Genomic DNA, 49,856 nt, shown 5'->3' on the forward strand with positions numbered 1-49,856 from the left:
CATCGGGTACGCGGCCGACCCCTACGACTGCGCCGAAGGGGCGGACGCGCTGGTCCTGGTGACCGAGTGGGACGCGTTCCGGGCGCTCGACTTCGATCGGCTGAAGGCGGTCATGGCCGAACCTGTGGTTGTCGACCTGCGCAACGTCTACCGCCCCGAGGACATGGGCCGCCGAGGTCTCAGATACACCAGCGTCGGACGCCAAATGTAAAACAGCTCAAATCACCGAATACAAGCTCAGTCATTCTGACGCAATAACATACCGGCGCGCGTGAGAGATGACGCGCCCCTAAGCAACATCGACTTATCCACAACAAGACGAACACAATACGGGCGGACCAGCTTCTCAGAAGTTTGACTCCGAACCATTGGAGATAATTCCCGTGGCGAAATTAGCTTTCCGTTTTCCGCAACCTTCGACAATCTCAGCCCGGAAGAAATTGATCGCGCAAGCACGAGAAATCTCGAGAAGCATTTACTTCGACAAGCATTACTACGCAAAAATATCCGGCATTTCGACTGACGTAGACCCAGCTGTACATTATATCACCGTCGGAGCGGATCTCCGCCTCAATCCATCGGAACACTTTGACACCAGTTTCTATCTCGACAGGTACACTGACGTACGTCAAAGCGCAGAAAATCCGCTAGTCCATTATCTTCAACATGGCTCGAGCGAAGGGCGGCTTCCAAGTCTATCCTTCGACCGGGAACTATTCCTACTTCATCATCCCGATCTTCCCAAAAGTGGCAATGATGCTGCCGCTAGCTGCCTCCGTCTTCATGGGTCCTACCGATGGCAGTCGCCCGATAAGCCATTGTGGCATTCCCAACCACTATTTAACGCTGCCTGGTATCTCGCCTCGTCACCAGATCTCTCTATCAACCTGGAGGACGCGCTCCACCACTATCTGAAGATTGGCTGGTTGGAAGGCAGAGATCCAAACCCTCTATTCGATACCGATTGGTATCTTGCAGCACACAAAGATGTGGCCGCGGCAGGAATGAACCCACTCGTTCACTATCAATCCGCCGGCTACCTCGAGAGCCGACGACCCAATCCTCTTTTCGATATCGATTGGTATTTGAACGCCTATCCCGACATCAGACGGGAGAGAGTCGATCCTCTTCAGCACTTCATAAGACACGGAGAAGCTGAGGGCCGTGACCCACATCCGAGATTTAGCACTCGGTGGTATAAGGGTGCGTATCCAGAAAGTGCATCCTACGCGTGGGGTGTCTTCGCGTACTACTTCCGCATCGGACGAGCGAACGGCACCAAGCCTCATCCTGAACTCGCCGACCTGCTTATCGTTCCCCCGAAGAGTCAACAAAATGTATCACTTGTTGAAAGACCGCCTGCAACCACCATTAGCACTTACGACTCGTGGCTCGAAGTAAATCCGTTCTCAAGCCGAGACCGTATGTCGTTGGTGAAGCGACTGGATGTAAGCCAATCACAGCTTCCGCTGATTTCAGTTGTAATGCCGGTATTCAAGTCAAACAAATCTCACTTGATATCTGCAATTGAAAGCGTAATCGATCAAATATACTCTAACTGGGAACTTTGCATCTGCGACGACGCCAGCAACGACGAAGGAATTACGCATCTCCTTAAGAGATATTCGGGGATGGACAGTCGAATAAAATTCACGACGTCCCCCACAAACGAGAACATCAGTGCAGCAACAAATAGAGCAATGTCGCTTGCAACCGGCGAAATAGTCGCCTTGCTTGACCACGACGATCTTCTTCACCCGGCGGCGCTCGGGGAAATCGCACTTTGCTACAGCAATAATCCCAATGTCGATATCGTATATAGCGATGACGACAAGATTAATTTGGAAAACAAGAGGTACGCGCCCCAGTTTAAGCCAGGCTGGAGCCCGATACTACTGCTTAGCTTCATGTACATGAGCCATCTTTTTACGTTCCGAAGAAACCTATTCGATAAAGTTGGCGGATTCCGACTCGGTTTTGAGGGTTGTCAGGATTTCGACTTGGCATTACGCATGAGCGAGATTGCACGAACTGTCGAGCGTATTCCTCAAGTACTTTATCATTGGCGAGCGGCTGAGGGGTCTACCGCACTGAGCGCGGACACCAAGCCGGAAGCATTCGCACGAGGTCAGCGTGCTGTACAAGAGGCGTTCGATCGCCGTGGGATAAAAGCTAAAGTAGCACAACCGTCGTTCGCCAAAGCGGCGCGCCTCGGCATATTTGAACCAATCTTCCCGGACGACGGGCCGAAGGTTACAATAATCATACCAACCAGAGACAAAGTGGAGCTTCTTCGCAGATGCGTCGACTCAATCAGACTCACGAAATACAAAAATTACGACATTCTGATAGTTGACAATGAAAGTTCCGAACCGGAAACATTGACCTACTTGGCGAACTGTGACGCCGAAATTCTGCGAATTGCGTCTCCAGAAACCGGTTTTAGCTTCTCTCACCTTATAAATGCTGGCGTGGCAGCAGCCGCGGGAGAGTATGTACTCTTACTCAATAATGACACTGAGGTTATTAGCCCAGGGTGGCTTTCACAGATGGTCGGGTACGCTCAAATGGAGCAGGTTGGCGCCGTCGGCGCACGGCTTATGTATGAAGACAGCCGGCTACAGCACGGCGGGATTACACACGGCCTGCACGAAGGAATGGCAGGTCACTCCTTCAAACTACTTGCGAATTACGACCATGGGTACATGTCTCTTGCGAAAGTGAGCCGAGAAACTGCAGGTGTGACTGCTGCCTGTATGCTGACGCCGCGCCACTTGTTCATACGCATGGGTGGACTGGACGCAAACAACTTCAATGTTGCATACAACGACGTTGATTATTGCTACAGGTTGGTCGACGCGGGCTATTTCTGCGTCCAGTGCGCATCCGCTGAATTGTATCACTACGAAGGCAAAACGCGCGGTTTTAGCGACAATCCCCTCGAGGAACTCGCCATGAGGAAAAAGTATTCCGCGCGGGTTGATAAATGGTACAATCCAAATCTTTCCTTAAAAAATGAGCAGTTCGAGGTAGCGAGGCACCATCTGCACGTTCCCTCCGATGAAACACCACGAGTTCTGTTCGTTAGTCACAATCTCAATCATGAAGGAGCCCCAAACAGCCTCTTCGAACTCTCGAACGGGCTGAAAACTATCCAGGCCGTCGATCCAGTCGTCATATCACCGTATGATGGACCGCTGAAGGACCGTTACGGAGCGGCGGGAATACCAGTTCACATCACACGCACTCCACTGACCGATTGGCCAGCCGAGGAAGCTTGGAACGCAGAAATCAAGCGCATGGCGCAGTCCTTTCTGTACGCAGGAATCCAAGTCGTTGTCGCTAATACCGCCGACAGCTTTTGGGCCGTAGAGGTTGCACGAGTTGCAAACTTACCCTGTATTTGGATTATTCGCGAAAGTGAACCATGGCAGACCTACTTCTCGCACTTCCCTACCCACATTTCCAATGCGGCGTACAATGCATTCGATTATCCCTACAAGACTGTCTTCGTTGCTCGCTCAACAATGGATGCTTGGCGTCCCCTCGACAGCCGGCATTCCTTTAGCCTAATCAGGAATGGCCTCGACACTGAGAAGCTTGTTCAATCCTTCGAGGGTCTTGATCGCAATAAATGCAGAGAAATGATGGGAGTTGCAGATGACGTTTGTGTATTCACATGCGTTGGCACAATCTCAAGCCGGAAGGGCCAGATTGATCTCATTGAAGCGTATACAGCACTGAACCCAGAACTGGCGAGGAGGGCGGCTATTTTCCTCGTCGGCGACAGGCCAGGCGATTACAGCAGTCAGTTGCACAACATAATCCGAGACCTCCCCGAGGAGTTGAGCAGTCGCATACATGTTATTCCAGAGACACCTGCTGCTCGAAGCTATCTGGTAGGATCGGATGTCTTCGTTTGCAGTTCCCGTGTGGAGAGCTATCCGAGAGTAACGCTCGAGGCTATGGCCGCCGGTCTCCCATTAATCTCAACTGGAGTGTGGGGTATCCGCGAGCAAGTTCGCAAAGACTATAATGCTTTTCTCTACGAGCCCGGGGACACAGGCGCATTGGCGACGCACATGAAAAATATGATCAACGAGCCTGAAATGCGGACGTTGTTCGCTTCTCGTTCTAAACCGGTGTTCCAAAGTCTGCCGGATTTCGCTTTCATGCGTGACAGCTACAGAGTAATTATAAGCGAAGCAGTCGGAACTAGATAACGCAGAATTTTTTTCTCGTGTCCCGCCTTGGCTCAGAGAAGCATTAGAGAAGACTGTCGCTAAAGGGTCCCACCCGCAATCATCGGGGGGACCTTAAAGTCGACGCCTAAGCTACGTGCTCGTTCGAGGTGGCCTAGTGTTACCGAAACTCTCAGTCGGTGGGATCTGTGATGTAATAGTAATGAATTTTGATAATCTGCTTTGATTTTGAAAATGCGCGTTACATTGGCGAGCTCGGGCTCTACTGCTGAATCAGGAGTTAAATGTAATCATGTGTGGAATCGCGGGCTACATCGATCCGAACGCTCCGCTTGGTCTGCTCGACCGCCAACTTGGCTGCATCATGCATCGGGGGCCTGACGGAGAAGGCCGTTACGAAGCAGGTGCACTTCATCTAGGAATGCGCCGCCTCTCCATCATTGACCTAGCAGGCGGTTGGCAACCGCTTTACAGCCGTGAAGGTCAAGTTGTCGCCTTCCAAAACGGCGAGATCTACAACTTCAAAGCGCTACGGAACGCTCTGGAAGCCCGCGGTTACTCATTTGTTTCACATAGTGATACCGAGGTTCTGGCCCACGGATATGATGCCTGGGGAATCGAGGGCCTTTTAGATCGCGTGGATGGCATGTTCGCCCTCGCAATAGCTGACTTAGACCGGCGAGTTCTACATCTTGCTCGTGACCGGTTCGGTGAGAAGCCGCTGTACTTCGCATTCAAACCAGGACATTTCGTTTATGGTTCCTCGCTGAAATCCGTTGCAATAACGCCTTGGATCAGAGGCGAGGTGAACGCTTGGGCAGTTCACCGCTATCTTGCCAGCCACTTCGTTAGCGGACGGCAAACGTTGTTGTCTGACGTTTCCAAGGTGCTACCCGGCGAACGTCTGGAAATTAATTTTGATGCTGCTCATGAACCCCGCTTGTACCGCTACTATCGGCCGCAGCTTGAACCTTCGCGCGAGGCTTCAGTAGATGAAATCCGATCTCTGCTTGAGGAAGCGGTTGAGAGTCGATTAGTCTCCGATGTGCCCGTCGGGTTGTTTCTATCAGGGGGAATTGATAGCTCCCTTATTGCAGCACTCGCAGCCCGTCGGCACTCGGACGTGGAGGCGTTTTGTATCGGGTTCGATGATCCTACTGCGGACGAAAGTTCTCATGCCGAGTCTGTAGCACGTCATCTTGGCATTAAATTAAACACCTTTCACTTCGACTCTCGGCGGTTCAGTGAACTTCTCCCAGTTGTCTGTGCGGCACTTGACGAGCCTATCGGAGATCAAGCGCTGCTTCCTGTTCACTGGTTAGCACACGCAGCAGCGTCAAAAGTGAAGGTTGTGCTCTCAGGTGAGGGAGCTGATGAGATATTCGGTGGATACAGCTATTACGCCAGCCGCGCTCGCCAGTTAATTGGTGACTTCTCAGCGGCATACTCCGCGGCTCATGATGTCCGCAGCATGGCTCCTGGGCTTCTGGTGGAATCAGCTGGAGAGACACAGTCTGGATTTCCGCTCCTTACCTATTTGCATGAACGTGAATCGGCAGTGCCCCACGCGGGTTCAGAGCCTGATAAATTTGAACGAGATCTCGTAGAATGGCTTACTTCTGCGCATGATCCCGTCCAGCGAATGGGAGCTGCTGATCTTGCGAGCTGGTTGCCTGATGATCTTTTGATTAAAGCGGATCGGATGACTATGGCCGCCAGTATTGAGGGTCGTGCGCCGTTTTTATCGCGGAAAATTGTTGAGCGCGCGCTCAGTCTTCCTCCGCACCAAAAATACCTTGGTCAGGAAAGCAAAGTTTTACTGCGTGAGTTAGCGCGGAGCCTTTTGCCCCGAGATATCATTGATCGTAAGAAACACGGATTCGTGCTCCCTATGGCGGATTGGGTACAAGATTGGTTCAGATTAAATGGTGGCTTCTCTGCATATGTACGTCAGGGTATAGGCCTTGGTCTTGACCCGGTTGCTCTTACGGAAATTCATAGGGCGCCCGGCAATCACAGCCGGGAACGGCTATGGTTCGCCCTCATCGCGTTGATTGAATGGTGGACCTCATTCAACCGCGACGTAACTGCGGCCCGAAGCCCACTTAGCTCAAAGCTTGCCTAGCCAATGTGTTTGACTTTCGTGACATCCTCGGAGGTCACCCAGCGCAGCAGGCTGTCCATAAAGTTCCATAATGAGGCAATTTCGCCAGCCTGGCTGTCGGAAATTTGTAGAAACTGGGGAACTTTATTCAGTACGCGTACTACGGCGTTGCGGCGTGTGAGGATCTTGCTCGCCTGACGTCATTAGGTAGGTTGGTCTGCACAGCCGAGGTAGCACATGCCGAGGCTCATTGGGGGTGCGCACCGCAGTTCCGGTGCGCATTGCTGGCCCAGATTGGGCGGAGATTTTCGCGGAAACTCTGCGAATGCACCCGCTTATTTCTTTTTTCCAAATTCGCCGTAAGCCACCTGGGAAGAACTCATGAGCACTATCCTTGTCACTGGTGCGGCTGGCTTCATTGGTTTCCATGTTGCTATGAGGCTGTCTGCACGTGGAGAAAGGGTCTTGGGCGTCGACGACTTCAACGATTACTACGAACAGGAATTGAAAATTGCACGCGCTGGACGGCTGAGCCGAGATGCTCATGTGGACATCAGACGAGTGGACGTTGCTAATCCATCTGCAATTCGAGATCTGATGGCCGTGGAGGATGTAGACAGGGTTATTCATCTCGCTGCGCAGGCGGGTGTGAGGTATTCGTTGGATCATCCTTTCGCCTATGAACGATCGAACATGGCTGGTCACCTTTCAGTGCTTGAAGCCTGCCGCCATACCCCGAAATTGAATCATTTAGTGTACGCTTCGTCGAGTTCTGTTTATGGAGACCGCCCGTCTTCCGGGCAAGCATTTAAAGAGACTGATCCTGTGGATCACCCTATCTCTCTCTATGCTGCGAGCAAGCGGGCTGGAGAACTCATGAGCGACACCTACTCGCATCTTTTCAATATTCCTCAAACGGGACTGAGATTTTTTACTGTATATGGGCCGTGGGGGCGGCCTGACATGGCCTATTTCTCCTTCACTCGGAAGGCTCTTCGTGGCGAACCGGTTGCGATATTTGGTGAAGGCCGTTTACAGCGTGATTTCACTTATATTGACGACATTGTCGACGGTATCGTGGGGGTGCTAGACCGCCCCCCTCTAAATGGCGGGCATCGCATATTGAACATTGGCAACAACCAGCCGCGATCTCTAAGTGACTTCGTGAGTATCATCGAGGCTGCATGCGGACGACCTTTAAAGAAATCGATCTTACAGATGCAACCTGGAGATGTTTCTTGCACTTGGGCGGACGTTTCTGCGATTAATGGGTTAACAGGTTACACTCCCAAAACTTCGCTTGAGGTGGGTATCTCAGAATTTGTGAGCTGGTTCCGCTCTCGTTACACCGACGATGGAGAGGTGCGTGCAAATTAAAGATTTTTTGGCCTTCTACGGTGATGGCGAGGGTATTTTTGGGCAGCTTATCTCAGACTATCATACTGCGGTAAGCGGGGGATCTGCCTCGCGTCTCGGTGAAATCATGACGCGGCATGGCAGCGATAAGGCGACCTGGCACAACTACTGCCTGTTTTATGAGATTCTTTTCGGTCTCCTGCCGAGATCGCCTCAAACGATCTTCGAAGTAGGAATTGGGACTAACGATTTAGAGATCGTTGGAAATATGGGGGCGCTGGGTACGCCTGGTGCATCGCTCCGTGCATGGCGCGAAATGTTTCCCGATGCGATGATCTATGGCGCAGATTATGATGCAAACTGTCTTTTTGATGAAAGAAATATTAGAACGTTCTATCTCGATCAGCTTGATCAATCTTCTATTAATTTAGCATGGTCGATTATGCCCCACCTTAGGTTTGACTTAGTGATTGATGACGGTTGTCACACCTACGAGGCGAATTCCACATTACTTGATGCAACTTATCTGAGGTTGCTTCCTGGCGGCCTTTACATTATCGAAGACATCTCAATGAACATTCATAACCTCTGCAAATTCGACCGATACTTGAACGCACGTGGCTGGCCTGCTTTTTTAATGCGGCTTCCGCATCAGACGAATTGCGTTGACAACGCGATCGCCGTGGTCCGGCCTTCCCCACCATTGCCTCCCTCCTCTGTCATTTAGGAATAAGTTAGTTTGGGCCTGTTTCTTAGATTCGCTATGGCCTGTATCGACGGCAAGTCTACTAATGCGAGTTGGCTTCGCCACCGCGTGTTCAACATGCGCTGCCGGTCACCTAACGGGCTTGGTGCAACATGCAGGCATCCTATCGTCCGTCTTGACTTCGTGAGGCCTGTGCAGCGCACCACGCTTCGCTTGGTATCTTCGGCAAGGGTGCCCGAATTTGCACGCTGCAAATAGGTTTTTATAGCGGGGTGCAAATGTGAGATGACCTTCGGTGGATGCGCGCGTCGTTTGGTACATCTGCAACTGGCGGAAGATGAGGGCGGTGCCGAGTGATCCTCCGGATCTGGGGCGCGGTTGAACCGTCCGCCCGCTCCGGTTCTTCCAGCATGTCCATCCACATCATCCCGCCCGGCCAGCCGCGGCAGGCTTTATCTTCGATCCACTTCCTGGCGTTGCCCGAAGCGTTTTCGAATGATCGGTGGCGCCAGGGCATATCGAAGGCATGGCGGCGCCATTGCGCTCAGGTTGCAATTTGTGGGAGACCCGCTCCCGCACGAACAAAGGGATTGCTATGTCGGAGCTGCTCGGCGCGATCGATGCGCCCCAACGCCATGCGGATTGCCAGTCGATCCTACGAGTTTCTGGTTGGTGCATACGCGAAGACGGCGTCCTGCCCACGTCAATTGTGGTTTTAGTCGATGCTGTGCCCGCGGCCGAGCTAACCAACTGCTATCGAACCGATGTAGCTCGCCTTTACCCAGCGATCGACTTCGCAGCCTCTTGCGGGTTCTACGGAGACGTGGTTCTCGACGAGGGTCGGGCCGGAGTGCTAACGACGCTGGAGGTTGTCGCGCATTTCGGAGCAGAGCAGTACTCGGTTGGGACCGTGGACGTGCTGTACCAGCAGCCATACCCCCTCCGGACTTACCCGCCCAAGCCGTTCGACCTCCGGGACGTTCTCCTGCCGAACCTCAATCCGAAAGCCGTCGCCGATGCATTGCATGTGCATGACAACGGCGTGGTTCCTCTGTTCAGGTTGATCGAGCCACTAGACCGCACGCATCCGTATTCCAGTCGGATGCGCGGTCTAATTGATCGACTTGAGTCCGGGCAACTCGCCCTCGACCTCGGCTCTGGCATGCGGCCCGCCCATCTCTGCTTTGACAACGTCGTCCGCCTAGATGCGGTACACTTCCAGAGCGTCGAGATCGTCAACACGCGGTCGCAACTTCCGTTCAAAGACCGGACCTTTGATCTGGTGGTCAGCTCTGCCGTTTTTGAACATCTGCCCGACCCACATGGAATGGCATCGGAGATCTTCCGAATCCTAAAGCCGGGCGGCGAAGTCCTGGTCGACACCGCATTTATGCAGCCCCTGCACGGAGATCCGAGCCACTACTTCAATATGACGAAGTACGGGCTGCGCAAAATATTTGCCGGATTCGAAATCTTAAGTGAGCCCCTGCAGCGGCACCATTGGCCATCCCAAGGCTTGCTGATGCAGTTGCAAGCGGTCCGGCCATTCGTTGATGACGCGAACGGGTGGGCAGCGACGTTAGACGGTTTCGTGCGCGAATTGGGCGACCGAAGCGACGAACTTGACGAGGCGCTTGGTCCGGTTGGTCGAGAGATTTTAGCCGCAGGCGTATCCATCCACGCGCGTCGGCCGTCATCTTAGAGTCCGCTCTGATTGCGGTATGTGAAGCAAGTGTCTCCTGATCGACGTTTCCTGCTCCCGTTGTGTCGCTCCTGCGGGTCACGCGCTTCCCTTCGCGATCGGCGCGAGGCCGCCGCAGGATGGGGTCAGGAGAGCGAGGCGTCTCAACTTTGTTTCACGACCTGATCTGCTGACCCGGATCGGCTCTGGACTCTCAACGAGATCGCGGCACCCATCGTCCCCACGGGAACGATCCGGGTCACCCTTGTGGGTGAAGTCTAACCTCCTGTCGCTCCGTTCAACTCGGCAGGCGTGTCTTGTGTCAGGCGGCGACGGTTGCTGCCGGCTCCTGGCCAAAGCGGAACTCGCTCTTGTCGCTCCACATCCGGTGCAGGACGACGGAAAGCTTGCGCGGGACGGCCACGCGGGCCCGCGCCATGCCACGATGCCTGGCGATCTGCATGCCCCAAGCGCGCAAGCTCGACCATTTGCGGCTACTCGTAAGCGGGCAATGGGCCGCCTCGTAGAGCACTGTGCGGGCCAGTTCGTCGCCGCAGCGGCTGACCTTGCCCTGGATGTCGGTCTCACCCGAGTGGCCTTATCCGACCTGTTCGTGCAGGTGCTGCGCCTGTGTCGGGCGGCCGGTCTGGTCGAGTTCGCTCACGTGGCGGTAGATGGCACCAAGCTGAAGGCCAATGCCTCGCGTCACAAAGCGATGAGCTACAGCCGGATGAAGACGGCCGAGCCGGCCCTGGCCGCTGAGGTGGACGCTTGGCTGGAGCGAGCGCGCGAGGCTGACGCGGCGGAGGATCAGGCTCATGGTGCCGGCCGTCGGGGCGACGAGACGCCGGACTGGATGGCCGACAAGCAGCGACGGCTGGAAGCAATCCGCGCCGCCAAGGCCGCGCTGGAAGCGGAGGCGACAGATCCGCCCGATCCGGAGGACGAGAACGGGCCGGGTGCCTCGTCGGGCATGCGTTGGCAGGGTCGGCCACTGCGCGGTGACGACGGCAGTCCGCCCGACCGGGCGCAGCGCAACTTCACCGACCCGGACAGCCGGATCCTGCCCACGCGTGATGGCTTCGTACAGGGCTACAACGGTCAGATCGCGGTCGATGCAGCCCATCAGGTGATCGTCGCGCATCGGCTCGTGACCAACTCGGCCGACTACCGCGCCCTCGTGCCGCTTGTGGACGGGGTCCGGGCTCATCTCGGGCGCAAGCCGCGGGAGGTCTCGGGTGATGCCGGCTTTGCCAACGAGGCGAACCTCCTCGCGCTCAAGGAACGGGGCATCATGGGCTACCTTGCTCCGGGCCGGGCGCGTCACGGCGAGGCGGACGCGGCCGGCCGCCGGAGGCTGACCAAGATGCCCCTGATGAGCGCGATGGCTGCCCGCCTGAAACGGGCTGGCCGCCGCAGCCGCTATCGCCTCAGGAAGCAGGTGGTTGAGCCGGTGTTCGGGCAGATCAAGCAGGCCCGAGGTTTCCGACAGTTCCTGATGAGAGGACTCGATCAGGTCCGGGGCGAGTGGGCGATGATCTGCACCGCCCACAACCTCCTCAAGCTGGCACAGGCCGGCCGCTGAGCCCCCCAAGCCGCAGCCTCTGCGCAGGTCTCGCCCCTCTACCCGGCCTCAACCCTCAACCTCCGTTACTCGGACGGGCTCCTAGCCGAGACCGTGTTGAATCGCGGGAGGCCGAGCTCGATGTGTGCATCTCAGCCGGCGCCCAAATGCTCCTCGAGACGTAGACCAGTGCGGCACATCGATACCGGCCCTTCGGTCGTCCAGCGGCTCGATCCGCGCAGAGCTTGTCCTGAAAACTGTCTCGCATAGGAGCTCAAGGCTCTAAGCATGGGAAGATTCGGCTCCCTCATCCCAGCCGGAAGCCTTCGATGTATCTTCCCTTTCTCCTCCTTCTCGCCCTGTTGTCGCCGGCACTCGCCGAGGACGGACCGGGCGTGCGCTGGCCGTTACCCGAGGGCCGTGCCGCGCCCACCAAGCCCTTCGCGGGCTCCGAGATCGTCATCTCTGCCTCCGTCCGCACGGCCGGCGCCATCGACAGCCTGACCTGGAACGGGCGCGAGTTCCTCAACAGCTTCGACCATGGCCGCGAGTTGCAATCGGCCGCCTCCTTCGACGGCTTCGGCGAGTGCCTCAACCCGACCGAAGCCGGCTCCGGCCACGACGGGCGGGGGCCCGAGAGCACCAGCCTGCTCCTGAGCCTGCGCGCCGGGGGCGGACGGCTGCGCACCCGCACCCGGATGGCCTGGTGGATGGCTCCCGGACAGACCTCGCGGGAATGCCCGAGAGGACCCGGCCCCTACGCCTCGCCCGTCTCGGACACCGTCCTGACCAAGGAGGTGGAGATCGGCGCGCACGGGGTTCCGAACGCCATCGCCTACAAGGCCACCTTCGCGGTGGGGCGGGCCTTCGAGCGGGCGAACTTCGAGGTGCTGACCGGCTACATGCCGCCGGACTTCGCCCGGTTCTGGAGCTTCGATCCGGGCAGCGGCCGGCGCGCGCCGCTCTCGGACGGGCCCGGCGAGCAGCCGCTGCCGGTGATCCTCGCCACCGAGGACGGGGCCTACGCCATGGGCGTCTACAGTCCCGGCCTGCCCCAGACCGAGCATCCGGACGCGGGCTACGGCCGCTTCCGCTTCCCGGCGCCGCGGGGCCCTGAGGGCAACGCCACGGTGAAGTGGAACTGCGTCTACCGCCACGGCCCCGGCCGTCCCGGCCCCTACCCCTTCACCTGCTACACCCTCGTCGGGACGCTCGAGGCGGTCGAGGCGGGCCTCGCCCGGCTCCACGCCGCCTTGCACCGGACACAGGGCCCGCGATGAGCTATGCTGCGCGCCGTCCGGCGACGGGATGGGCCGTGCGGGAACCCGCGCCGGGGAGGAGTGCATGCGCCTGATTCTGCTGGGAGCGCTCGTCGCGCTCGCGCCCCTGTCGGGAGCGCTGATCGCGCTCCGGCCTCAGCCGGCCTCGGCCACCTGCTCCTGCGTCTGCGTCGGCGGCGAGGCGCGCTCCCTCTGCACGAGCCCGGTCGAGCTCGCGCCGGTCTGCGCGCGCATCTGCCCGCAATCCCTCGGGTCGATGAACGTGAGCCCGGGCTCCATCGTCCTGCCGGGCAGCGTCGGCGCCGGGGGCGGCGGAGGCGGTCCCGACGGGCTGGAAGGCGGGGGAGCGGCCGGGCGCGGCGGCGCGGGCCTCGGCGGCGCGACGGGCCTCGGGGCAGCCACGGGGCTCGGCGGCGCCCTGCGCTGAGGCAGTGGTCTGAGCGGAGGCGGCGCTCCGCGTTGGGCGGCCCTCGGCCGAAGGTCGTATTTGCGCGGATTCCCGTCCTCGTGCATGCGGAGCGGCGGGCGGCCCGCGCTGCCCGGCCGAGAAGCCCGTTCCGCCCGGAGACCCGCCACCGTGACGAATCCGACGCCGCGTCAGCCCGACCACGCGATCGACCCGCTCTTCGTCGAGCGCCGCTCGCCGCGCGCCTTCACGGGCGAGGCCCTGCCGGAAGCGGAGCTGATGCGGATGTTCGAGGCGGCGCGCTGGGCGCCCTCCTCCTACAACTCGCAGCCCTGGCGCTTCGTCTACGCCCTGCGCGGCGACACCAACTGGGACCGGCTGTTCGACCTGATCTCCCCCGGCAACCAGAAATGGGTGACGAACACGGGCGCCCTCGTCATCCTGGTCTCCAGCACCCGCATGAAGGTGGGCGAGAACCTGCAGCCCTCGTGGAGCCACTCGCTCGACGCGGGCGCGGCCTCCCTCGCCTTTCAGCTCCAGGCGATCCGCCAGGGCTGGCACGCGCATGGCATGACCGGGTTCGACAAGGAGCGCGCGGTCGGCGTGCTCAACGTGCCGGAGCACCACCGGGTCGAGGCGGCCTACGCGGTGGGGCGCGCCGTCGCGCCGGCCGAGCTCTCCGACGAGCAGCGCACCCGCGAGACGCCGAACGGGCGCCGGCCGATCACCGACTTCGTCTTCGCCGGCGGCTTCCCCGACCGGGACGCGTGAGGCGCCGGTGCTGAGCCCCGCCCCCGATTACGACGCGCTCCGGGCCGGCTTCCGCTGGGAGATCCCCGAGCGCTTCAACATGGGCGTCGCCGTCTGCGACGGGTTCGGGACGCGCGAGCCGGAGCGGCCGGCGATCGTGGAGGTCGGCCCGGACGGCGCGGCCGGGACGGTGGGCTTCGGGCGGCTGCGGGCCGAGTCGAACCGCCTCGCGGGCGCTCTGCGGGCGCACGGGATCGGGCCGGGCGACCGGGTGGCGGTCCTGCTGCCGCAATCGGCCGCCGTGGTGGTGGCCCACGCCGCCGCCTACAAGCTCGGGGCCGTCGCCCTGCCGCTCGCCGGCCTGTTCGGGCCGGACGCGCTGGCCTACCGGCTCGCGGATTCGGGCGCGCGGGCGATCCTCACCGACGCCGCCGGCCTCGCCAAGCTCGGGCCCCTGCGCGCCGGCCTGCCGGGCCTCGACCTCGTCGTCTGCCGCGAGGGGGCGCTCGCGGGGGCGCTCGGCCTTCCCGACCTCCTCGCCGAGGGGCCGGAGGATTTCGCCGCCGTCGAGACCGGCCCCGACGACCCGGCCCTGATGATCTACACTTCCGGCACGACGGGCGCGCCCAAGGGGGCGCTGCACGGCCACCGGGTCCTGCTCGGCCACCTGCCGGGCTGGCGGATGATGCACGATTTCGCGCCCCACGGCGGCGACCTGATGTGGACGCCCTCCGACTGGGCCTGGGCCGGCGGTCTCCTCAACGTGCTGATGCCGAGCCTTTATCTCGGCATGCCGGTGGTCGCCCGCCCCGGCCGCTTCGAGGCCGAGGACGCGCTCGGCCTGATCGCGCGGCTCGGCATCACCAACGTGTTCCTGCCGCCGACCGCGCTGCGCATGCTGCGCGGCGTCGCGGATCCGCGGACCCGCTTCGACCTCTCGCGCCTGCGCAACATCGCCTCGGCGGGCGAGGCCCTCGGGCCCGAGACCTTCGCCTGGGCGCGGGACGCCCTCGGCCTCACCATCGGCGAGGCCTACGGGCAGACCGAGTGCAACCTCGTGCTCGCCGCCTGCCGCGCGGCCGGGGTGGCGCGGCCGGGCTCGACGGGCAAGCCGGTTCCCGGCCACCGCGTCGCGATCCTGCGGCCGGACGGCAGCGAGGCGGCGGTGGACGAGCCCGGCGAGATCTGCGTCGCCCGGCCGGACCCCGTGATGTTCCTCGGCTACTGGAACCAGCCGGAGGCCACCGCGAGGAAGTTCCGCGGCGACTGGATGCTGACGGGCGATCAGGCGCGCCGCGACGCGGACGGCTACATCCACTTCGTCGGGCGCGACGACGACCTGATCACCTCGGCCGCCTACCGGATCGGCCCGACCGAGATCGAGGACTGCCTCCTGCGCCACCCGGCGGTCGCGCTCGCCGCGGCGGTGGGCAAGCCGGACCCGCTGCGCACCGAGATCGTGAAGGCCTTCGTGGTGCTGCGGGCGGGCCTGTCCGCCTCCGACGCCCTGCGCGACGAGATCCTGGCCTTCGCCCGCGCCCGGCTCTCGGCGCACGAGGTGCCGCGGGAGCTGGCGTTCCGGGCCGAGCTGCCGATGACGACGACCGGCAAGATCATCCGCCGGCAGCTCCGGGAGGAGGGGTAGGGTCCGGCTCGGACGGCATCGGACCTGCTTCAGCGCCCTCCGCCGCGGCTATCTGACCGAGATCTCGTAGCGGGCCCGGCCGACATTGCCGTGAGGACCAACGATCTCGATCGCGAACTCGTCCGAGCCCGTATATCCCGGCGCCGGGGTGTAGAGGATGACCGTCGACGGCACCTTGCGGGTGTTGCAGCGCGACCGCGTGTTCAGCGCGGAAAAGTTCGGATAGTCGCGGCCGTGCTCGACCGTGACCCTGCCCGCATGGGGTACGTCGATCAGGCTGATCGCCAGCGGTCCGAGGGATTGGCAGGCCTGATCGAGCGCGCTCAGCGAAGCGACCCGGAGGGTGCGACCCGCGAAAGCCACCTTCTCGAAGGTGGGGATCCGGCCCGGCAGGGCGGAGGCGGAGCCCGCGATCGCGAGGGTCAGGGTTCCGGCAAGCACCGCGCGACGCATTCTCAAGCCTCAGTCGCTTCGTCAAAGCACGTACGCTTTTAATCCTGTCTCCTCGAAAGCTGGACATCACGTTCGTAGGAGTGGCGCCGGAGCGCATCCCCACAGCGCGCATAAAGACATCTTTATGTCTTGATTGCCTCATAGCTCGTGCCCTGGTATAGGCACGCCGAACAGCCAACGGAGCATCGGGCACATGGCCAAGGACTACATCGTCAGGGACATCGGGCTGGCCGATTACGGCCGCAAGGAGATCTCCATCGCCGAGAGCGAGATGCCGGGCCTGATGGCCGTGCGCGAGGAGTACGCCGCGCGCCAGCCCCTCAAGGGCGCCAAGATCGCCGGCTCGCTGCACATGACGATCCAGACGGCCGTGCTGATCGAGACCCTGAAGGCGCTCGGCGCCGACATCCGCTGGGTCTCCTGCAACATCTACTCGACGCAGGACCACGCCGCGGCCGCCATCGCGGCTGCCGGCATCCCGGTCTTCGCCGTGAAGGGCGAGACGCTCGAGGAGTACTGGGACTACACCTCGCGCCTGTTCGACTGGCATGACGGCGGCATGCCGAACATGATCCTCGACGACGGCGGCGACGCCACGATGTTCGTGCATCTCGGCCTGCGCGCCGAGCAGGGCGACACCGCCTTCCTCGACAAGCCGGGCTCCGAGGAGGAGGAGATCTTCTTCGCGCTCCTCAAGAAGAAGCTCGCCGAGAAGCCGAAGGGCTGGTTCGCCGGCCTCGCCGACTCGATCAAGGGCGTCTCCGAGGAGACCACCACGGGCGTGCACCGCCTCTACATCCTCGCCAAGGAGGGCAAGCTGCTCTTCCCGGCGATCAACGTGAACGATTCGGTCACCAAGTCGAAGTTCGACAACCTCTACGGCTGCCGCGAGTCGCTCGTCGACGGCATCCGCCGCGGCACCGACGTGATGATGGCCGGCAAGGTCGCCATGGTCGCGGGCTTCGGCGACGTGGGCAAGGGCTCGGCCTCCTCGCTCCGCCACGCCGGCTGCCGGGTGCTCGTCTCCGAGATCGATCCGATCTGCGCGCTGCAGGCGGCGATGGAGGGCTACGAGGTCGTCACCATGGAGGAGGCCGCGCCGCGCGCCGACATCTTCGTGACGGCCACCGGCAACAAGGACATCATCACCATCGACCACATGCGGGTGATGAAGGACCGGGCCATCGTCTGCAACATCGGCCACTTCGACAACGAGATCCAGGTCGCCGGCCTGAAGAACCTCAAGTGGACGAACATCAAGCCGCAGGTCGACGAGATCGAGTTCGCGGACGGTCACCGCATCATCCTCCTGTCGGAGGGCCGCCTCGTGAACCTCGGCAACGCGACCGGCCACCCGTCCTTCGTGATGTCGGCCTCGTTCACGAACCAGACCCTCGCCCAGATCGAGCTCTGGACGAACCCGGGCAAGTACGAGCGGCAGGTCTACACCCTGCCGAAGACGCTCGACGAGAAGGTCGCCCTGCTGCATCTCGAGAAGATCGGCGCCAAGCTCTCCAAGCTGCGCCCCGATCAGGCGTCCTATATCGGCGTGCCGGAGGCCGGCCCGTTCAAGCCGGACCATTACCGCTACTGATCGGCGACCCGGCCGGCGCCCGCGCCGGCCCCGAATCCCGACGAGAGCCCGGCCGCCAAGCCGGGCTCTCGCGCGTTTCCGACCCCTTCGAATACGTGTGGACGCAGCGTGCACCCGCACCGATTGCGGCGCGTCCCGTGCGAAAGTGTGTCTTTCGTGTGTCGGGGTCGGCCCGACATGCAGCCCAGGGTTCATTGTTCCGCCCGACCCCCTTCCGGCGCGATTCCGCACCGGGGTAGTGTGGACCGATTCCTCAGATGAGGTGCCCCGCGGGACGGCCCGAGCGGCCGCCACGCGGGAACGGCGCGGTTCGCGCCGCGGGGCCGCGCAGGCGGGCCTCATCGAAGATTCGTGGAGGCGGTGCGGATCATGAGGGTCGAACGAGCGGCGCGCCTCGCGGCCTGCGCCGGCGCTCTCATCGTCGCTGCGGCCGGGTTCGCCGGGAGCGCCCTGGCGGCCCCGCAGTCGGACGGGCTCGCCCTCGCGGGCCTTCACACCCACAACCTCGCCGGGCTCTCGATCCTGATCGGGCTCACGGTCTTCGCCACCATCCTGTCCCTGCTCCACCTGCACGAGCGCTCCCGCTGGACGCGCCGCGAGCGCGAGCAGGCGGCCGCGCTCGGGGCGCTGCGCGGCGCGCACGACCGGGCCGAGATGCTGCTCAACGCCGAGCGCCAGGTCATCATCACCTGGGAGGGCCTGGGCGAGCCGGTCATCGAGGGGGATGTCGGCCTGGCCTTCGACGGCGCCCGGCCTGCGGCGACCGCGGCGCGGCGCATCCTCGCCTTCGGCACGTGGCTCGTCCCCGCCGACGCGGCGGCGCTCGAGGCCGGGGTCGAGGCCCTGCGGCTCCGGGGCACGGGCTTCCGCCTCAGCCTGCACAGCCAGTCCGGCCGCAGCGTCGAGGCGCAGGGCCAGGCGGTGGCGGGCCGCGCGCTGCTGCGCCTGCGCGAGACCACCGACGAGCGGCGCGAGCTGATGGAGTTGCGCGGCACCCTCGACGAGGCCCGCCGCGGCCTCGCCGCGCTCTCCGGCCTCCTCGACGCGATCCCGCAGCCCGTCTGGCAGCGCAACCGCGACGGCGGCCTCGCCTGGGTGAACACCGCCTACGTCGCCGCCGTCGAGGCGCCGAGCCGCGAGGCGGCGCTGGAGGCGGGCGTCGAGCTGCTCGACCGGCCGGCCCGCGAGCTGATCGCCCGCGACGAGGCGGGCCGCCGCCCCGGGATCGGACCCCGGCAGGCGCTCCGGCTCTCGGCCGTGGTGGTGGGCGGGCGCCGCATCCTCGACGTCACCGAGACGGCGCTGGAGAACGGGCGCGTCGGCATCGCCGTGGACGTCTCGGAGCTGGAGAGCGTGCGCGCCGACCTCCAGCGCCAGATGGACGCGAACGTCCGCACCCTCGACCAGCTCCCGACCGCGGTGGCGATCTTCGACGCCCGCCAGCGCCTGATCTTCCACAACGCCGCCTACCGGCAGCTCTGGGACCTCGACCCCGCCTTCCTCGAGGGCCGCCCCCTCGACGGCGAGATCCTCGATCATCTCCGCTCCCAGCGGAAGCTGCCCGAGCAGGCCGATTTCAAGTCCTGGAAGCAGGGCGTGCTCGCCGCCTACCGGGCGGTGGAGGCCAACGAGACCTGGTGGTACCTGCCGGACGGGCGCACCTTCCGGGTGGTGGCCGACCCGAACCCGCAGGGGGGGCTCACCTACCTGTTCGACGACGTCTCGGACCGGATGAAGCTCGAATCCCGCTACAACGCCCTGATGCGGGTGCAGGCGGAGACCCTCGACACCCTGAAGGAGCCGGTCGCCGTGTTCGGCGCGGACGGGCGCCTGACCTTCGCCAACCGCGCCTTCGCCACGGTCTGGCGCCTCGACCCCGCGACCCTCGAATCCCGCCCGCGCATCGACGCGGTGATCGCCGCCTGCCGGACGCTGGCCCCGGCCGAGGAGCCGTGGATGGACATCCGCGACGCGGTGACCGGCCTCGAATCCCGCTCCGGCCTCGCCTGCCGCCTCGAGGTGGTGGACGGCACCGTGCTCGACTGCGCCGCCCAGCCGCTGCCCGAGGGCGCGACGCTGATCACCCTCATCGACGTCACGGCGAGCGTGAACGTCGAGCGGGCGCTCACCGAGAAGAACGAGGCGCTGGAGAAGGCGGCGCAGCTGCGCGACACCTTCGTGCACCACGTCTCCTACGAGCTGCGCTCGCCCCTCACCAACATCATCGGCTTCACGCAGCTCCTCGGCGACGAGACGGTGGGGGCGCTCAACGAGCGCCAGCGGGAGTATTCCGACCACATCCTGCGCTCGTCGGGCTCGCTCCTCGTCATCATCAACGACATCCTCGATCTCGCCTCGATCGACGCCGGCTCGCTGGAGCTGCAGCGCGAGAGCGTCGACGTGCGCTCCACCATCGAGGCGGCGGTGCGCGGCATCGAGGACCGGCTCGCGGAATCCGAGGTGAGCCTCGACCTCGACGTGCCGGCCGACATCGGCAGCGTGGTGGCCGACGGCAAGCGCGTCCGCCAGATCCTGTTCAACCTGCTCTCGAACGCGGTCGGCTTCTCCAGCCCCGGCCAGCGGGTCGCGGTCACGGCGCGGCGCACCCCGAGCGAGCTCGTCCTCGCGGTGCGCGACGAGGGCCGCGGCATGCCGCCGGACGTCGCCGCGCGGGTGTTCGACCGGTTCGAGAGCCACACCTTCGGCACCCGCCACCGCGGCGTCGGCCTCGGCCTCTCGATCGTGCGCTCCTTCGTGGAGCTGCACGGCGGCCGCGTCTCGCTGGAGACCGCGCCCGGCGCGGGCACCCAGGTGACCTGCACCTTCCCGCTCGTCGAGCCCGAGCCCCATATGGAGGCGGCCGAGTAGGCGCAGACGAAAGGGGCCGCGATGAGACTGATCCTGTTCGGCGCGACCGGCATGATCGGCCAGGGGGTCCTTCGGGAGGCGCTTCGCGATCGCGATGTCGAATCCGTCCTCTCGATCTCCCGCAGGCCCGGCGGCCAGAGCCACCCGAAGCTGCGCGAGATCGTCCGCGCGGATCCCGGCGACCTGTCGGGCCTCGAGGCGGAGCTGAAGGGGCACGACGCCTGCCTGTTCTGCCTCGGCATCTCGTCGGTGGGCCTGAGCGAGGCGCAGTACGCCGCGGTGACGGAGCACCTCACCCTGCGGGTGGCGGGCACCCTCGCGCGGCTCGATCCCGGCCTGACCTTCGTCTACGTCTCGGCCGCGGGCAGCGACGCGAGCGAGCGCGGCCGGGTGATGTGGGCCCGGGTGCGCGGGCGGACCGAGAACGCCCTGTTCCGGCTGCCCTTCAAGCGCGTCTACGCGGTGCGCCCGGCCGGCATCCGCCCCCTCGACGGCATCCGCTCGCGCACGCCCTACGTCGACGCGCTCTACCGCGCGCTCGCACCCGCCCTGCCCCTGATCCAGCGGGTCTTGCCGGCCTACGTCACCGACACCGGCGAGCTCGCCCGCGCCATGCTCCGGCTGGGCAGGCAGGGCGGCCTGGTCCGGGTGATCGAGGCGCGGGACATACCGGGGCTCGGGCGCAACGGGGCCTGAGGCCGGCCCCTACGGTCCCAAGAGGTCGATCAGGAACGGGATCAGCGGCGCGTCGGCCGGCGGCATCGGCAGGTCGCGCAGGGCCCGCGGCCGCACCCAGCGCAGGGCCTGGCCCTCGAGCGAGCGCGGGGTGCCCTCCCAGCGGCGGCAGACGTAGAGCGGCATCAGCAGGTGGAAGTCCGGATAGGCGTGGCTCGCGAAGGTGAGCGGCGCGAGGCACGGCTCCACGACCGTGATGCCGAGCTCCTCCGCGAGCTCGCGGATCAGCGTCGCCTCGGGCCGCTCGCCGGCCTCGACCTTGCCGCCCGGGAACTCCCAGAGGCCCGCGAGCTGCTTGCCCGGCGGACGCTGCGCGAGGAGCACCCGCCCGTCCGCGTCGACGAGCGCGACCGCGACGACGAGGAGGAGGCGCAGCGGCCCCGGTCCGGTCATGGCAGGATCGCGAAGGCGGCGGCGACCTCGGCGCTCGCCTCGATGGTGCCCGCGACGAGCGGCACGGCCACGCCGCCGCGGCCCTTCGCCCGCATCGGCGCGGGCGCGGCCATCAGGATCGGCGGCGGGGCGCCGGTGCGGGGCGGCGCCTGGATCGAGACCACGCGGCCGAGCTTCACCCCGGCCGCCTCGGCGAGCCGGGCGGCCTGGGCGGCCGCGTCCTTCATGGCCGCGACCCGGACCGCGGCCTCGGCCGCCTCGGGATCCTTGAGCCCGAAGGCGACGCCGTCGATGCGGTTCGCCCCCGCCTCCAGCGAGCGCCGCATCAGGTCGCCGAGGCGGCCCATGTCGGCGAGCCGCAGGCGCACTTGGTTCGCGGCCCGGTAGCCGTCCGCCTTGTCCACGAAGGTGCCGTCCGGCTGGCGGATCTGGCGGGTGACGGGCTGGAGCGTGACGGCGGTGGTGCCGACGTCGCTCTCCGGCACGCCGAACTCGGCGGCCAGCGCCACGATGCGGCGAGCGGCCTCGCTGGTGCCGTCGAGGGCGGCGGCCGGCGTGGCGCCGCGCACCTCGACGCCGATCTCCACGCTCGCGAAATCCGGGGGCGTCTCGGTGCGCGCCCGGCCGATCACGCTGATCAGGCCGTCGCCGAGGCGCCCGTCCTCCCGCCCCTCTTCGGCACGGGCGGGCGCGGCGAGGGCGAGCGCGAGGAGGCCGAGGGCGGCGAGAGGGGCCGCCCTCACGAGCGGTAATCCCCGTTGATCTCGATGTAGCCCTTGGTCAGGTCGCAGGTCCAGACGCGGGCCTGGCCCGCGCCGAGGCCGAGATCGACCCGGATGGTGACGGCGGCCTCCCGCATCACGGCGCTCGCGGCCGCCTCGCTGTACTCGGGATCGCGGGCACCGGAGACCGCCACGCGCACGTCGCCGAACCAGATCGCGAGGCGGTCCCGGTCGGCGGGCTCGCCCGCCTTGCCGACCGCCATCACCACGCGGCCCCAGTTCGCGTCCTCGCCCGCCACCGCCGTCTTCACCAGCGGCGAGTTGGCGATGGAGAGGGCGATGCGGTGGGCCGAGGCGTCGCTCTCGGCGCCGCCGACCTCGACGGTGACGAACTTGCGCGCGCCCTCCCCGTCCTTGGCGACGAGCTGCGCGAGCTCGACCAGGAGGTCGTCCAGGGCCGCCCGGAAGCCCTCGAGGCGCGGGTCGGCCGCGTCGGTGACCTCGGGATTGCTGGCCCGGCCCGTCGCGAACAGCAGCAGGGTGTCGGAGGTCGAGGTGTCGCCGTCGACCGTGACGCAGTTGAAGCTCCTGTCCGTGCCCGCGGCGAGGAGCGCCTGCAGCACGGGCTGCGGCAGCCCCGCATCCGTGAACACGAAGGACAGCATCGTCGCCATGTCGGGGGCGATCATGCCGGCGCCCTTGGCGATCCCGTTGAGGGTGACGCGCGTGCCCGCGATCTCGGCCGTGCGGGTCGCGAGCTTCGGGAACGTGTCGGTCGTCATGATGGCGCGGGCGGCAGCGTTCCAGGCGGACGGGCCGTCCTCGGCGCGGGCGGCGCAGTCGGCGAGCACGCCCTCGAACTTCGTGGCGTCGAGCGGCTCGCCGATCACCCCCGTCGAGGCGATGAAGATCGCGTCCTCCGGGCAGCCGGCGGCGGCGGCCGCGATCTTCGCGGTCAGCGCCACGGCCTCGCGTCCTTTCAGGCCGGTGAAGGCGTTCGCGTTGCCCGAGTTGACCACGAGGGCGCGGGCCGCCGCGCCGCGAAGGGCCTCGCGGCACCAGTCGACCGGCGCGGAGGGGCATTTCGAGCGCGTGAAGACGCCGGCCGCCCGGGTACCGGGCTCCAGCCCGACGTAGAGCACGTCGGTGCGGCCCGAGTAGCGAATGCCGGCCTGCGCGGTGGCGAGCCGGACGCCGGGCACCGGCGGCAGGTCCGGTACTGATTCGGGGGCGAGCGGCGATACGGGGGGCTGCTTGGCGGAGGACATCGGTCCGGCGGGCTCCGTCACGAGGGCGCGGCCCTGTTGCCCGCCCTGCCCTCCTGCGTCAACCGCATGCCGGCTATGCTTGCCTGCGCAGCCGGCGGGCACTCCGTTCAGGCTTGCGGCGCAAATGCGGCAGGGGTCTTGTGCGCGCGCGGCCGGTCGGCATAGCATGGTGCGATGCAACGCGAACACGAGATCGAGGGCGCGATGGCACGTCCTGACGTCGGATCCGCTGCCATGAGCGCCGCCCTGCGGGCGGGCGTCTACGGGGTTCAGGTTCTCATTGCAGGTCGCCAGAAGCAGTGGCGCGACGAGATCGCGGGGCAGATCCGGCGGGCGGGCTACGGCGCCACGGCCTGCGATTGCGGCGTCGACGCCCTCACGGTGCTCGCCCTCGGGCTCCCCGTCGACGTGCTCGTGGCCGACGTCTCGCTGGACGGCGAGCTCTGCTGCTCCCAGCTCGCCCTGGAGGCCCGGGCGCTCCGCCCCGGCCTGCGCATCGTGCTGGCGAGCGACGTCGCCGCCCTCGACGCGGCGGCGTCCGACCTGATGCCGGACGCGCTCCTCGTCGCGCGCCACCTGCGCGACGGCTCGGTGGCGAGCACCGTGCGCGAGGCCCTCGCGAACCGGGGCTGAGCCTCCTTCGGCTGAACCCTACTTCTTGGGCTCGTCCTTCTTCTGCTGCCCCAGATAGACGTATTCGGGCGCGGCGCGCAGCTGATCCTTGTCCGTGTTGATCGTCGCCTTGAGCTTGTTGCCCTCGGCGCGGACGAGGCGCATCGCGCTCGGATCGACGGCGACGTACTTGGTCCCGATGCCGAGGAAGCCGCCGACGCCGACGATCCAGGATTTCACCCGGGCGCCCTCGTCGAGCACCACGTCGGCGATCTCGCCGATCGTCTCGTTGCTGGCGTTCTGGATCGTCAGCCCGACGAGCTTCGAGGCCACCATGTCGCTGGGCGCCTGCGCGACGAAGGTCGGGCGCAGATCGCCGGTGAGCGTGGCGGGCTGGCCCGGCACCGGCTCGACGGGCTTGGCTGCCTCGGGCTTAGCTGCGTCGACCTTGGCCGCGTCGGGCTTCGGGGCCTCGGGGCGCGGGGTGTCCGGCTGAGCGGCGGGGGCGGCCGGCTGGCCCGCATCCGGCGCCTGGGCGAGGACGGCGGTCGCGCCCGTCAGGAGAAGGGCCGTGGCGGCGAGCAGGCTGCGCATGGAGAGGGTCTCTTCCAATGATCGATTGTGCACCCGCACAAGCGACGCCCCGCCGGAAGGTTCCCGCTGCCGCGAGACTTGCTGGACGGAGCCCGCGCGGTCACTAGATTGTGCGATACCGTCTGCCGGAGAGCGCCATGAGCCTGTTGCGCCGCGAAGCCATCCTCCTCATCGGCGGCGCGCTCGCCGGCGCCACCTCCGTATCCGCGACGGAGCGGACCGGCGCGCGGGCGGGCGCCTTCGCCTTCGACCGGACCGAGGGAGGCCCCTTTCCCCTGAGCGACCTCGCGGGCAAGCCGATCCTCGTCGTCAACACGGCCACCGCCTGCGGCTTCGCCGGGCAACTGGCGGGGTTGCAGACGGTGTGGACGCGCTTCCAGGACCGGGGCCTGACGGTGATCGGCGTGCCCTCGCCCGATTTCGGAAACCAGGAGCCCCTCGACGGCGCGGCGATCGTCGAGGCGGCGCGCAGGAACCACGGCGTCACCTTCCCGATGACGGCCAAGACCCGGGTGCGGATGCCGAACGCGCACCCGTTCTACCAATGGGCCGCCGCCGAGAAGCCGGGCGAGACGCCGCGCTGGAACTTCCACAAATACCTCGTCGCCCGGGACGGCTCGCTGGCGGGGGCCTTCGCCACGCAGGTCGAGCCGACCGACCCGCGCCTGATCAGCGCGATCGCGGCCGCCCTCGACGCGGCCTGAGCCGGCGGGGCGTCACCGCCTCGCCCGGCCCGGCGGCAGGCGCTCCCGCACCGCGCTCCGCGAGCCAAGGGCGCGGCGCGGATGGTAGACGCGCGGCCCCGCCCGCTCCACGATGACGGCCGGGGGCGGGCCCGAGGGATAGTTCGAGGCGAACGGGTTCGCGGGCACGCCCGAGGCCGGCAGGCCGACCGTGCTGCCGGGGAAGCCGGGGCCCACCTGGGCGGCGGCCGGGCCGGCGGCGAGGGCGAGCAGCAGGGGCAGGGCGGCGCGGATTCGCATGGCGTGTCTCGGCGGGTCTCGTGCGCAGGTCCTTCAGGGTATTCGGCGTCGCTCGCCGGCTGAGATAGCGCGGGGCGCGGGCGGGGCGAGAAGAGACGGGGAGCGGGCATGGAGCCGCATCGGTTCGAGCAGGACGGCGAGACCTACGAGGCGCGGTTCGAGCGGGCCGATACAGGCTGGCTCGCCCATATCCGCCGCACCGGCGACGGGCGGGTCCAGACCGTCGCCTTCCCGGACGGCGCGGGCTACGCCGAGGACGACCTGCGCGGCTCGCTGATCGCGGGCTGCGAGGCGGCGGTGGCGCGCCTGGCAGCCCCTGCCCCGACGCGCCACTGAGCGCGAAGGCGGGGGCGCGGAGGAACCGGCCGCGCCCTCCGCGGGTTCGCGCACAGCCAACCCAACCGATGAGGAGCGGCCATGAGCGAGATCACCTACCGGATCGTCGAGCACGACGGCGGCTTCGCCTACAAGGTCGGCGACGTGTTCTCCGAGACCTTCCGGAGCCGGGAGGAGGCGCTCCAGGCCGCCCAGCGCGCCGCGGCCGAGCAGCAGATCCCGGGCTCAACCGAGGGCATCCGCTACCAGGACGGCCAGGGCGCCTGGCACGACGAGACGTCCGACGGCCACGACCGGCCGATCGCCCGGGTCGTCGAGTAGGCGCCGGGGCGAGCGGCCGGAGGCCGGCCGGCGGACGCGATGGCGCGCAGGCCGAAGGCTGCGGCGGCCGAGCCCGAGGCCACCGCGGGGCGCGCGGACGCGCCGAGACGCAAGGGCGGGCGCCGCACCACGCCCTCCGTCGAGACCCTGTCCGGATTGCCGCCCGAGCGGCTGATCGGCCTGATCCTCGGCGAGACCGCGCGCAACCCCGCCTTCAAGAAGATCGTCAGTGCGGCGCTCGCAGCCCTGCAGGGACCGGAGGCGGTCGCGGCCATCGTCGACCGGCGTCTCTCGGCGCTGGAGGGCGCGCGGGGCTTCATCGACTGGCAGCGGCGGCGCGCCTTCACGGCGGACCTGAACGCCACCGTTTCGGTGATCGTCGACGAGCTCCGGCCCCTCGACGCGGTGGCCGCCCTCGACCGGCTGGTGCGCTTCCTCGACGGCGCCTCGGGCGTGCTCGCGCGGGTCGACGACAGCCTCGGCATCACCGAGGGCGTCTACGAGCGCGCGGCGGAGGCGGCGGTCGAGATCGTCGGCGCCCTGTCGGAAGGCGAGGCGGCCGGCTTCGCGGCCCGGATCCTGCCCCTCGTCGCGGGCGATCCCGACGGGCCGCTCGGGATGCTCTTCCTCGACCTGATCCCCCGCCTGCCGGACGGCGCGCTTCCCGCCCTCGACGCGGAGCTCGCGCAGGCCCTCGCCTCGATCCCCGAGGAGCCCGGCGACTGGCGCGCGGGCCGCGCGCGCGGCCGCCTCCTGCGGGCGCGCCAGGACATCGCCGACCGGCGCGGCGACGTCGACGCCTTCGTCGCGCTGGAGGAGGCGGTGGCCGGCGAGGCCGCGGACAACGTCGCGATCGCGGAGCGCCTCCTCGCCGCCGGCCGACCCGAGGAGGCTCTGGAGCGGGTCCGCCGGCCTCGGCAGCGGGGTGCGGCGCCCGTGACGCGCGAGGCGCTGATCACCGGGCGCGTCGACGCCGAGGCCCCGGTGCGGGCCCGCGCGGCCGCCGAGATCCGCATCCTCGACGCGCTCGGCCGGGGCGAGGAGGCGCAGGCCCTGCGCTGGCAGCGCTTCCACGACAGCCTCGACGCCGGGATGCTGCGCGACTACCTCGCCAAACTGCCGGATTTCGAGGACGACGAGGCGCTGCGCGCCGCCTTCGACCGGGCGACGGCCTTCCCGCAGCCCTACCGGGCGCTGACCTTCCTCATCAACTGGCCGGATCTCGACCGGGCCGGTCGCCTCGTGCTCGACCGGGCCGGGACCTGGGAGGGCGAGCGCTACGAGGTGCTGGCACCGGCCGCCGAGGCCCTGGAGCAGGCCCGCCCGGAGGCCGCCGCCCTGCTCTACCGCCGCCTGATCGACGACATCCTCGACCGCGGCCGCAGCCAGGCCTACGCCCACGCGGCGCGCTACCTCGCCCAGCTCGAGCCGATCGATCCGGAATACGGCGCCTTTCGCGAGCGCCTGCGGCGTGACCACGGCCGCAAGCACGCCTTCTGGAGTCTCGTCGGCGGCCGCTGAGGGCAGCGGCAGGCGGACGCGGACGGAACTCCGAGGGGCCGCTGAATCTTCCCCCTGCATTCAATTCTGGAGGGAAACTGACATGAAAAAACATCTTCTAGTTGCTGCCTGCGTGGCCGCCCTCGCGGTTCCCGCGGCGACGCCCAGCCTCGCCCAGTCGCTCAGCGAGAAGAGCGGCCTGAACTCGCTCGTCGGCGCGGCGCCCTCGACCGCCGACTTCGTGAAGGAGGCCGCGATCAGCGACATGTTCGAGATCCAGTCGAGCCAGCTCGCCACCGAGCGGGGCGACGACGCCACGAAGACCTACGCCAAGCAGATGATCGAGGAGCACCAGAAGACCACCAGCGAGCTGAAGGGCCTCGTCCAGGGCGGCAAGGTGCAGGCGACGCTGCCGACGGAGCTCGACAGCGCGCACCAGAGCAAGCTCGACAAGCTGAAGGGCCTGCAGGGCAACGACTTCAACAAGCAGTACCACAGCGACCAGGTGAAGGCGCACAAGGACGCCGTGGACCTGTTCGGCCGCTACGCGAAGAGCGGCGACAATGCCGAGCTGAAGACCTGGGCCACCAAGACCCAGCCGCATCTCGACCATCACCTGAAGATGGCGCAGGACCTCGACAAGTAGGGGCAGCCCTCGCCCGTTCGGCGGGACCGTCGTCCCGGGTCGCCCGCGGGCCGATCCGGGACGACGGGCGGTCCCTAACCTTCCTCGATGGCGTCGACCTTGTCCGGGTAGAAGGCGAGGTGGCCGCGGATCGCCTCGACCGCCGGGAACGGATCCTCGTAGCTCCAGACCGCGTTCGGGCGCACCGCGCCGTTGACCACGATGTCGTAGTAGCTCGCCGCCCCCTTGTAGGGGCAGTGGCTGGTGCGGGCGCTCCTGCGGAACAGCACGAACGTCGCGTCCGTGCGGGGGATGTAGAGGACGGGCAGGTAGCTCGCCTCGCTGAGCCGCAGGGCGGCCCGCGTGTCGGCGACGGCGACGCTCCCCACGCTCACCCGCACCCGGTTGGCGTGCGGCGCGATCGTGATCGGGTGGTCGGGGCCGGGTTCTCTCATCGCGGGCTCCTCTCGGCGGGGATGCTGTCGGGATCGATCTCGCGCGTGTTGAGCGCGTCCGCGAGGCGCGCCCGGGCGCTGCCGGGCTTGAGCGGCTTCTGCTGGCTCTCGTGCGGCGCCCAGCCCGAGACCCAGAGGATCTCGAAGCTCGCCCGCAGGCGCCCGTCCGGGTCGGCGAAGCGGTCGGCGTAGATCTCGGCCGCGCGCACCAGCGTCGCCCGGCGCAAGGGGGTGCGGCGGCGCTCGGTCAGGACGTTGGTGAGGCCCATCGCGCGCAGGTCCCGCATCAGGGCGAAGGGGTCGGCGTAGCGCACGGTCAGGGTCTCGGTGTCGGTGACCGGCAGGGCGAAGCCCGCCCGCTGCATCAGGCCGCCGAGGTCGCGCACCTCGGCGAAGGGCGCGACGCGCGGGCTGATCCCGTCCTCGACCTCGCTCTCGGCCGCCGCGAAGGCCTGGCGCAGCTCCGTCAGGCTGCGGCCGCCGAGGAGGCAGCCGACGAAGAGGCCGTCCGGCCGCAGGGCGCGGCGGAGCTGGACGAGGGTGCCGGGCAGGTCGTTGACGTGCTGGAGCGCGAGCAGGGAGACCGCGAGGTCGAAGCTTCCAGGGGCGAAAGGCAGCGCCTCCGGATCGCCGACCGCGCGCGCGAGCCCGTCCGGCGCCTCGGGCACGGGCGAGAGGCGCAGCACGCTTCCCGAGCGCCCGCCGGCGGCGAGGCTCAGCGCGGCGGCCGGTGTCGGCGTGGCGAGGTCGAGGGCGTCGGCGAAGCGCCGCAGCACCGCGCCGAGCCTGTCCTCCAGATCCTCGACCGCGCGCGCGAGCAGGAAGTCGGCGTAGCCGACCGTCCGGGCCCGGGCGAGGCGGCGGCGGGCGAGCCCGGTGTCGAACAGGGGAATCGGGGCATCCATCGGGCAGAGAATGGGGCGGTGCCCGGACGGATGCCAGCGCCCCGGGCCGGCGGCGGCATGCACGCAGCGGGACGCTCCGGACCCATTCGCGCTGCCGGAGGTTTAATCCAGCCGCCGCAATCACGCTTGCGCGAGGTCGGAACGGCGCGGGGGTGGAGCCGTTCTCGCTCCACCGCAATCGGAGTATCCAGCCATGAAGCGCATCGTCCTCGGAGCCGCGATGGTCCTCTCGGCCCTGTCACTCAGCAGCACGGCCGAGGCCAAGGGCTGCATCAAGGGCGCCGTCGTCGGCGGCGTCGCCGGCCACATGGCCGGGCACGGCGTCGCCGGTGCGGCTGCGGGCTGCGCCATCGGCCGGCACCGCGCCAACAAGGCGGACCGCCGGAACAACGCGGGCCAGCAGCCCGGCCAGACGGCGCAGTAGGGGCCGCTTGCGGGCGCCGCTCCCCCGCGCGGCGCCCGCCCTCCGGGCGCTGCTGCGCGGCGCGCTCGGCCTCGTCTACCCGCCGAGTTGTGCCGCCTGCGGTGCCGCCACCGCCGATCCCGGCGCGCTCTGCCCCGCCTGCTGGGCTTCCCTGCGCCTGATCGAGGCGCCGCTGTGCCCGCGCTACGGCACGCCCTTCGCCCTCGATCTCGGCATCGGCCCGCTCCTCTCGCCCCGCGCCATCGCGGAGCCGCCCGTCTTCGGCCGGGCGCGAGCGGTCGCCCTCTACGACGGGACGGCGCGCGACCTCGTCCACCGCCTCAAGTACGAGGATCGTCTCGACCTCGCCGTACCGATGGCCCGGATGATGGCGGCGCGCGGCCGGGAACTCCTGGCCGAGGCGGATTGCGTCGTGCCGGTGCCGCTGCACCGCTGGCGCCTGTTCCGGCGCCGCTTCAACCAGGCCGCGCTGCTCGCCCGCCCGGTCGCGCACGCGGCGAGCCTACCCTTCGAGCCCGGCGCGCTGAAGCGGGTGCGGGCGACGCGCCAGCAGGTGGGCCTCAGCCGGGCCGGCCGCGCCGCCAACCTCCAGGGCGCCTTCCGGGTGCCGGAGGCCGGCCGCGCCCGGCTGCAGGGCCGGCGGGTCCTCCTCGTGGACGACGTCGCCACGACGGGAGCCACGGCGAACGCCGCGGCGCGCGCCCTGCTGCGGGGCGGGGCCGCCTCCGTCGACCTCCTCACCTTCGCCCTCGTCGCGCAGGACCCGCTCTGACGGGGACCGGACGGTCGCCGTCGCCGCGACGGAACGGATCGGCCGCATCCCCGTTTCTCGGCCCGTCCGCTCCCGGATCGGCACGCCGGCTCACGGGGTTCCGACCCGTAGAAGCGCGCCTACCCGCACCATAACGGCAGTCTATCTCGCGAGGACTGCGCCCGAATTGCCGTGCGTGCAACAAATTCAGCGCCCGATTTCCGAAAAACCATAAGAAAAACTTCGGAACGGTATCTGACGGTCGTGCATTTCTGGCCGCGAATATCGAGGCATCAGCCAGATATCGAATGCCAATTCGGAGGAAAACCATGTTGCTGAAGCAGATTCGCGTCGCCGCGCTGGCGACCACCTTCGTCGTGGGCGGTGCCGCGCTGGCCCTCGCCCAGTCGAGCTCGACCGTCGGCACCGGCGGTTCCTCGGCCGGCGGCGGCACCAGCTCCTCGACCGTGGGCACGGGCGGCTCGTCCGCCGGCTCCGGCAGCGGCTCGGGCTCCTCCTCGACGCTCGGCACGGGCGGCTCCTCGGCCGGCAGCGGCACCAGCTCGTCCACGGTGGGCACCGGCGGCTCCTCGGCGGGCAACACCACCGGCTCGACGGTGGGCACGGGCGGCTCGTCGGCCGGCTCGAAGGACAGCGGCATGAAGGACGGCCCCGGCAAGTCGGGCGAGCACGGCAAGGCCGGCGAGCACGGCCAGCACAAGGGTCTCGACAAGCGCTGAGCCCGATCCCGTGCGGGCGGCCCCGGTGCCGCCCAGCTCCCGCGCCCGGGCACGCCGCGAGGCGGCGCCCGGGACGCCATCCAGGCAGACGCTCAGGGAGACCTCCATGTCGCGCTTCAGCTTCCCCAGCCTCCTGCTGCCGGCCTTCGGCGCCGCGGCCCTCACGGGCGCGGTGGCGGCGGGCTACGCGCAGACCAGCACCGTCACGGCCGGACCCGGAGGCGTGTCGGGCGGCACCACCGCCACCAACAGCGAGGGCAAGCCCTGCCGCGTGGTGGAGGAGCGCTCGAAGGGCGACGGCGGCGTGACGAGTTCCGTCACGGCCGGTCCGGGAGGCGCCACGAGCTCCAGCACCGGCCCGAACTCGGTCACCGTCCGCTCCGGCGACGGCCGCACCAGCTCGTCGGTGAGCACCAGCGGCAACGGCTCGGCCGTGGTCGCGGGCTCCGGCGACTGCGTCGTCACCCGCAACCCCGACAAGAAGTGAGAGGCTCGATGCTCCGCCTGATCCTTCCCCTGGCGCTCTGCGCCACCTTCCTCGCGGGCTCCGCCCTCGCGCAGACGAGCGCCACCGGCGGCAGCGCCGGCTCGGCGGCCGCTGGCGGCACCTCGGCCTCGACGGTCGGCACCGGCGGCACCTCGACGGGCGCGGACGGGCGAACCGGCTCCTCCCTCGCCACCGGGGGCGCCGCCGCAGGCGACAAGGCCAAGAGCCGCTCGAACGTGAACGAGACCGGGCAGGGCCTCAACGGACAGTCCAAGGCGATGGCCCACGACGGCGGCACCTTCTCGAAATCGCAGACCAAGACCAAGGTGCGCGACGGCGAGTCGGTGGAATCGCGGACGAAGACGATGTCGCACGAGCCCGGCGAGAAGCCGGTGAAGTCGACCACGACGACGGGCCGCTAAACACCGGCCGATCGCCCGACCGGATGCCCTCCGGTCCGCCGGAGGGCGGGGGCGGAGCCCGGACCGCGCGAGGTCCGGGCTCTTGTTGCGTCGGCGCGGGTCTTCGAGACAGGTGCGCGTCAGCGCAGGTCCTCATGCCACGTGCGCCCGTCGCGCTCGATCAGGGCAATCGCGGCGGTCGGCCCCCAGGAGCCCGCGGCGTAGGGGCGGGGCGCCTCGGGCCGGTCGGCCCAGGCCTTCAGGAGCGAGTCCGCCCAGGCCCAGGCGACCTCGACCTCGTCGCGGCGCATGAACAGCGTCGGGTTGCCGCGCACCACATCCATCAGCAGGCGCTCGTAGGCGTCGGGGTAGCGCTGCTTGAAGGTCTCCTCGAAGGAGATGTCGAGGCCGGTCGGCCGCAGGCGCATGCCGCCGGGGCCCGGATCCTTGGTCATCACCTCGAGCTTCATGCCCTCCTGCGGCTGCAGGCGGATGACGAGCCGGTTCGGCTCCCGCCCGAAGGATTCCTCGGGGAAGATCGAGAAGGGCGAGGCGCGGAACTGCACCACGATCTCGGACATCTTCTGCGGCAGGCGCTTGCCCGTGCGCAGGTAGAAGGGCACGCCCGCCCAGCGCCAGGACTGCACCTCGAGCTTGAGCGCCACGAAGGTCTCGGTCCGGCTCTGCGACCCGGGACCGAGATCGGTGAGGTAGCCTTCCACCGGCTTGCCCTCGACGGCGCCCGCCGCGTACTGGCCGCGCACGGTGACGTGCTGGACGTCGTTCACCGTGATGGGCTTCAGGGCGCGGAGCACCTTCAGCTTCTCGTCGCGCACGGAGTTCGCGTCGAGGTTGAGCGGGCTCTCCATGGCGGTGAGGCAGAGGAGCTGCAGGAGGTGGTTCTGCACCATGTCCCGCAGGGCGCCCGAGGTGTCGTAGTAGCCGGCCCGGCCCTCGACGCCCACCGTCTCGCCCACCGTGATCTGCACGTGGTCGATCACGTCGGCGGTCCAGAGCCGCTCGAAGATGGTGTTGGCGAAGCGCAGCGCCAGCAGGTTCTGGACCGTCTCCTTGCCCAGATAGTGGTCGATCCGGAAGATCTGCTCCTCGGGGAAGACCTCGCCGACCGCGTCGTTGATGGCGCGGGCCGATTTCAGGTCCTTGCCGATCGGCTTCTCCAGCACGACGCGGCTCTTCTCGCCGATGAGCCCGTGGCGCGCGAGGTTCCGGCAGATCGCGCCGTAGAGGTCGGGCGAGGTGGCCAGGTAGTAGGGACGCACCTGGTCCGGCCGCTCGGCGAGCTTCTCCGCGAGGGCCTCCCAGCCGTCCTCGCCCGCGCCGTCCACCGCGACGTAGCCGAGATGGTCGACGAAGGCCGACAGCGCCTCCTCGGTGAGGTCGTGGCCCGGCACGAAGCGCTTGAGGGCGTCCCGCGCCCGCTCGCGGAACTGGTCACCCGTGATCTCGGAGCGCGACGCGCCGATGATGCGGCTCGTCGGCGGGATCTGCCCGTCCTTGTAGCGGTAGTAGAGGGCCGGCAGGAGCTTGCGGGTGGTGAGGTCGCCGGTGGCGCCGAACACGACGCAGTCGAAGGAGGCGACGGGGATGATGGTGGCCAAGGGCGGCTCCCGGGTTCGTGCGGCCTCGAAGGCGGGCGCTCCGAACGCACCGGCTGCTTCGCCGATCCGATTATACCCCTCGCAAGGGCTTAGCCAGACGGGGCCCCTCACGAGCGCGGCACATCGCGGCCTGTCAGGCTCCGTCGCGGCAGAGGTTGCAACCGGAGCGGGCTGGGACGGCTGTCGGCCTGCCCAATCCGGGCTCTGCGCGTATGTCCCAGCCGTATCGCATATCGCCTGCAGGAACGGCCTGTAGACGGTCTTGTCAGTGAAATATATCGACGCTTTGGAATGATACCACATCTCTGCAAGGTTATTATCGTCGGTACCGTCGTCTAAAACAGATTTCAGATAGATCTCGAGGATTTTCGATTTTTCCTTACCAAGCATCCTTAGCGGCGTTGCAATCGCATCCTCTAAATTGGGCCCATACACCTCGCAATCCTGATGGAAGAATCGGGAATATTCTAGGAATATTTCTCTCATTTCCAAAATCCGGTTCAATCCTCGTCGGCATTTTCGGGATATGCAGTGATGATGCGAAATCCTCGTTCAGCATCTGGATCGTGAACCATGAATATAGCGACGCCGTAGGTGGTCCTGATTCGGATTGGCGTGCCCATCGAAATACTGACAGCTTCGCGTCCTGTCGAATAACCAAACCACGTCTGCAGAAACGCGTCCTTTTGAGCCCCGGCGGCGACCCTATCTACTTCGTCTATATGATTCTTCAAAGTGTCCGATATGTAACTTATCGCAGCCTCTATGCTATCGAAAGATCCGACGCTTTTCCTCGGTGTTGATTGGGTAGTAAGCCAAAAAGAATGCACTCCTGCATCGCCGCCAGGCGCGCAATCAACTCTTGATCCGTCTTCCCGACGTGTCCGTCTACGATATGGCGGTTGAGATAGGGATCCTTCGCGAGTTCCTGTCCGGACGGCCGGTCACGTTCGCGGCCCGCTGCGGGCTGGATGAAAGAGTCATCGCTGGTCCACTGACCACCCCCGTCATGTCCTGCAGGCACACGTGGCTGGAGTGGATTGAAGCGTTCGAACGCAAGGTGCAGCCGCAGGAGCGCCAACTCGACGGCAAGGCCCGCAAGCTCCCATCGGATCGGGTGAGCATCGAGGGTGAAGCGTCTGTTTGTCATAGCTGCCCGCCACTGATCTTCCGATCGGCGTAGGACATCGAGCAGAAAATGTTAATACTTTCCTATTATGGATTGACGCACCGGAGCAGGGTCGGCTTATCCCTCCATGTGCCGCCGAAAGGCCTCGGCGAAGTCCGGGTGCCAGCGGGAGAGCGCGGGCCGGTTCTCGATGATGTCGCCCGCCGCCCAGGCGATGCGGCGCTCGTCCTGGGCCCGCGTCGTCTCGTTGTCGGGGCAGAGGATGTAGAAGTCGCCCCGCCCGAGACGCTCCAGCAGGAAGGCGACCGTCTCCTCCGGCGTCCAGGCGCCCTCCGGCTTCTCGGCGGCGCCGCGCGCCCGGGTGAGGCCGGTATAGACGAAGCCGGGGATAAAGAGGTGGGCGGTGACCGGGCAGCCCGCGCGCCCGGCGAGGTCGTGGGCGAGCGCCTCCGTCACCACCTTCACCCCCGCCTTCGAGACGTTGTAGGGCGTGTTGCCCGGCGGCGTGGTGATGCCCTGCTTCGAGCCGGTGACGATCACCGCGCCGGGCCGGCCCGCCTCGATCATGCCCGGCACGAAGGTGCCGATCCCGTTCACGACGCCCCAGAGGTTGGTGTCGAGGATGCGGTGCCAGAGGTCGAGGTCGGAGAAGAGCCGGCCGCCGGCCTCGATCCCGGCGTTGAGCATCAGCACCGCGGGCGGTCCCCCATGCGCCAGCACGGCGTCGCGGAGCGCGTCCACCGCCGCCCGGTCGCCGACATCGGTCGGCACCGCGCGCACCTCGACGGCGGCGACCGCCGCGACCTCGGCGCGGGCGGCCTCCAGCGCCTCGCCGGGGAGATCCGCGAGCCAGACGTTCATGCCGAGGCCCGCGAAGGCCCGGGCGGCGGCGAGGCCGAGGCCGCTCGCCGCCCCCGTCACGAGGGCGCAGCGGCCCGGGGCAAGGGCGGGGTGCTGGGACATGCGGGTCGCCTTCCGAATCCTAAGGCCGCGGTGGCCGGGTGTCCGGAGGGTGGGGCGGAGGGGCGGATTGTCGAGGGCTCGCGCGCGCGCCGGCCGCGTGCTTGAATGGACCTCCCCGTCCCGAGATCACCCCCGCCCCGCCCGTGAGTAAACCCGATCCGAGCCGCCGCGCGGTGCTCGCCGGACTGGCCGGTCTCGTCCCCGCCGGCCGCGCCGCCGCGGCGCACGCGCGTGAGGGCTCGTGGTCGGCCGACAGCCTGCACGCGGCCGCCGCCCGGACGGGCCTCGCCTACGGCACTGCCGTGCCGGTCGAGCGCATGGAGGACCGGGCCTATCTCGCCGCGGTCGCCCGCGAGTGCGGCATCCTCGTCCCCAACACCCAGACGAAGATGCTGAGCATCCTGACCGCCCCCGGCGTCGAGGATTTCTCCGAGACCGACAAGGTGCTGCGGCTCGCCCGCGCCAACGGGCAGCGCCTGCGCGGCCACACCCTGGTCTGGCACGACGGCATCCCCGCCTGGGCGCAGCCGCTTCTCGCCCGCGCCGGCGCCTATCAGGCGGAGAGCTTCCTGCGGCGCTGGATCGGCGCCGTGGCGGGCCATTGCCGCGGCCGGATCGAGGCGTGGGACGTCGTCAACGAGGTGCTGGCGCAGGGCGAGATCCGCCGCGCCGACGGCCTGCGCGAGACGCCGTGGCTCGCGGCGCTCGGCCCCGACTACATCGACCTCGCCTTCCGCATCCTGCACGAGGTCGACCCCAAGGCGGCGGGCACCTGGAACGAGGACGCCGTGGAGCAGGGCGTGCCCTGGATGGAGGCCCGCCGCACGCTGGTGCTGCGCCGGATCGAGGGCATGCGGGCGCGCGGCGTGCCGATCCACCGCTTCGGCCTGCAATCGCACCTCGCGAGCCCGATCCCGATCGACGAGCGCCAGCTCCGCCGATTCCTGCGCGAGCTCGGCCAGATGGGGCTCGGCATCGAGATCACGGAGCTGGACTTCGACGACCGCGCCTTCCCCGCCGACATCCCGACCCGGGACCGGATGGTGGCGGACTACGCCCGCCGCTACCTCGACGTGGTGCTCGACGAGCCGGCCGTCCTGAACGTCCTGACCTGGGACTTCTACGATCCCGCCACCTGGCTCAACGGCCACCCCGACCGGCGCCGCCCGGACGGGCTGCCCCAGCGGGCGCTGCCCTTCGACGGGGCGTGGCGCCGCAAGCCGCTCTGGCACGCGATGCGCAAGGCCTTCGCCGACGCGCCGGACCACCGAGCGGCGCGGGACCGCCTGCGGCGGGCCTGAGCCCGCGCCCTGGCGCGTGCGGAATGGGCGCTCCGGAGCGGCCACCGGATCCGGGGTGAGACCGCGCACCCGCCGCCGGGGGCGGACGGGCCGGCTCCACCCCCGCTCAGGGGATTGGTAACCATCCGCCCGCATGATCCCGCGCACGCTCCTGCGAAAGGCCCGCGATGCGCTCGCGTCTGTTCCCGTGTTACGCCCGCCTGCGCGCGGGCCTCTCGCCGCTGGCGCTGATCGCCGCCCTCGGCACGGCGTCCGCCGAGACGCCGGCAGCCCAGCCGCCGCAGGCGGTCACCGAGCCGGCTCCCCCCGCCCCCGCACCGGCGATCCCGGCCGCCCCGGCTCCCGCGCCGCAGCCGCCCGCGCAGCCCCTGGTCGAGGCGCCGGCACCGACGCCGCCCGCGGCGAAGAAGTCCCGCGAGCCGGCCCCCCTCGTCTACGCCCGGGTCTCCGAGGATCCGGTGCCGACGCTCGCCCCCTCGACCTTCCTCGACACGCTCCGCATGGCCGAGCGCTACCAGACCTATGCCGAGGCCGGAGGCTGGGAGAGCCTGCCAGCGGATCTCGTGCTGAAGCCCGGCGCCCAGAGCCCCACCGTGCCGAGCCTGCGCCACCACCTGACGCTGACCGGCGACCTGCCCGCCGACGCGCGCCCGAGCGACCGGCACGACGCGGCCCTGGTGGCGGCGGTGAAATCCTTCCAGGCCCGCCACGGCCTGCCCGAGACGGGTATCGTCGCCCGCCAGACGGTGGCGGCGCTGAATGTGCCGGCCGGCGTGCGCCAGCGCCAGCTCGCGGCCTCCGCGGCCAGACTGATGGGCTCGAACTTCCCCTTCGGCGAGCGCTACGTCACCGTGAACATCCCCTCGGCCACGGTCGAGGCGGTGGCGAAGGGGGCGGTCGCCCGCCGCTACGTCGCCGTGGTCGGCTCCACCGACAAGCCGACGCCGGGCGTCGAGACGCGCATCACCGACATCAACCTCAACCCGACCTGGACGGTCCCGGTCTCGGTGGTGAGGAACGAGATCATCCCAAAGATGCGCAAGGATCCGACCTGGCTCGCCAGGAACCGGATCCGCATCCTGGGCGCGGGCGGCGCGGAGGTGGACCCGACGGCCATCGACTGGAAGACCGAGCGGGCGGTGAACTACACGCTGCGGCAGGATTCCGGCCTCGACAACTCGCTGGGCCAAGTGCGCATCGACATGCCGAACCGCCACGCAGTCTACATGCACGACACGCCCTCGAAGTCTCTCTTCGCCCGCTCGGTGCGCTTCCACTCGCACGGCTGCGTCCGGGTCGGGCAGGTGAAGGAGTTCGCGGGCTGGCTGCTCGAAGGGACGCCGGGCCCGAACGGGCCGGGCACCGTCTGGGGACCAATGGAGATCGAGACCGGGATCGCCATGGGCGAGAGGCGGGATATCAAGCTCACGAAGCCGGTCCCGGTCGCCTTCGTGTACCTGACGGGCTACGCCACGCCGGACGGGCGCGCGCATTTCCGCGACGACATCTACGGGCTCGACACGCCGAGCCCGGCCCCGGCCCCGTCCGCTGCCGCGCCGGAGCCCCAGACGACGGGCGCGATCGGCCCCCGCCCCGCCGCGCCGAGGCCGCCGCGCCCCGAGCCGGCGCCCGCCGCGGCGCCCCCTGCGGCGCCGAAGCCCGAGGCGCGCAGGGCCGCCCCACCCGCCGCGGCGCCCCGGGCGATCGCCCGCGAGCCCGTGATGCTGCCGCCGGGCCTCGTCGGCCCGCGCGCCTAGTGGTCCGGTCCGCACGCGTGGTACCCGTGGCGCGGCATCGCTTCGAACCCGCGACCAGCCCTGGCCACGCCCGGTCGCGGGTAAGCCGGCACGTGCGACGCGAGGATCGGACATGGCGGCGGGTCAGGTCATCACCCTGAGGCTCACGATCCAGGATCCGGTCCCCGGCGTGGCCTACAGCCTGCAGGACAGGAAGAGCGTACCGGTGGGACCGGTCATCGCCGGCGCCGGGCCGATCTCGTTCGATGTTCCGGTGCGGGTCGCGCCGGGGCCGAGATTTCTCGGGGATTTCGTCCGCAGCGAAGGGGCGAGCAGGCGCTTCCTCTACCTCGCGATCGGCGAGCAGGCCGGGCAACGTCCGTCCGCATGGAGCCGGCGTGCCAAGATCGACATCCACCTGCTGCCCGCCGGGCTGCTGGAGAAGGCTCTGGCGGGAAAGGTTCTCGAGGCCCGGCTCCCGGGAAAGGCCGGGGACGGCAGTCCGGCTTGCGCGACGCTGCATCCGATCGCAGGCTGGCAGGTCGCCGATTGACCGAAACGCCGGGATGCCGACGCATCCGGGCGGCGTTCCCGAAGCGGGATCCTCGCGGGAAAGCCGCGGCATGCCGCGCGCCCCCGACCGCGCGCTTCACCGCGCGCTTCCTGGAATCGCTCCAAGCTACCCGCTCCGGGCAACGCTGGCCCGCGCGGCGGAACATTCGGCTTCACCGTTCATTCTGCCGATCGAGAGGCGCCGCGCAGATTGTGCAGGCGCCCGCGAAATCATTCACCGGCACTATCGATGGAGACCGAGACCATGGCCAAGGCCAAGCCCGCGCGTGTCGAGAGCGACCGCCTGAACACCCCGACCGACCTCGACCCGGCCGACGCCAAGAAGATCGCCGAAGGGCTCACGGTCCTGCTCTCCGATCTCTTCGCCCTCTACATCAAGACGAAGAACTTCCACTGGCACGTCAGCGGCCCGAATTTCCGCGACTATCACCTGCTCCTCGACGAGCAGTCGCAGCAGATCTTCGCGATCATCGACGCGGTCGGCGAGCGCGCCCGCAAGATCGGCGGCACCACGCTGCGGTCGATCGGCCAGGCGAGCCAGCTGAAGCGCGTCCAGGACAACGATGCCGAGTATGTCAGCCCGCTCGACATGCTGATCGAGCTCCGGGACGACAACAAGGCGCTGACCGCCCACATGCGCGAGTTGCACGAGGTCACCGACGAGGCGAACGACGTCTCGACCACGAGCCAGCTCGAGGAGTGGATCGACCAGTCCGAGGAGCGCACGTGGTTCCTCTACGAGTCGACCCGCAACGCCACCGAAGGCGGTCACTGACCGCCGCAGCGGTCCGGCACCGGCCCGCCCGCGGAGCCCCGCACATCGGTGCGGGGCTCCTCGCGTTTCCGAGCCCTACAGTTCCAGCCCCACCTTCATCACCCCCGGATCCTCCCGGTCCGGATGCACCGAGAAGCCGAGGCGGCGGCAGACGGCGAGCATCGGCCGGTTCTCCGGCAGCACCGAGCCCTCGACGCGCTTCAGCCCCTCCGCCCGGGCCCAGTCGATCATCAGGCGCATGAGGGCGAAGCCGAGCCCGGTGCCCTTGCGGTCCGAGCGGATCAGGATCGCGTACTCGCCGCTCTCGTGGTTGGCGTCGGCGTGGAGGCGCACGGCGCCGAGCATCGCGCCGCTCTCGACGTCCGTGGCCACGAACGCGATGGCGCGCGCGTAGTCGAGCTGCGTCAGCCGTGCCAGGAAGGCGTGGCTGAAGTCGCGCACCGGCGAGAAGAAGCGCAGGCGCAGATCCTCCTCGCTGACGCTGTGGAAGAAGGTCGCGAACAGGCCCTCGTCCTCGGGGCGGACCGGGCGCACGCGGATCGGGCGGCCCCGCAGCGTCATGGTGCGCTCCCACTCGGCCGGGTAGGGCCGGATCGCGAAGCGCGGATGGCCGGCACCGCGGGCGGTGCGGCCCGGCATCGCCACCGCGCGGGAGACGCGCACCCGGGCATCGAGCGCCACGGCGCCGGTGTCGTCGGCCAGCAGCGGGTTGAGGTCGAGCTCGCGCACCTGCGGCAGGTCGGCGGCGAGCTGGGCGAGCTTCACGAGGACGAGGCTGAGCGCCCGCATGTCGACGGCGGGCACGTCCCGGTAGGCGGCGAGCCGCCGCGCCACGCGGGTGCGCGAGATCAGCTCGCTCGCCAGCGCCAGATCGAGGGGCGGCAGCGCCAGCGCCCGGTCGTCGATGACCTCCACCGCCGTGCCGCCGCGCCCGAACACCACCACGGGCCCGAAGGCGGGGTCTTCGGCGAGCCCCGCGATCAGCTCGCGCCGCCGGCCCCGCCGCAGCATCGGCTGCACCGCGAAGCCCTGGACGCGCGCCTGCGGCCGCTCGCGCCGGGCGCGGGCCAGGATCTCGCGGGCGGCCGTGCGCACGTCGGCCTCGCTCGTCAGGTCGAGGCGCACGCCGCCGATGTCGGACTTGTGGACGATGTCCGGCGAGACGACCTTGAGCGCCACGGTCCCGCCCCGCGCCAGGATCGGCCAGGCGGCCTCGGCGGCCGCGTCGATGTCGGGGGCCAGCGTCAGGGGCACGGTCGGGATGTCGTAGGCCGACAGGAGCGCCGCGACGCTCACCGGATCGAGCCAGGTCGCCCCCTGCGCCAGCGCCCGGGCGACGATGGCGCGGGCCTCGTCCGCCCGCGGCGCGAAGTCCCGCGGCAGGGAATCCGGCGTGCGCATCAGGTCGTCCTGCGCCTCGCGGTAGCGGACGAGGTGCAGGAAGCCCTCGACCGCGTCGGAATCCGTGGCGAAGCGCGGGATGCCGGCCTCCGCGAGGTGGGTGGTCGCGGCCTCGCCCTCGCCGAGCGACACGGCGAAGACCGGCTTCCGGCGCCCTCCGCCGGCGCGGGCCGCCTTCACGGACTCGGCGATGCAGGCGGCCACCGCGGTGCCGTCCGAGCGGGCGGTGGGGACGTGGATCGCCAGCACCGCGTCGTTCGCCCGGTCGGCCAGGAGCGGTGCCAGCGCCGCCCGGTAGGCGGCGGCGTCCGCATCGACGCCGAGATCGACGGGGTTGCGCGCCGAGAACCCGTCGGCCGGGGTGATCTCGGCGAGGCTGCCGCCGAGATCGGCGAGCCGGTCGGCGGCCAGCGCGCCGATGCCGCGGCCGTTCGCCAGGATCGCGAGGCGCTTGCCGGGAAAGGGGCGCTGGCGCCCCAGCGTCTCGACGGCGGAGAACATCTCGTCGAGGTCGCGCACGGCGAGCAGGCCCGCCCGCCGGAAGGCCGCCTGGTAGACCGCGTCGGGCCGGGCGAGGGCGCCCGTATGGGTCTCGGGCGAGGGCCGGTCCGCGTCGCGCCGGCCGATCCGCAGCACCACGACGGGCTTGGCGCGGGCGGCGGCGCGGGCGGCCGACATGAACTTGCGCGCGTCCGGCACCGTCTTGAGGCAGAGCAGGATCGCCCGGGTACCGAGGTCGCCCGCGAAATGGTCGAGGCAGTCCGCCACGTCGATGTCGACCGAGCGGCCGAGGGACAGAACCGCCGAGAACCCGACCGAGCGCCGCGCCGCCCACTCGACGATGCCCGAGGCGACCGTGCCGGACTGGGAAACGAGGGCGAGGTCCCCGCGGGCCGGCATGTGGGCGAGGAGGCTGGCGTTGAGGCGTTGGCCCGGCACCGCGAGCCCGATGCTGTTCGGCCCGAGGAGGCGCAGGCCGTGGGCCCGCGCCAGCGCCCGGGTGCGCGGCCCGGGATCTTCCGGCGCCTCGCCGAGATCGGCCGTGAGGATGGCGGCCGCCCCCGCCCCGCGCAGGGCCGCGTCCTCGACGATGCCGGGCACGACCGCGGGCGGGGCCGCGACGACCACGAGGTCGGGCGCCTCGGGGAGGTCGGAGACCCGGCCGAAGCAGGGCGTCCCGTCGACCTTGGCGTGGCGCGGGTTCACGGGGAAGACCGGCCCGGCGAAGCCGGCCCGGCGCAGGTTCTCCAGGACGGCGCGGCCGAGCGAGCCCTCCCGGTCGCCCGCCCCGGCGAGCGCGACCGAGCGCGGGCGCAGCAGCGCCTCGAAGCGGTAGGTGCTCATGGCCAGCCCCCGATACCGCGCCCGGCCGTTCCGGGCTCCGCGGCCTGGGGACGCGAATTCGGCGCGCGCGTCAACGGGGCACCGGCGAGGGCCGGCGCCGGAGGGCACGGCGCGGCCGGCAGGATGGTTCCGAGCGCCCGGATTTCCCTCGTGCGCGCGTTGCTCTACGAGGCGGTGATGGAAGCCGAGACCTCCTCCGAATCCGCCCTGCGCCGCGCCGTCGTCGAGGCGTCCAACCGGATCATCGCCCTCGGGCTCAGCCAGGGCACCTCCGGGAACGTCTCGGTGCGGTTCGGGGACGGCTTCCTGGTCACGCCTTCCGGGATCCCGGCCGAGGATCTCGCGCCCGGCCACATCGTGCCGATGGATCTCTCCGGGCGCCACGACCACCCGCTCGCGCCCTCCTCGGAGTGGCGCTTCCACCGCGACATCCTGGCGACGCGGCCGGAGATCGGCGCCGTCGTCCACGCCCACCCGCCCTACGCGACCGGGTTTGCGATCTGCGGGCGGGAGATCCCGGCGGTTCACTACATGATCGCGATGGCGGGGGGCCCGAGCATCCGCTGCGCGCCCTACGCGCCCTACGGCACCGAGGCCCTGTCCGAGGCGGCGCTCGCCGCCCTCGACGGGCGGAGCTGCTGCCTGCTCGCCAACCACGGCATGATCGCCACGGGGCCCGATCTTGCCAGAGCCCTGTGGCTCGCCGTCGAGGTCGAGGCGCTCTGCCGGCAGTACGCGATCGCGCTGCAGGTCGGCACGCCGGTGGTGCTCGACGATGCCGAGATCGCGCGCACAGTGGAGCGGTTCAAGTCCTACGGCCCGCGAAAGGTGGCCGCGGCTTCCGATCGGAGCGTCGACGTAGAGGGCTGACGCCGCGCGAGATCGACATTAGTAGTTTTGTATCAGGTGCTTATCAAAAGTTAAATGTGTTGATGTAGAGCCACACATGCTAGGTTTTAGGCAAGCCGCAGAATAGTGCAGGCAACGGAGACCTGGCTTCTCCACAGCTCATCGAAACATCGCGAGAATGTGATCTGACCTTTGCTTCTCCGGAGCGTCTTCTGACGCGATGAAGAACGTTGCTCGGGTCTGCCGCAGCGCATCGGCGAACGCAACGCTCGGTTCCGAGCACGTCCGCCCGTCATCCCCGGCGTCGAGGGGACACCTCAACTCAGAGTTGCTAAAGTTGAGCGATAGCTGCCCCGCAACAGCCTCACGTCGAACTCCCCGGCGTGCGGCCTCCGAGCATGCAACGTCCGCTTTCGATCGCGTCGGGGAAAGGAAGGGGATTGCCCCTCCATTTCACCACCGGGCATGTACTTCCGTCTCTGCCGATCTGGTCGCCTATTTGACAGTTGAATTTTTCCGTAATTCTCGTCATTGATCTTGCGCAGGCCGAAAAAATTTCGGACATCGAAGTCGCTTCCAGATCACCACCTTATCCGGGTCAGCCTGGACAGGCGTAAGCCTGAGGCCGGCCGGCCGGGATCCTTCTTCCACCACAGGGGACGCTAATGACGGCGGAGAACAGCGGTTTGCCGGACTATATCGAGCTCGCCGCGGACATCGTTTCGGCTTTCGTGAGCAACAATTCCGTGCCCGTCGCGGATCTGCCGGCCCTCATCGCGTCCGTCCACTCGACGCTGGGCCGCCTCTCGAACGGCCCGGCCGAGGAGAAGGTGGAGCCGCCTCAGCCCGCCGTGTCGGTGAAGCGCTCGATCACGCCCGACTTCATCGTCTGCCTGGAGGACGGCAAGAAGTTCAAGTCGCTCAAGCGCCACCTGCGCACGCGCTACGACATGACGCCGGACGAGTACCGGCAGAAGTGGAATCTCCCCGTGGACTACCCGATGGTGGCGCCGAACTACGCGGCGGCCCGCTCGGAACTCGCCAAGAGCATGGGCCTCGGCCAGCAGCGCCGGAAGTCCCGCTCGAAGGCGGCCGACGCCCGGACCGGGGACGGCAAGGCCCCCGCCGCCCCGCGCGCCCGCCGCGCCAAGGCCGCTCCAGCCGAGGCGGGGTCGTAGGGCTCCCGCCCTCGCGGCGGCCGGGGCATCCCGGGCCCGGGATATCCGCAGGCCCGGGATATCCACAAGCCGATGATCCCGCGGTCGCGCGGGCGCCGGCCCGTTAGAGATCGGGCAAGCTGCCGGCGGCAAGGCTCGTCCCCGCGGCCGCCCAGGGTCGTGGCCGCGGAGACGGGATCATGGCCGGCCGGGGAAGGCTCGCGGCACCTCTGTTCTGGACCTGCGTCGTCGGCGGCACGGCGGCCCTCTGGCTCGGGCGCCCGGCGCTCGTCGCGACCGGCATCGCCGTCGTGCTCATCCTGCTCAGGGCGCTCGACCGCCCGGCCCGGTTCCGCCGGCTGGTGCGCCGGGTGGCGCGCCGCCACGCCCGCACGCTTGCCCTGCGCCAGCGCCAGGAGAGCTTCATCGACGCCTACGGCAACCTCGTCCGCGACGGCTGGCTGCGCGAGCGGGAGTACTTCGTCGAGCGCACGGTCCTGCCCGAGATCGAGGCTCGCGGCTTCTCCGACTACGCCGAGGACCGGTTCGAGGCGATGGTCGAGATCGTCGAGTCGGTCGCGGCCGCCGTGGACCTGCCCGACGAGACCGAGGCGCCCGACGACGGCACCGGCTACGAGCAGTTCTGCGCCGCGCGCCTCGCCGCGGCGGGCTGGCGGGCGCACGCGACGGGCGGGAGCGGCGACCAGGGCGCCGACATCGTGGCCGAGCGCGACCGGGTGCGCCTCGTCGTCCAGTGCAAGCGCTACGGCAAGCCCGTCGGCAACGCCGCCGTGCAGGAGGCGGCGGCGGCCGCCCGCTACTGGTCGGGCGACATGGCGGCCGTGGTCACGAACGCGGGCTTCACGCCGGCCGCCCGCAAGCTCGCCGCCGCGACCGGAGTGCTCCTCCTCCACCACGATGACCTCGCGGACCTGCACCCGGTCCGACAGGTCCGCGGCGGGGCCCGCGCCGGCTGATCAGCCCTCCCCGCCGAGGGGCAGCCAACGCCGTCCGTCGCGGGCGAGGAGGTCGTCCGCCTCCGTCGGCCCGTCCGTGCCGGCGGCGTAGAAGGCGACGTCGGCCCCCTTCCACGCCTTGAGGAGCGGGTCGACCGCGGCCCAGCCGGCCTCGATGTTGTCGGCCCGCTGGAACAGGGTCGCGTCGCCGACCATGCAGTCGTAGAGCAGGGTCTCGTAGCCGACATTCGGCTTCTCGGGGAAGAAGTCGGCGTAGCGGAAGCGGGTGGCGACGCTGCCGAGCGCCATCTTGGGCCCCGGCCGCTTCACGTTGAGCACGGTGCTCGATCCCTGCTCGGGGTCGATGGTCAGGCGCATCACGTTCGGCGCGAGCTCCGTCACGCCGGTCTCCCGGAAGAGGCGGAAGGGCGGCGGCTTGAAGTGGATCGCGATCTCGGTGAGGCGGTCCGTCATGCGCTTGCCGGTGCGCAGGTAGAAGGGCACGCCGGCCCAGCGCCAGTTCTCGATCTGCAGCTTGAGGGCGACGTAGGTCTCGGTGCGCGAATCCGCGGCGACGTGCGGCTCGTCCCGGTAGCCGACGACCGCCTGGCCGCCCTCGGTCCCGGCCGTGTACTGGCCGCGCACCGCGTCGCCCGGCTCGATCGGGCGCACGGCCTCGGCGAGCTTCGCCTTCTCGGTGCGCACCGCCTCGGCCTCGAAGGAGTTCGGCGGCTCCATCGCCACCATGCAGAGGAGCTGGAACAGGTGGTTCGGCACCATGTCGCGCAGCGCCCCGGTCGGCTCGTAGAAGGCCCCGCGCTCCTCGACGCCGATCGTCTCGGCCGCCGTGATCTGGACGTGGTCGACGTATTCCCGCCGCCAGACCGGCTCCAGCATGCCGTTGGCGAAGCGCAGCGCCATCAGGCTCTGCACCGTCTCCTTGCCGAGGAAGTGGTCGATGCGGAAGAACTGGCTCTCGTCGGCCTGCCTGAGGATGCGGGCGTTCAGCGCCTGCGCCGAGGCGAGGTCGGAGCCGAACGGCTTCTCGATGACGACCCGGCGGAAGGCGCCCTCCGACTGGGCGAGGAGGCCGGCCTGCCCGAGCTGCTCGACGATCGACCCGAAGAAGCGGGCCGCCACCGCGAGGTAGAAGACGACGCTGCCCCCGATCCGGTCCTTCAGCGCCGCGTAGGAAGCCGGATCCTCGAAGTCGCCCTTCAGGAAGTGGATGCGCTCGCGCACGAAGCCCCAGGCCGCCGGATCGATGCGGTCGGCGTGGAACTCCGAGGTCTTGTCCTTCGTGAAGGATTCCATCGTCTGCGTGAGGTCCGCGCGCAGGCCCTCGTCGGTGTTGTCGTTGTGGTCGACGCCGAGGATCCTGAACCCCTCGGCGAGGAGGCCCGCGCCGGACAGGTTGTAGAGGGCGGGCATCAGCAGGCGCTTCGTCAGGTCGCCGGCCGCGCCGAAGATCACGAGTGTGCAGGGCGGCGCGGCCTGCGTGCCGCAGGCGGCGCGCCCGCTCGGGGTGACGGTGGGTTCCATCGGCAGGCTCCGGGTGCGCGCCCCGCCGGAAGCTCGGCCGGCGGGTTTCGCACGTCAAACGAGCGATGACGGCGCCCGTTCCGGGCTCGCGGAGCCGTGTACGGCGCTACTCGTCGGTGCGCACGGCCTGGCCGCCCCGGTCGATCGGCAGGCGCGGGCCCTTCAGCTCCGGGCCGCCGGGCAGGCTGCGCACGTCCCAGCCGCCGCCGAGCGCCCGGATCAGCGACACGGCGGTGGTGAAGCGGCTGAGCCGCACCTGGAGGGCGGCGACCTCGTTGTTGAGGGCGAGCCCCTGGGCGGTCACGACGGTGGTGAAGTTCTGGGTGCCGGCGCGGTACTCGTTGAGGGTGATCTCGACGGCGCGGCGGGCCGAGGCGAGGGCCGCGTCCTGAGCCACCTGCTGGCGGGCGAGGATGCGCACGCCCGCGAGCCCGTTCTCGACCTCGCCGAAGGCGGTGAGCACCACCTGGCGGTAATTGGCGACCGCCCCGTCGTAGGCCGCGCGCGCGCCCTGGAGGGCGGCGGCGCGGGCGCCGCCGTCGAACAGCACCTCGGTGCCCGACGCGGCCACCGACCAGACCTGGTTCGCCGCCGAGAACAGGCCGTTGCGCGGGTCGCCCGAGATGCCGCCGGACGCCGAGAGGGTCACCGTGGGATAGAAGGCCGCGACCGCGACGCCGATCAGCTCGCTCTGCTGCTGCACGGCCCGCTCGGCCTGGGCGATGTCGGGGCGCCGCTCCAGGAGGTCGGACGGGATGCCGACCGGCACCGCCGGCGGCCGGACGGCGAGGGAGGCCACGGGGATCGAGACCTCGGAGGGCGGGCGCCCGACGAGGATCGCGATGGCGTGCTCGAAGGTCGCCCGCTGGAGCCCGACCGCGATGGCCGAGGCCTGCGTCGTCTGCACCTGCGTCTGCGCCGTGATCACGTCCGAGCGGGCGGCGACGCCCGCATTGTACTGGTTCTCGGTGATCGCGAGCGTCTTCTTGAAGTTCTCGACGTTCTCGTTGAGCACCCGCTGCAGGGCGTCGTTGTAGCGGAGCTGCAGGTAGTTCGTGACGAGCTCGGCCTGGACGGCGAGGCGCACGGCGCCGATCTGGGCGGCGTCGGCCTGCGCCGCGGAGACCTCGGCCTCGATGTTGCGGCGGACGCCGCCGAACAGGTCGAGTTCCCAGCTCGCCTGCCCCTGGAGCGAGACGTTGGTGCGCTCGACGCCCGCGGTCCGCACGCGCGTGATCGAGGGGGCGCCGATCACGGTCGGGTAGAGGGCGGCGCGGGCCTGCTCCACGAGGGCGCGGGCCTGCCGGTAGCCCGCCACGGCCTGGCGCAGGGTCTGGCTGTCCACGTCCACGAGGCGCACGAGCCGGTCGAGGGTCGGGTCGTTGAAGACCCGCCACCAGTCGCCGCGCTCGGCCCCGTCGTTCGGCTGGGCGAGGCGCCAGCCCTTCTTCGAGGCGACGTGCGCGGCGCTGTCCTCGCGCTGCCCACCCTCCTTGAACGCGAGCGGCGTCTCGACGGAGGGCCGCGCGTAGTCGGGCCCGACCATGCAGCCGCCGAGGGAGGCGGCGAGGAGGATGACGGCCGCGCACCGCGAGGGACGGAATTTCTCGAAGGCCGCGACGGGCCTCCTCTCCCGTGCGGGAGAGGGTC

46 protein-coding genes and 2 pseudogenes are annotated in these 49,856 nt (G+C 68.3%); 32 read left to right on the forward strand and 16 right to left on the reverse strand.

Annotated features, from left to right (window positions below; translation table 11 throughout):
* The 6 genes from MOX02_RS03645 to MOX02_RS03670 all read left to right on the forward strand — a co-directional run.
* Positions 1-211 (forward strand): UDP binding domain-containing protein (locus MOX02_RS03645; protein ID WP_244948426.1); only part of this gene is annotated, 211 nt, incomplete at its 5' end.
* Between the two features lie 172 nt (positions 212-383).
* Entirely contained in the window at positions 384-4,223 is a 3,840-nt protein-coding gene (locus MOX02_RS03650; RefSeq protein ID WP_147024373.1) for a glycosyltransferase, read from the forward strand.
* 271 nt (positions 4,224-4,494) lie between these two features.
* On the forward strand, positions 4,495-6,327 hold the full coding sequence (gene asnB / locus MOX02_RS03655) for an asparagine synthase (glutamine-hydrolyzing) (RefSeq protein WP_147024374.1): 1,833 nt from the start codon (positions 4,495-4,497) through the stop codon (positions 6,325-6,327).
* Between the two features lie 360 nt (positions 6,328-6,687).
* The gene (locus MOX02_RS03660) at positions 6,688-7,683 is read left to right on the forward strand and encodes an NAD-dependent epimerase/dehydratase family protein (RefSeq protein WP_147024375.1); all 996 of its coding nucleotides are present in this window, start codon (positions 6,688-6,690) and stop codon (positions 7,681-7,683) included.
* The gene (locus tag MOX02_RS03665; protein ID WP_147024376.1) at positions 7,673-8,389 is read left to right on the forward strand and encodes a class I SAM-dependent methyltransferase; all 717 of its coding nucleotides are present in this window, start codon (positions 7,673-7,675) and stop codon (positions 8,387-8,389) included. The genes MOX02_RS03660 and MOX02_RS03665 overlap by 11 nt, the downstream gene beginning before the upstream one ends.
* A gap of 574 nt (positions 8,390-8,963) precedes the next feature.
* Positions 8,964-10,070 (forward strand): class I SAM-dependent methyltransferase, encoded by a 1,107-nt coding sequence (locus MOX02_RS03670; RefSeq protein ID WP_170267646.1) that lies wholly within the window; start codon positions 8,964-8,966, stop codon positions 10,068-10,070.
* A 301-nt stretch (positions 10,071-10,371) separates the two neighbouring features.
* On the opposite strand, the pseudogene MOX02_RS03675 reads toward MOX02_RS03670, so the two are convergent.
* A pseudogene (locus tag MOX02_RS03675) lies at positions 10,372-10,641 on the reverse strand (IS110 family transposase); the annotation flags it as partial.
* Between MOX02_RS03675 and MOX02_RS03680 the strand changes: the two are divergent.
* The 5 genes and pseudogenes from MOX02_RS03680 to MOX02_RS03700 all read left to right on the forward strand — a co-directional run.
* Positions 10,642-11,634, forward strand: a pseudogene (locus MOX02_RS03680) (transposase); the annotation flags it as partial. It abuts the pseudogene before it with no gap.
* 308 nt (positions 11,635-11,942) lie between these two features.
* Positions 11,943-12,893: a hypothetical protein gene (locus tag MOX02_RS03685; RefSeq protein WP_147024378.1), complete on the forward strand. Its 951-nt coding sequence runs from the start codon at positions 11,943-11,945 to the stop codon at positions 12,891-12,893.
* A 64-nt stretch (positions 12,894-12,957) separates the two neighbouring features.
* On the forward strand, positions 12,958-13,320 hold the full coding sequence (locus MOX02_RS30960) for a hypothetical protein (protein ID WP_170267648.1): 363 nt from the start codon (positions 12,958-12,960) through the stop codon (positions 13,318-13,320).
* A 150-nt stretch (positions 13,321-13,470) separates the two neighbouring features.
* Entirely contained in the window at positions 13,471-14,070 is a 600-nt protein-coding gene (locus tag MOX02_RS03695) for a nitroreductase family protein (RefSeq protein ID WP_238179530.1), read from the forward strand.
* A gap of 7 nt (positions 14,071-14,077) precedes the next feature.
* Positions 14,078-15,694 (forward strand): AMP-binding protein, encoded by a 1,617-nt coding sequence (locus MOX02_RS03700; protein ID WP_147024381.1) that lies wholly within the window; start codon positions 14,078-14,080, stop codon positions 15,692-15,694.
* Between the two features lie 48 nt (positions 15,695-15,742).
* Here MOX02_RS03700 and MOX02_RS03705 read toward each other — a convergent pair whose 3' ends face one another.
* Positions 15,743-16,147, reverse strand: a complete 405-nt coding sequence (locus MOX02_RS03705) for a hypothetical protein (RefSeq protein ID WP_147024382.1) — start codon at positions 16,145-16,147, stop codon at positions 15,743-15,745.
* Between the two features lie 193 nt (positions 16,148-16,340).
* On the opposite strand from MOX02_RS03705, the gene ahcY reads away from it, so the two are divergent.
* The 3 genes from ahcY (at position 16,341) to MOX02_RS03720 (ending at position 21,305) form a co-directional block, all read left to right on the forward strand.
* On the forward strand, positions 16,341-17,741 hold the full coding sequence (gene ahcY, locus MOX02_RS03710) for an adenosylhomocysteinase (RefSeq protein ID WP_147024383.1): 1,401 nt from the start codon (positions 16,341-16,343) through the stop codon (positions 17,739-17,741).
* Between the two features lie 369 nt (positions 17,742-18,110).
* Complete coding sequence (locus MOX02_RS03715; RefSeq protein WP_147024384.1) at positions 18,111-20,609, forward strand: sensor histidine kinase; 2,499 nt, start codon at positions 18,111-18,113, stop codon at positions 20,607-20,609.
* Positions 20,610-20,630: 21 nt separating this feature from the next.
* Positions 20,631-21,305, forward strand: coding sequence for an NAD(P)H-binding protein (locus MOX02_RS03720; protein ID WP_147024385.1), 675 nt, complete (start codon positions 20,631-20,633; stop codon positions 21,303-21,305).
* A gap of 9 nt (positions 21,306-21,314) precedes the next feature.
* On the opposite strand, the gene MOX02_RS03725 is transcribed toward MOX02_RS03720, so the two are convergent.
* Genes MOX02_RS03725 through argJ form a run of 3 tightly spaced genes read right to left on the reverse strand, consistent with a single transcriptional unit; the run spans position 21,315 to position 23,727 of the window.
* Positions 21,315-21,737, reverse strand: coding sequence for a (deoxy)nucleoside triphosphate pyrophosphohydrolase (locus tag MOX02_RS03725; protein ID WP_147024386.1), 423 nt, complete (start codon positions 21,735-21,737; stop codon positions 21,315-21,317).
* Positions 21,734-22,480, reverse strand: coding sequence for an SIMPL domain-containing protein (locus MOX02_RS03730; RefSeq protein ID WP_147024387.1), 747 nt, complete (start codon positions 22,478-22,480; stop codon positions 21,734-21,736). Before MOX02_RS03730 ends, MOX02_RS03725 begins: the two co-directional genes overlap by 4 nt.
* Complete coding sequence (gene argJ / locus MOX02_RS03735) at positions 22,477-23,727, reverse strand: bifunctional glutamate N-acetyltransferase/amino-acid acetyltransferase ArgJ (protein WP_147024388.1); 1,251 nt, start codon at positions 23,725-23,727, stop codon at positions 22,477-22,479. Before argJ ends, MOX02_RS03730 begins: the two co-directional genes overlap by 4 nt.
* A gap of 234 nt (positions 23,728-23,961) precedes the next feature.
* Between argJ and MOX02_RS03740 the strand changes: the two genes are divergently transcribed.
* Positions 23,962-24,360 (forward strand): response regulator, encoded by a 399-nt coding sequence (locus tag MOX02_RS03740; RefSeq protein ID WP_238179527.1) that lies wholly within the window; start codon positions 23,962-23,964, stop codon positions 24,358-24,360.
* Positions 24,361-24,378: 18 nt separating this feature from the next.
* On the opposite strand, the gene MOX02_RS03745 is transcribed toward MOX02_RS03740, so the two are convergent.
* Positions 24,379-24,933 carry a PRC-barrel domain-containing protein gene (locus MOX02_RS03745; RefSeq protein ID WP_147024389.1) on the reverse strand — a complete coding sequence of 185 codons (555 nt, stop codon included), beginning with the start codon at positions 24,931-24,933 and terminating at the stop codon, positions 24,379-24,381.
* Positions 24,934-25,070: 137 nt separating this feature from the next.
* Here MOX02_RS03745 and MOX02_RS03750 point away from each other — a divergent pair, with 137 nt between their 5' ends.
* Positions 25,071-25,637: a glutathione peroxidase gene (locus MOX02_RS03750; RefSeq protein ID WP_147024390.1), complete on the forward strand. Its 567-nt coding sequence runs from the start codon at positions 25,071-25,073 to the stop codon at positions 25,635-25,637.
* A gap of 12 nt (positions 25,638-25,649) precedes the next feature.
* Here MOX02_RS03750 and MOX02_RS03755 read toward each other — a convergent pair whose 3' ends face one another.
* Positions 25,650-25,916, reverse strand: coding sequence for a hypothetical protein (locus MOX02_RS03755; protein ID WP_147024391.1), 267 nt, complete (start codon positions 25,914-25,916; stop codon positions 25,650-25,652).
* 108 nt (positions 25,917-26,024) lie between these two features.
* Between MOX02_RS03755 and MOX02_RS03760 the strand changes: the two genes are divergently transcribed.
* From MOX02_RS03760 to MOX02_RS03775, 4 genes are all read left to right on the forward strand, one after another.
* A complete protein-coding gene (locus MOX02_RS03760; protein ID WP_147024392.1) occupies positions 26,025-26,252 on the forward strand; it encodes a hypothetical protein in 228 nt (75 codons plus the stop codon).
* An 81-nt stretch (positions 26,253-26,333) separates the two neighbouring features.
* Positions 26,334-26,573 carry a DUF2188 domain-containing protein gene (locus MOX02_RS03765; RefSeq protein ID WP_132253668.1) on the forward strand — a complete coding sequence of 80 codons (240 nt, stop codon included), beginning with the start codon at positions 26,334-26,336 and terminating at the stop codon, positions 26,571-26,573.
* Positions 26,574-26,612: 39 nt separating this feature from the next.
* Positions 26,613-28,094 (forward strand): DUF6880 family protein, encoded by a 1,482-nt coding sequence (locus tag MOX02_RS03770; protein WP_147024393.1) that lies wholly within the window; start codon positions 26,613-26,615, stop codon positions 28,092-28,094.
* Between the two features lie 82 nt (positions 28,095-28,176).
* Complete coding sequence (locus MOX02_RS03775) at positions 28,177-28,719, forward strand: DUF4142 domain-containing protein (RefSeq protein ID WP_147024394.1); 543 nt, start codon at positions 28,177-28,179, stop codon at positions 28,717-28,719.
* Positions 28,720-28,793: 74 nt separating this feature from the next.
* On the opposite strand, the gene MOX02_RS03780 is transcribed toward MOX02_RS03775, so the two are convergent.
* On the reverse strand, positions 28,794-29,153 hold the full coding sequence (locus MOX02_RS03780) for a DUF427 domain-containing protein (protein ID WP_147024395.1): 360 nt from the start codon (positions 29,151-29,153) through the stop codon (positions 28,794-28,796).
* Positions 29,150-30,058 carry a methyltransferase domain-containing protein gene (locus MOX02_RS03785; RefSeq protein ID WP_147024396.1) on the reverse strand — a complete coding sequence of 303 codons (909 nt, stop codon included), beginning with the start codon at positions 30,056-30,058 and terminating at the stop codon, positions 29,150-29,152. Before MOX02_RS03785 ends, MOX02_RS03780 begins: the two co-directional genes overlap by 4 nt.
* Before the next feature lie 193 nt (positions 30,059-30,251).
* Here MOX02_RS03785 and MOX02_RS03790 point away from each other — a divergent pair, with 193 nt between their 5' ends.
* From MOX02_RS03790 to MOX02_RS03810, 5 genes are all read left to right on the forward strand, one after another.
* Entirely contained in the window at positions 30,252-30,482 is a 231-nt protein-coding gene (locus tag MOX02_RS03790) for a hypothetical protein (RefSeq protein WP_147024397.1), read from the forward strand.
* A gap of 7 nt (positions 30,483-30,489) precedes the next feature.
* Positions 30,490-31,254 carry a ComF family protein gene (locus tag MOX02_RS03795; protein WP_147024398.1) on the forward strand — a complete coding sequence of 255 codons (765 nt, stop codon included), beginning with the start codon at positions 30,490-30,492 and terminating at the stop codon, positions 31,252-31,254.
* A gap of 308 nt (positions 31,255-31,562) precedes the next feature.
* Positions 31,563-31,973, forward strand: coding sequence for a hypothetical protein (locus tag MOX02_RS03800; protein ID WP_238179526.1), 411 nt, complete (start codon positions 31,563-31,565; stop codon positions 31,971-31,973).
* A gap of 106 nt (positions 31,974-32,079) precedes the next feature.
* Positions 32,080-32,460, forward strand: coding sequence for a glycosyl hydrolase (locus MOX02_RS03805; RefSeq protein WP_238179525.1), 381 nt, complete (start codon positions 32,080-32,082; stop codon positions 32,458-32,460).
* Positions 32,461-32,468: 8 nt separating this feature from the next.
* Positions 32,469-32,882, forward strand: coding sequence for a hypothetical protein (locus MOX02_RS03810; RefSeq protein WP_147024399.1), 414 nt, complete (start codon positions 32,469-32,471; stop codon positions 32,880-32,882).
* Positions 32,883-33,001: 119 nt separating this feature from the next.
* Here the strand turns inward: MOX02_RS03810 and zwf (MOX02_RS03815) are convergent, their stop codons facing one another.
* The 4 genes from zwf (MOX02_RS03815) to MOX02_RS03825 all read right to left on the reverse strand — a co-directional run bounded on the left by zwf (MOX02_RS03815) (position 33,002) and on the right by MOX02_RS03825 (position 36,572).
* Positions 33,002-34,480 (reverse strand): glucose-6-phosphate dehydrogenase, encoded by a 1,479-nt coding sequence (zwf, locus tag MOX02_RS03815; protein WP_147024400.1) that lies wholly within the window; start codon positions 34,478-34,480, stop codon positions 33,002-33,004.
* Between the two features lie 500 nt (positions 34,481-34,980).
* Positions 34,981-35,310, reverse strand: a complete 330-nt coding sequence (locus MOX02_RS32925) for an RNase A-like domain-containing protein (RefSeq protein ID WP_170267650.1) — start codon at positions 35,308-35,310, stop codon at positions 34,981-34,983.
* Positions 35,244-35,630, reverse strand: a complete 387-nt coding sequence (locus tag MOX02_RS03820; RefSeq protein WP_147024401.1) for a hypothetical protein — start codon at positions 35,628-35,630, stop codon at positions 35,244-35,246. Before MOX02_RS03820 ends, MOX02_RS32925 begins: the two co-directional genes overlap by 67 nt.
* Before the next feature lie 96 nt (positions 35,631-35,726).
* Complete coding sequence (locus tag MOX02_RS03825; protein WP_147024402.1) at positions 35,727-36,572, reverse strand: SDR family NAD(P)-dependent oxidoreductase; 846 nt, start codon at positions 36,570-36,572, stop codon at positions 35,727-35,729.
* 173 nt (positions 36,573-36,745) lie between these two features.
* Between MOX02_RS03825 and MOX02_RS03830 the strand changes: the two genes are divergently transcribed.
* The 4 genes from MOX02_RS03830 to MOX02_RS03845 all read left to right on the forward strand — a co-directional run bounded on the left by MOX02_RS03830 (position 36,746) and on the right by MOX02_RS03845 (position 40,957).
* Positions 36,746-37,873 (forward strand): endo-1,4-beta-xylanase, encoded by a 1,128-nt coding sequence (locus tag MOX02_RS03830; RefSeq protein ID WP_244948427.1) that lies wholly within the window; start codon positions 36,746-36,748, stop codon positions 37,871-37,873.
* A 167-nt stretch (positions 37,874-38,040) separates the two neighbouring features.
* On the forward strand, positions 38,041-39,630 hold the full coding sequence (locus tag MOX02_RS03835) for a L,D-transpeptidase family protein (protein ID WP_147024403.1): 1,590 nt from the start codon (positions 38,041-38,043) through the stop codon (positions 39,628-39,630).
* Positions 39,631-39,742: 112 nt separating this feature from the next.
* Positions 39,743-40,162 (forward strand): DUF5990 family protein, encoded by a 420-nt coding sequence (locus tag MOX02_RS03840; RefSeq protein ID WP_147024404.1) that lies wholly within the window; start codon positions 39,743-39,745, stop codon positions 40,160-40,162.
* Positions 40,163-40,426: 264 nt separating this feature from the next.
* Positions 40,427-40,957: a Dps family protein gene (locus MOX02_RS03845; RefSeq protein WP_147024405.1), complete on the forward strand. Its 531-nt coding sequence runs from the start codon at positions 40,427-40,429 to the stop codon at positions 40,955-40,957.
* A 75-nt stretch (positions 40,958-41,032) separates the two neighbouring features.
* Here MOX02_RS03845 and MOX02_RS03850 read toward each other — a convergent pair whose 3' ends face one another.
* The gene (locus tag MOX02_RS03850; protein ID WP_147024406.1) at positions 41,033-43,702 is read right to left on the reverse strand and encodes a bifunctional acetate--CoA ligase family protein/GNAT family N-acetyltransferase; all 2,670 of its coding nucleotides are present in this window, start codon (positions 43,700-43,702) and stop codon (positions 41,033-41,035) included.
* 177 nt (positions 43,703-43,879) lie between these two features.
* Here MOX02_RS03850 and MOX02_RS03855 point away from each other — a divergent pair, with 177 nt between their 5' ends.
* The 3 genes from MOX02_RS03855 (at position 43,880) to MOX02_RS03865 (ending at position 46,685) form a co-directional block, all read left to right on the forward strand.
* Positions 43,880-44,572 carry a class II aldolase/adducin family protein gene (locus tag MOX02_RS03855; protein WP_147024413.1) on the forward strand — a complete coding sequence of 231 codons (693 nt, stop codon included), beginning with the start codon at positions 43,880-43,882 and terminating at the stop codon, positions 44,570-44,572.
* A 644-nt stretch (positions 44,573-45,216) separates the two neighbouring features.
* Positions 45,217-45,729: a Ros/MucR family transcriptional regulator gene (locus tag MOX02_RS03860; RefSeq protein ID WP_147024407.1), complete on the forward strand. Its 513-nt coding sequence runs from the start codon at positions 45,217-45,219 to the stop codon at positions 45,727-45,729.
* Positions 45,730-45,908: 179 nt separating this feature from the next.
* Positions 45,909-46,685 (forward strand): restriction endonuclease, encoded by a 777-nt coding sequence (locus MOX02_RS03865; RefSeq protein WP_147024408.1) that lies wholly within the window; start codon positions 45,909-45,911, stop codon positions 46,683-46,685.
* Here MOX02_RS03865 and zwf (MOX02_RS03870) read toward each other — a convergent pair whose 3' ends face one another.
* Positions 46,686-48,206, reverse strand: coding sequence for a glucose-6-phosphate dehydrogenase (zwf, locus tag MOX02_RS03870; RefSeq protein ID WP_147024409.1), 1,521 nt, complete (start codon positions 48,204-48,206; stop codon positions 46,686-46,688).
* A 106-nt stretch (positions 48,207-48,312) separates the two neighbouring features.
* Positions 48,313-49,752 carry an efflux transporter outer membrane subunit gene (locus MOX02_RS03875; protein WP_147024414.1) on the reverse strand — a complete coding sequence of 480 codons (1,440 nt, stop codon included), beginning with the start codon at positions 49,750-49,752 and terminating at the stop codon, positions 48,313-48,315.
* Between the last annotated feature and the right edge of the window lie 104 nt (positions 49,753-49,856).

Source organism: Methylobacterium oxalidis, from assembly GCF_007992195.1.
GTDB classification, from domain to species: domain Bacteria; phylum Pseudomonadota; class Alphaproteobacteria; order Rhizobiales; family Beijerinckiaceae; genus Methylobacterium; species Methylobacterium oxalidis.

What these genes read in the sequence shown, in the direction of transcription:
- asnB (WP_147024374.1), top strand. Translation starts at nt 4,495, where the DNA reads ATGTGTGGAATCGCGGGCTACATCGATCCGAACGCTCCGCTTGGTCTG.
- MOX02_RS03660 (WP_147024375.1), top strand. Translation starts at nt 6,688, where the DNA reads ATGAGCACTATCCTTGTCACTGGTGCGGCTGGCTTCATTGGTTTCCAT.
- MOX02_RS03670 (WP_170267646.1), top strand. Translation starts at nt 8,964, where the DNA reads ATGTCGGAGCTGCTCGGCGCGATCGATGCGCCCCAACGCCATGCGGAT.
- MOX02_RS03685 (WP_147024378.1), top strand. Translation starts at nt 11,943, where the DNA reads ATGTATCTTCCCTTTCTCCTCCTTCTCGCCCTGTTGTCGCCGGCACTC.
- MOX02_RS30960 (WP_170267648.1), top strand. Translation starts at nt 12,958, where the DNA reads ATGCGCCTGATTCTGCTGGGAGCGCTCGTCGCGCTCGCGCCCCTGTCG.
- MOX02_RS03705 (WP_147024382.1), bottom strand. Translation starts at nt 16,147, where the DNA reads ATGCGTCGCGCGGTGCTTGCCGGAACCCTGACCCTCGCGATCGCGGGC.
- ahcY (WP_147024383.1), top strand. Translation starts at nt 16,341, where the DNA reads ATGGCCAAGGACTACATCGTCAGGGACATCGGGCTGGCCGATTACGGC.
- MOX02_RS03715 (WP_147024384.1), top strand. Translation starts at nt 18,111, where the DNA reads ATGAGGGTCGAACGAGCGGCGCGCCTCGCGGCCTGCGCCGGCGCTCTC.
- MOX02_RS03720 (WP_147024385.1), top strand. Translation starts at nt 20,631, where the DNA reads ATGAGACTGATCCTGTTCGGCGCGACCGGCATGATCGGCCAGGGGGTC.
- MOX02_RS03725 (WP_147024386.1), bottom strand. Translation starts at nt 21,737, where the DNA reads ATGACCGGACCGGGGCCGCTGCGCCTCCTCCTCGTCGTCGCGGTCGCG.
- argJ (WP_147024388.1), bottom strand. Translation starts at nt 23,727, where the DNA reads ATGTCCTCCGCCAAGCAGCCCCCCGTATCGCCGCTCGCCCCCGAATCA.
- MOX02_RS03740 (WP_238179527.1), top strand. Translation starts at nt 23,962, where the DNA reads ATGAGCGCCGCCCTGCGGGCGGGCGTCTACGGGGTTCAGGTTCTCATT.
- MOX02_RS03745 (WP_147024389.1), bottom strand. Translation starts at nt 24,933, where the DNA reads ATGCGCAGCCTGCTCGCCGCCACGGCCCTTCTCCTGACGGGCGCGACC.
- MOX02_RS03750 (WP_147024390.1), top strand. Translation starts at nt 25,071, where the DNA reads ATGAGCCTGTTGCGCCGCGAAGCCATCCTCCTCATCGGCGGCGCGCTC.
- MOX02_RS03755 (WP_147024391.1), bottom strand. Translation starts at nt 25,916, where the DNA reads ATGCGAATCCGCGCCGCCCTGCCCCTGCTGCTCGCCCTCGCCGCCGGC.
- MOX02_RS03760 (WP_147024392.1), top strand. Translation starts at nt 26,025, where the DNA reads ATGGAGCCGCATCGGTTCGAGCAGGACGGCGAGACCTACGAGGCGCGG.
- MOX02_RS03765 (WP_132253668.1), top strand. Translation starts at nt 26,334, where the DNA reads ATGAGCGAGATCACCTACCGGATCGTCGAGCACGACGGCGGCTTCGCC.
- MOX02_RS03770 (WP_147024393.1), top strand. Translation starts at nt 26,613, where the DNA reads ATGGCGCGCAGGCCGAAGGCTGCGGCGGCCGAGCCCGAGGCCACCGCG.
- MOX02_RS03775 (WP_147024394.1), top strand. Translation starts at nt 28,177, where the DNA reads ATGAAAAAACATCTTCTAGTTGCTGCCTGCGTGGCCGCCCTCGCGGTT.
- MOX02_RS03780 (WP_147024395.1), bottom strand. Translation starts at nt 29,153, where the DNA reads ATGAGAGAACCCGGCCCCGACCACCCGATCACGATCGCGCCGCACGCC.
- MOX02_RS03785 (WP_147024396.1), bottom strand. Translation starts at nt 30,058, where the DNA reads ATGGATGCCCCGATTCCCCTGTTCGACACCGGGCTCGCCCGCCGCCGC.
- MOX02_RS03790 (WP_147024397.1), top strand. Translation starts at nt 30,252, where the DNA reads ATGAAGCGCATCGTCCTCGGAGCCGCGATGGTCCTCTCGGCCCTGTCA.
- MOX02_RS03800 (WP_238179526.1), top strand. Translation starts at nt 31,563, where the DNA reads ATGTTGCTGAAGCAGATTCGCGTCGCCGCGCTGGCGACCACCTTCGTC.
- MOX02_RS03805 (WP_238179525.1), top strand. Translation starts at nt 32,080, where the DNA reads ATGTCGCGCTTCAGCTTCCCCAGCCTCCTGCTGCCGGCCTTCGGCGCC.
- MOX02_RS03810 (WP_147024399.1), top strand. Translation starts at nt 32,469, where the DNA reads ATGCTCCGCCTGATCCTTCCCCTGGCGCTCTGCGCCACCTTCCTCGCG.
- MOX02_RS03820 (WP_147024401.1), bottom strand. Translation starts at nt 35,630, where the DNA reads ATGACAAACAGACGCTTCACCCTCGATGCTCACCCGATCCGATGGGAG.
- MOX02_RS03825 (WP_147024402.1), bottom strand. Translation starts at nt 36,572, where the DNA reads ATGTCCCAGCACCCCGCCCTTGCCCCGGGCCGCTGCGCCCTCGTGACG.
- MOX02_RS03835 (WP_147024403.1), top strand. Translation starts at nt 38,041, where the DNA reads ATGCGCTCGCGTCTGTTCCCGTGTTACGCCCGCCTGCGCGCGGGCCTC.
- MOX02_RS03840 (WP_147024404.1), top strand. Translation starts at nt 39,743, where the DNA reads ATGGCGGCGGGTCAGGTCATCACCCTGAGGCTCACGATCCAGGATCCG.
- MOX02_RS03845 (WP_147024405.1), top strand. Translation starts at nt 40,427, where the DNA reads ATGGCCAAGGCCAAGCCCGCGCGTGTCGAGAGCGACCGCCTGAACACC.
- MOX02_RS03850 (WP_147024406.1), bottom strand. Translation starts at nt 43,702, where the DNA reads ATGAGCACCTACCGCTTCGAGGCGCTGCTGCGCCCGCGCTCGGTCGCG.
- MOX02_RS03855 (WP_147024413.1), top strand. Translation starts at nt 43,880, where the DNA reads ATGGAAGCCGAGACCTCCTCCGAATCCGCCCTGCGCCGCGCCGTCGTC.
- MOX02_RS03860 (WP_147024407.1), top strand. Translation starts at nt 45,217, where the DNA reads ATGACGGCGGAGAACAGCGGTTTGCCGGACTATATCGAGCTCGCCGCG.
- MOX02_RS03865 (WP_147024408.1), top strand. Translation starts at nt 45,909, where the DNA reads ATGGCCGGCCGGGGAAGGCTCGCGGCACCTCTGTTCTGGACCTGCGTC.
- zwf (WP_147024409.1), bottom strand. Translation starts at nt 48,206, where the DNA reads ATGGAACCCACCGTCACCCCGAGCGGGCGCGCCGCCTGCGGCACGCAG.
- MOX02_RS03875 (WP_147024414.1), bottom strand. Translation starts at nt 49,752, where the DNA reads ATGGTCGGGCCCGACTACGCGCGGCCCTCCGTCGAGACGCCGCTCGCG.